The sequence below is a fragment of the Salipaludibacillus agaradhaerens genome (genome assembly GCF_002019735.1).
GTDB classification, from domain to species: Bacteria; Bacillota; Bacilli; order Bacillales; family Salisediminibacteriaceae; genus Salipaludibacillus; species Salipaludibacillus agaradhaerens.
Genome location: NZ_KV917378.1, coordinates 3,640,054 through 3,697,724 on the forward strand (window position 1 = coordinate 3,640,054; position 57,671 = coordinate 3,697,724).

Below are 57,671 nucleotides of genomic sequence, written 5' to 3' on the forward strand. Positions count from 1 at the left end.
TGTTGAGAAGACTTTTGGCATAGCCTGCTTTTTTTATTTACAAAACCTTTTTTAATTAACATAACATGTTCTATTTTTAGTGAGTTTATTAAGATAACACTATCAAGATATTTGAAAGCGTTTTCTAAACTAGGGGGTTTTAACATGGCAATAGGAAATTTGACAGATGAAGCAATGCTTCTTCACCGTAAGCTAAAGGGGAAAATTAGTATGGAAAGTAAAATGGAAATTGATACAACCGATGATTTAAGTCTGGTTTACACACCAGGGGTGGGTGATGTTTGCCAGGCGATTGTAGAGAATCCTAATGATGTGAATGAGCTGACAGCCAGAGGTAATATGATTGGGGTTATTACCGATGGGTCGGCTGTATTAGGTTTAGGGAATATTGGGCCGAAAGCAGCTATGCCTGTCATGGAAGGGAAATGCATGCTCTTTAAAAAGTTTGCTAATCTAGATGCATTTCCTATCTGTTTAGATAATCAAAATACAGAAGACATTATTACTATCATCAAATCACTAGAACCATCTTTTGCAGGCATTAACCTTGAGGATATATCGGCTCCACGTTGTTTTGAGATTGAAAAGAGATTAAAAGATGAGTTAAATATTCCAGTCTTTCATGATGATCAGCATGGTACTGCTATTGTGGTTTTGGCTGCGTTAATTAATGCGTTAAAATTAACCGAAAATTCTAAAGAAGAATGCAAAATCGTTATAAATGGCGCTGGAGCAGCAGGATTATCTATTGCCAAGCTTTTATTGGAAGCCGGATTTATCAATATCATTTTAGTTAGTTTGGAAGGTGTTGTTTGTGAGGGAGAGCCATGGTTGAACAATAGTCAACAAGAAATGGCTAAGCAAACGAATTTACAGAAGGTAACCGGAACTTTGGATGATGTTATCGATAATGCTGATGTCTTTATTGGTGTCTCAGGGCCTGGTGCTCTAAATGGTGAACAGGTGAAAAGAATGGGAAGTAACCCTATTATTTTTGCATTAGCTAATCCTACTCCTGAAATAGAACCGGAAGAAGCTTTAAGTGCTGGTGCTGCTGTAGTAGCAACTGGACGTTCAGATTACCCAAATCAAGTCAATAATTTATTAGTGTTTCCAGGGATTTTTCGCGGAGCACTGAATGCCGGTGCTTCCGACATTACCGTCGAGATGAAAATATCAGCAGCTTGGGCCATTGCGGAAATGGTGACAGAACAAGAGTTGAATCCTAATTACATTATTCCTGATGCTTTAAATAAGCTGATCCCGTTTACTGTTGCGAATGCAGTAGAAAGAGCAGCAACATACTCAAAAGCTATTTCAAATGAAAGCTATTAAAAGACAGGAAGTCAGAAGATTACTATAGTGTATTAAGGAGGAATCATTCATGGTTGAAGCTGCTAAGAAGATTTTCATGAACGAAGCGAAAAGAAACGACGTTTTAAAGCTAGACTTAGATTCGCGAGAGAAAATAAAAATATTTAATATCCCGGTGGGATGGTTTAGTGTGTTCTTTATCTTAACCCTTGTAAGTGTTTATACGGGATATCTTCCTGAAGGGATGATAGGAAGTCTTCTCGTAATGATCATTCTTGGTGAATTTTTTGGCTGGGTAGGAGACAGAACCCCGATTATCAAGAGTTATTTAGGAGGGGGAGCCATTGTCGCTATTTTTGGTTCCGCTTACATGGTGTACAGTGGGATATTACCAATTGCTGTGGTTGAGTCAGTAGAAGGATTTATGACAACTGGAGGATTTCTGGATTTTTATATTGCTGCGTTAATAACTGGAAGTATTCTCGGTATGAATTCAAAGGTATTAGTAAAAGTAGGAGTTCGTTATTTTGCTCCTATCATGGGGGCTGTGCTTGGGGCGTCTCTGCTAGCTGCTCTAATTGGTTCTCTTATTGGATTTACTCTCCAAGACGCTGTTCTCGTCATTACTCTTCCGATTATGGGAGGCGGCATGGGGGCTGGAGCAGTTCCGATGGCACAAGTATACTCTGAATTTATGGGCCAACCAGCTAGTTATTTTATTTCAGTATTAGTTCCAGCGCTTGCTTTAGGAAATGTTTTTGCGATTATACTTGCGAGCTTGTTAAGTAAACTAGGAGAGAAGTTCCCATCACTTTCTGGAAATGGTCAGCTTATTAAAGGGTTTAAAGTTGAAAATAAGAAGACACAGTTAGATGTTCAGAAAATGGGAGCTGGACTTGTGGCAGCATTATTATTCTTTGTTGCAGGCCATATTCTTGGTGGTTTCTTGCCGTTACATCCTTACGCTCTTATGATTATCCTTGTAGCTGCTGCGAAAATTATTAACGTTATCCCTGATATTGTAGTAGAAGGGGCTAATCAATGGTATCAGTTTGTAGCAAAAGCGTTCACTCTTGCACTACTGTTTGGTATAGGGGTAGCTTATACAGACCTTAACGCTGTCCTTAGTGCACTGAGCCTACAATATATTCTCATTGTGTTTTCGGTTGTAATGGGGGCCATAATAGGGGCAGGATTAATTGGTAAGCTAGTAGGTTTTTATCCAATCGAATCGGCCATTACAGCAGGTCTGTGTATGGCGAATATGGGAGGAACTGGGGACGTGGCAGTTTTGTCAGCAGCAAAGCGAATGCAACTTATGCCATTTGCTCAAATTGCTTCACGACTAGGCGGCGCCATCATACTATTAATAGCTGGTTTACTTATCCCGATTCTTTTCTAAATAACGATAACAAGTGCCTGAGACTCCGGAGTCTCAGGCACTTAATCGTTAGATCATTTGTATCAATGAGCTACTTCGTTGTAAAAATTGATGAGTACGTCAAGCCCTTTATCATAGTGGTCGAGAGGAAAGCTCTCATTTGGGGAATGAAGGTTATCCTCAGGTGTGCCAAAGCCAAGTAAGACAACTGGAATTTTAAATAATTGGTCAAGTTGTTCAACAACAGGAATAGAGCCACCGAGGCGAACGAAAACAGTCTCTTTATTAAACGCTTTAGCTAAACTATCAGCCGCTTTTTGAATGAGTGGGTGATCTGGATCAACTTTATAAGCTTTTGCGGATAGTGGTTCGGGTTTAACATCAAGCGTAACCCCTTTAGGTGCTCGGGTTTTAAGGTGCTGGATAATGAGATCTTGAATGACAGTGGGATCTTGTCCTGGGACTAACCGGCACGTTATTTTTGCAGTAGCTGAGGACGGAATAATGGTTTTTGTTCCTTCCCCTTGGTAGCCACCATACAGACCATTTATTTCCAAGGTAGGACGTGCCATAATATGTTCATTTACCGTATATCCCTCTTCTGGGACTGTCGTTGGAACACCGGTCGTTTTGACGTAATCTTCTATCGGTGCTTCATTCATTAGTTGGCGTTCTTCCTCTGTCAAAGCCTCTACACCATCATAAAAGCCAGCCACTGCTACCTGTTCATTTTCATGCTTTAAAGAAGCAATAAGATGACTCAATGCCATCACGGGATTTTTAACTGCCCCTCCGTATAAGCCTGAATGGAGGTCCCGATTAGGTCCTTGTACAGTTACTTCTAATCCTGTAAAACCTTTTAAACCATAAAGCATTGTAGGCTGCCCTTTTTCTACCATGCCAGAATCAGAAATGAGAGCAAAGTCTGCTGCAAGCATGGCTTGGTTAGTTTCTAAAAAAGAATAAAGATTCTCGCTGCCGATTTCCTCTTCTCCTTCAATGATTACTTTTACGTTAATCGGTAATTTTCCTTCCGTTTTCATAAATGCTTCGAACGCAGCAAGATGCATAAAAACTTGCCCTTTATCATCACTGGCTCCACGAGCAAAAAGCTTGTTATCTCGAACCTCCGGCGAGAAAGGGTCGCTATCCCATAATTCATAAGGATCAGTAGGTTGAACATCGTAATGTCCGTAAAATAAGACAGTTGGTGCTCCTTCTGCTTCCAGCCACTCACCATAAACGAGCGGGTGCCCACCGGTCTCTTTAATCTCCACTTGTTTAAAGCCGATATCTTTTAAATAATCAGCCACGAAATGACCTGCCTGTAAAACATCTTTTTTGTATGTACGATCAGTGCTAATACTCGGAATAGAAAGGAATTCCTCTAATTTTTTAAGTAAGTTGTCTCGGTTCTCCTGTAAATAAGTATAGACATCCTGTGTCATTTTCTTTTCCTCCTTTGCAGTGACGCGTGTTTAGTTGCGATTTTTGTCTCGTGCCTACTATTGTGTCATATTTTTCTATGAAACTCCACGCCTAGAGAAGTTTTTTGGAAATATCAGTGTGAGACAAGCATACGTTATACAAGACGTGTGTAATAGCTATGGAGGAATGGTCATGACGGAAAATATCTTGTTTGCATTTAATATGACATTAATAGCTGGCGTGGCAACAGGCATTGGGAGTTTGCTCGCTTTCTTTACTTCTCGAACGAATACAAAGTTTTTATCATTTGCTCTTGGATTCTCAGCAGGGGTCATGATCTATTTAGCAATGGTTGATATTTTTGTGAAAGCAAAAGTTCTGCTCGTGAATGAACTAGGAACTATATCAGGTAATTGGGCTACTATAGCAGCATTTTTTAGTGGGATGTTGATGATTGCTATCATTGACCAGCTTATTCCGGAGCCTGGTAATCCCCACAATGTAAAAAGAGTGGAGGATATGTATCGCTTTAAGCGAGGAGAAAAAGATAATGAATTATTAAAAATGGGATCTTTCACCGCTATAGCAATTGCGATTCACAATTTTCCAGAAGGGATGGCGACGTTTATGGCTGCATTGCAGGAACCCTCATTGGGAGTCGCGTTGGCTGTTGCGGTGGCTATTCATAACATTCCAGAAGGGGTCGCCATTTCTGTGCCTATTTACTATGCCACAGGAGATAGAAAAAAAGCTCTAAAATTATCTTTTTTATCTGGGTTAGCTGAACCATTAGGAGCGTTAGTCGTTTACTTTATACTGATGCCGTATTTAAGTGATCTCTTGTTTGGCCTCATTTTTGCCGCAGTAGCAGGTATTATGATATTTATTTCGTTGGATGAATTACTTCCAGCGGCCAAAAAATATGATGAGACACACATTTCGATTTATGGCTTAATGACTGGCATGGGGGTCATGGCTGTTAGTTTAATTTTGTTTATTCCTTAAAACGGCATTAATAAAGGTTATAAATAAATGAATTTTAACGGGGTGGGAAAGCTAATGTTAAACTACTGCTTAATTATCAAATAGAGAATAGAGGTTCCAATAGTCACAAAGCTGACAGATTTTCAGTCAGAAAACAAAATGTTTTCAGAAAATTCATTGCGTTTATGCGTTAAAATGGCGTATGATAAAGGGTATAGTTGACTGATTAGTATGTCAGAAAACATCACGATAACCTGAAAGCAGGCAGAAAGGATGAACATTGAATGGAAGAGAAAAAAGATTTGCGTATTCGCAGTAAAGTCATAAGTGAAGGCGTAAACAGAGTGCCTAATCGCGCCATGCTGCGTGCGATCGGGTTTACAGATGAAGATTTCAAAAAGCCAATGATCGGTGTTGCAAGTACATGGAGTGAGGTGACACCTTGTAACATACATATTGATGCCTTAGCTAGAGAGGCGAAGAGTGGCGCTGAAAGTGGTGGAGGCGCCCCGATGATTTTCAATACCATTACCGTTGCAGATGGGATTGCTATGGGGCATGAAGGCATGAATTATTCGCTGCCAAGTCGGGAAGTCATTGCAGACTCCATTGAAACAGTGGTAGGTGCAGAGCGATTAGATGGTATTGTTGCCATTGGTGGCTGTGATAAAACGACGCCAGGATGTCTTATTTCTATCGGGCGTATTAATGTACCATCCGTATATGTTTATGGTGGTACGATTAAGCCTGGCCGCCTAAATAATGAAGATATTGATATTGTGTCGTCCTTTGAGGCAGTTGGCCAACATCAGCAAGGCACGATTGATGATAGCGAGCTCCACAAAGTAGAATGTAGTGCATGCCCTGGTCCCGGAGCTTGCGGGGGGATGTATACGGCTAATACAATGGCTGCCGCTGTAGAAGCACTTGGTATGAGTATTCCAGGCTCCTCATCGACACCTGCCGTTGATGATTACAAAGGACAAGAGTGCCGCCAAGCAGGTGAACTCGTTGTAAAATTGCTAGAAAACGATATTTATCCCCGTGATATTATGACGAAAAAAGCCTTTGAGAATGCTATTACTGTTGTCATGGCTCTTGGTGGTTCAACGAATGCGTTTTTACATTTACTGGCAATCTCTCACTCGGCAGGAGTCGATTTAACACTCGATGACTTCGAAAAAATCCGTAAGAAAGTCCCGCATCTTGCTGACTTAAAACCGAGTGGAAAGTATGTTATGCAAGATTTATATGAGGTTGGTGGTGTGCCAGCTGTCATGAAAATGTTGCTCGACGAAGGACTCTTACACGGCGATTGTTTGACTGTAACGAGTAAGACATTAGCAGAGAATTTGGCGGAGGCACCATCTTTAAAAGATGGCCAAAAAGTCATCATGCCGTTCAGTGAACCAATTAAAAAGACAGGCCCTCTCGTCGTTTTACGAGGTAACCTCGCACCTGAAGGAGGCGTCGCTAAAATGTCAGGGCAAAAAATTAGCCGCTTTGAAGGTGTTGCCAAGGTATATGATAGCGAAGCAGAAGCGACTGTAGCGATTGAAGCGGGTGAAATTGTTGAGGGTGATGTTCTCGTCGTAAGGTATGTAGGACCAAAAGGTGGACCAGGCATGCCGGAGATGCTTTCCATAACTGCCATGATTGTAGGTCGAGGATTAAATGGGAAAGTGGCGCTGATGACAGATGGCCGTTTTTCTGGTGGCTCTCATGGTTTTGTAATCGGTCATATTGCTCCTGAAGCAGCAGCTGGAGGACCGATCGGCCTATTGAAAAACGGTGATAAAGTGACGATTGACAGTGACACTCAGGAAATCAATATGCATGTCACTGAAGAAGAACTAGCTAAACGTAAGAGTGAATGGAAAAAGCCAGAACTGAAATATAAGAATGGTGTATTAGCAAAATATGCTAAACTCGTCTCATCATCGGCGAAAGGTGCCGTAACAGACGCAGATTTAGAATAGCTTATGAAAGCCTGTACCATCAGCTGCTAACTGGCTGAGGGTACAGGCTTTTTGTATTTTGGACCTGTTTCATGAGCGATTGTGCATGAATTATAAGTTTAAGGCATTGTTGTTGCTTACATCAAACGACTCCTTTGTAAATTTGGTTCTTAATACCTAATTGAATTTCTTGATAATTAAAGCTGCCATAGAAGAGAATATAAAAGCTAATATACTTAAAAGTACAGTCATCAGTGTGATAATTTCAAAATTTAAAAATAAGAATGATCGTAGTGACACTATTACTGTGCTAATGGCAAATATTAATCCCTAGAGAAAAACCGACGAAATTGAATCTCTTTTCAAGATGTCAACATCCTTTCTCTGTTATTTTTTACTATGTGTATACGATACATATGACAATTTATTGCAATAATATTTAAGGGTATTTAGCTAAAAATCACATAAAAACAAGTATGAAACCAACTATACCTTGTCATTTTTCACTCTTCCTCACTTTAAAAAATTTGCAGATGAAAAAATGATCGAAACGTAAGACGGCGACTCCCTGAGGATGAAGCGCAGTCTGAAGATCCACTTTTGCTCGGTAAATCCGAGCAAAAGTTAGCTGAAGACAAGCCCTCGGGAAAGCGTCCGTCTGAAGTGAAGGTCACAGTCATTATTTGAAGATTGACCTCTTATTTTGAATGATGACATTAATTCAATTAATAAAACAATTGGAAATAGTATTTGGTTTTATAAGGTTAAATTATTAAAGTGCTTTTCCATGTTTCGTAATTAATCATGTTTCATAAATCTTATAAAAAATCAGCGGGCTGTTGATGTCCGCTGATTTTTTAATGCAGACTTTTTTCCATAACTTAAAATATAGGCTATTTCCTGTATGTAACGTGGCATGACAAAGTAAGTTCATCTTTCATAAGGGTGTACTTCTAGCTACAAACTGGCTACTTATGATAGACGGCTTATGTTTGTGACTTTCTTCACTTGTGGTGATGTAGATCACTAACCATTTTTTTTCTACATGGTACGATCTAATTGAAAGTAATTCTCAACTAATTGATAACTGAGTCAGGTAGTGACTTTATTAAATGATAAAAGGGCATTTACTTATAAATCAAAGGGGAGAGAGTAATGAAAGAAATATCGCTAAATAAAACAGTCTATGAACTTTGTAATCATGACCCTGAATTTATAGAAGTGATGAAAGAAATTGGCTTTGTGAATATTACGAAACCAGGCATGCTACAGTCTGCTGGTAGAGTCATGACGATCCCGAAAGGATGCAGAGCGAGAGGCGTAGATTTAAATGATGTTGTGCAAAAGATAGAAAGCTATGGTTATAGAGTGACTGGGCATTCACAGAAGGGAGGGAAAGAAAATGAGTGAAATGATCAATAATCGGGAAAAAACAAGTGGCGAGCAAACAGAGAGACAACAGTTATTAAAGGAAATTATAAAAGAACTTCACGAAGGAAAACCTGTTGAAGCAGTGAGACAAAAGTTTGAGCAGGCCATCGATAGCATTAGCGTGAGTGAAATTTCACAAATGGAACAGGCGTTAATGGAGGAAGAGGGGATTTCAGTAGGGGAAGTGCAACGACTTTGCTCGGTGCATACTGCTGTGTTCAAAGGCTCAATAGAAGAGATCCATCAGGAAGAAAAGCTAGGTCATAAACCTGGTCATCCTGTTCACACATTTATTCAAGAGAATAAGGAAATTGATCGGCTCGTTAATTTCACGTTAACATTACATCGTGATAAGTTTGCAAAGGACCCTTCTGAGAAGACGTCAAACCTTCTATTAGACGATTTAAATCGCTTATTGGGAATTGATAACCATTATAGTAGAAAAGAGAATTTACTGTTCCCTTATTTAGAGAAGTACGGTATCTTTGGACCGACAAAAGTCATGTGGGGAGTAGACGACAGGATAAGAGATGCGATTAAAGCAGCCAAGCTAAAGTTAGAAACGGATTCTTGGGAAGCGGACGAACTGTTAGAGGCGATTGATTATATTATTAGTGAAGTATCAGAGATGATTTTTAAAGAAGAGAATATTCTGTTACCAATGGCACTGGAAAAATTAACAGAGGATGAATGGTTAAAGATTGAGCGTGAAGGTGACGTGATTGGCTATACGTTTATTACCCCTCCAGCCCCGTGGCAACCAGCTAGAGAAGATCTGCAATCAGAAGGGTTTATGAAGGATGGGGTCGTTCAGCTTGAAACGGGGATCATGTCAGTTCAACAGCTTGAATTTATGATGAATCATTTACCAGTAGATATCACGTTTATTGATGAGCATGATGTGGTCCGGTATTTTTCACATGGGAAAGAACGCATCTTTCACCGGACAAAATCAATTATCGGAAGGTCGGTACAAAATTGCCATCCTCCTCAAAGTGCTCATATTGTTAATGCATTACTTGATGATTTTAAGTCTGGTAAAAAAGATGTTGAAGACTTTTGGATACCGTTCAAAGATAAATTTGTGTTAATACGGTACTTTGCAGTGAGAGACAAAGAAGGAAACTATAAAGGGACAGTAGAATTTACGCAAAACATTAAACCCATTCAAGAAATCAGTGGGGAAAAAAGGTTAATGTCATAACTAATAGATGGGCCGTTCTCAGATAACGATTTTTTGCGACAGTATTGGTGAAACGGACTTCTTGATTGACTATTGTGTATAACCGATTTATGTTATTTTTACCCCACACTTAAGGGGCAGTAAAACCCCCTCAAAACTTAAGAAGGTCGAAAAGTTTAGGTGGGGGATAAACTACCCCTAAAGGTCCGATAAGTTAAACTGACAATCAGTGGGGATGAAGGCAAACTCCCACCGATTGAAGTTTAGCTTTATATAATTAATAGACGGTAGAGTAGAAAATAAAATTGACAGATTACAAACGCTTGTGATAGACTTTCTTCAATATTATAAATAGCGTCCGACTCATGTTGGACGACTCATCGTTTTGCTTATCAAGAGAGGTGGAGGGACTGGCCCGACGAAACCCAGCAACCAGTGAGAAGAAGTAAGATCTTTTTTTCACAAGGTGCTAATTCCTGCAAAGAATTCATTACTGAATGCTTTGGGAGATAAGGACGACATGTGAATGCAGCTTACTCTGCTAACATTAACGTCAACCTCCCTTACATTTTGTAAGGGAGGTTTTTTGATAACAGCACGGGAATATAACAATGGATAATATAGATTGAGGGTGAATGCTAGAAAATAATTTTGTAAAAAGATTTGACGAATAGATTTAATCGTGTTAATATTCAAATTAATCAAAATTAACTAAATTTATTGGTTTACTTAGTTTTAAAATTTCATAACCGATTTAAGCTCTTATCAAGAGAGGTGGAGGGACTGGCCCGATGAAACCCGGCAACCAACGTGGAACGGAAACGTGATACGCAAGGTGCCAATTCCAACAAAGTGTAGAAGCACTTTGAAAGATAAGAGAGCGAAAGTTGTCATTCATTCGTCTCTCTGTCTTTTAAAGCAGAGGGACTTTTTATTTTGCAAAACATGTCATAAAGTCAACAATCAAATAAGATCGTTAATCAAAGGAGGGGCTCTCATGAGTGAAAATTCTCAATTTCAAACGTATCATCCAGAAACAGTGTTATTACACGGTGGTCAATCACCAGATCCCACAACAGGATCGAGAGCGGTACCAATTTATCAGACAACATCCTACTTGTTTCACGATACAGAACATGCGGAAAGTTTGTTCGCCCTTGATGAACCGGGGAATATCTATAGCCGTATTGGTAATCCAACTGTAGACGTACTTGAGAAACGACTGGCGCTATTAGAAGAAGGTGTTGCGTCTGTTGCTACCTCCTCAGGAATGGCAGCTATCTCTCTATCCATTTTGAATGTAGCAAATGCAGGAGATGACATTGTAGCAGCTACAAATCTTTACGGTGGAACGTACAACTTATTTGCTGTCACGTTGCCGAGATATGGTATTAATGTGACTTTTGTAGACCCTGAAGATCCTGAAAATTTCAGAAAAGCTATTACAGATAAAACAAAAGCTGTATTTGCAGAAACAATTGGTAATCCAAGTTTACATGTGCTTGATATTGAAGCTGTGGCAGATATTGCTCATGAAGCAGGTATACCACTTATTATTGATAATACATTTGCCACACCTTATGTATGTAAACCGATTGAACATGGCGCAGACATTGTCGTCCACTCTGCTACAAAATGGATAGGAGGACATGGAACATCAATTGGTGGTGTTGTGGTTGACGGCGGGCGTTTTAACTGGCAATCAGAGAAATATCCAGGTTTTAACGAACCAGACCCAAGTTATAACGGTATTGTGTATGCGAAAGATTTCGGAACACTCGCTTTCAGCACGAAGCTTCGTGTTCAATTGTTACGTGACTTTGGATCTTGCCTAAGTCCATTCAATGCCTTCCAACTTATACAAGGGCTTGAAACATTGCATTTGCGGATCGTGAGACATAATGAGAATACATTGAAGTTAGCCCAATACCTTGAGGAACATCCGGCAGTTGAGTGGGTCTCATACCCTGGGCTTCAAAGCCATCCTTCCCATGAACGGGCAACTCAATTATTGAAAAATGGGTATGGCGCCGTGTTGAATTTCGGAATTAAAGGTGGACGGGATGCTGGACGGACATTGATCGATAATGTGTCGCTTTGGTCTCATCTAGCCAATGTAGGGGATGCCAAAAGTTTAATTATTCACCCGGCATCAACGACGCATCAGCAGCTATCTGATGATGAACTCATTAAGACAGGTGTTAAACCAGATTTAGTGAGACTTTCAGTGGGCTTAGAGCATACCGATGACCTTGCAAAAGATTTGGATCAGGCCTTGAAGCTTGCTACAGGTGAAGGGACTAAAGAGGACTCAACTGTTATTAATGATGAAGGTGTCATCCGCTGGGCACTATCAAGTCCGAATAATACAGATGCAGATACACCGAGGCTAAAAACAATCGCTGTGGTAGGACTGAGTGGTAACGAATCCCGTCCGAGTCACAGATTAGCACGAAAAATGCAGCGACTAGGCTATAAGATTATTCCAGTTAATCCACGAGAAACAGAAATATTAGGTGAAAAAGCTTATCCAGACTTAAAGTCAGTGGATGGACCCATTGATATTGTTCAAGTATTTAGAAGTCCAGAAGCAGCTATAGAAATAGCAAAAGAAGCTGCTGAAGTCCAACCGAAAATATTTTGGCTGCAAGAAGGAGTTATTTCTGAAAAGGCTGCTGTCATAGCGAAAGAAGCTGGTCTTGAAGTCGTTCATAACCGTTGCACATATAAAGAAGCTCAACGACTTAGAGGAACAATTTCAACATTTGCTTGTGAACTTTAATGTAGGATTTCTTAACAAAGACAATAACAGAATGAAACGGAGCGATGACGAATGGCGATTAAACGTATACTCTCAAGTTTATTAATCCTTTCCGCAGGAGCATTATTGGCGGCTTGTAACAACGACACCGAGGCGGAAAATTCGTCTTCACTTGATAAAATTACTATTGATTATGCGCATTACTCACCGACGAGCCTTGTTTTAAAAGAAAATGGCTATTTAGAAGAAGCTTTTGAAGATGAAGGAATAGAGATTGAATACGTATTTAGCCAAGGGAGTAACCGAGCACTGGAATTTTTAGCTGGGGGAAGTGTGGATTTTGGTTCAACAGCTGGAGCAGCAGCACTTATGGCTAAGAGCAATGGGACACCGATCAAAAATGTTTATATCTATTCTCAGCCAGAGTGGACGGCGCTTGTGACGAATGAAGACAGCGATATTAATAGTGTGGAAGATCTCGAAGGGCAGCGAGTGGCAGCAACATTAGGGACGGACCCATACATTTTCCTCGTTCGAGCACTAAATGAGGTAGGTCTTTCAGAAAGTGATATAGAAGTGGTTCCTTTGCAGCACAGTGATGGCGCTAATGCCCTAGCCAATGGAGATGTTGATGCATGGGCGGGATTAGATCCTCATATGGCACGCCAAGAATTAGAAACGAATGCAGAGCTTTTCTACAGAAATGAGGCATTTAACACGTATGGATTTTTAAATGTAAGAGAAGATTTTGCAGAAGAGCACCCAGAAGTTGTGGAAAAAGTGATAGAAGCGTATGAGAAAGCAAGGCAGTGGGTTGAGGATAACCCAGAAGAGACAATTGATATTATCGTTCAAGAAGCGGAAATTGATCCTGAGGTAGCAGCGTTACAGTTGGAGAGGAATAACTTTGACAATCCAATCCCAGGGGATGCTCAGCGAGAAAGCATCACAGAGGCAGGTATCGTTCTTCAAGAGTCAGGTAATTTAGACGATGGGGTGGATATTGACGCACTGGTGAATGAATTAATTGACTCATCCTTTGCAGAAGCAGTGATTGAACAGTAATAAAAAGGCACATATCCGGCGATTTAACTAACATCTCGGATGTGTGTCATTTATATAATCAGAATCTTACGAAAATTGAGAATGTACGCAACATGTACCTTCTTAAAGGGGGAGATGGCTCATGGCTATTTCAGAAGGACAAATAAGAAAAAGATCGGTAGAAGCCGTCACGTTAAAGGGTAAGAAAAACATCAAACAAGTAAAGCCGGCCTTTCTTGGAAACTTGGGGCTCTCACTTGTTTTACCTGTAACACTTATTCTCTTTTGGGAAATCGTCACAAGATTTAATTATGTAGAAAGTCATTTATTACCGGCGCCAAGTGATATTGTCCAGGTTATCACATCAATGGCTTCAGAAGGAACATTGTGGCAACACAGTTGGATCACATTATATCGTATATTTTGGGGCTTTGTTTGGGGTTCTTTAGCTGCAGTAGCGCTTGGTTCACTAGTTGGGATGTCACGAAAACTAGAAATGTTATTTGATCCGTTAATTCAAGCCTTTCGTGCTATCCCATCTTTAGCGTGGGTTCCGCTGTTTATACTATGGCTCGGAATTGGTGAACCATCCAAAGTAACATTAATCGCTGTAGGGGTCTTCTTCCCAGTTTATCTAAATATTGTGGGTGGGATACAATCAGTCGATCGAAAGTTAATAGAAGTAGGTAAGACGTACGGTTTTTCTTCGTTTCAACTCGTGCGACGAATTATTTTGCCAGCATCAATGCCTTCTTTTTTAACTGGATTACGAAGTGGGTTAGGGTTAGGCTGGATGTTTGTGGTGGCGGCTGAGTTAATGGGAGCAAGTCAAGGATTGGGTTATTTACTCGTCTTGGGCCAAAATACATTGCAGCCTGAATTAATTTTAGCCAGTATTATTTTATTTGCTGTTTTAGGAAAGATGACAGATTACCTTCTTAAGAGAGTCCAGACACGGGCTTTACATTGGCAAGACCGCATTGATGTTTCTAAATAGCGAAAGGAGACGAATAGAATGAGTATTAAAGTTCAACAAGTCAGCAGATTGTTCAACGGAGAACCCGCAGTCCAACACGTCTCTTTTAAAGCTGAAAAAGGAGAAATTGTCGGCCTGCTAGGAACGAGTGGATGTGGGAAAAGCACGCTTTTAAGAGCCATTTCTGGGCTTGATACTGGATACGATGGGACGATTGAAATTAATGGTCATATAAATCGTGGGACATCAAAAGATCTCGGCCTCATCTTTCAAGAACCAAGACTTATGCCATGGTTAACTGTTTTAGAAAATGTTTGTTTTGGCTTAGAAGGAAAAGCGAAAGCCAATAAAAAGAAAGCTAAGGAATTATTACAGGTCGTTGGACTGGAAGGATTTGAACACTATTATCCGAAGCAATTATCCGGTGGCATGGCTCAGCGTACCGCCATCGCAAGAGCACTTGTCACTGAACCAGACACGCTTTTATTAGATGAACCATTTAGCGCATTGGATGCTTTTACAAAACTACAATTACAAGATATGCTGCTGGATTTATGGCAAAGTTACCAACCTACCATGGTGATTGTGACACATGATATTGATGAAGCTTTAACATTGTGTGACCGCGTGATTATTTTAAAGGGCCAGCCTGGAGAATTATATAAAAACATCGAGGTCAAGCAGCCAAAGCCTCGCTCAAAGGGAGATGCTGGGCTAGCAAAACTTAAAGAAGACATTATAGACAGTTTGGAAGTAACCAAGAAAGTAACGCCTACATCTCAGAAACACATAAGGGAGGCTTAATGATGGGAGTTAACACAGCATCACATATTAAACGACAAACCATTCTCTATCCAAGACAGCAAGAAAAAGAGATTGCCAGTTTGACAGATTATAAAGACGTGCTCAACACTTTTTCATGGAAAGACGCGGTTAATGGGCTGTCAGAAGCCCCTAATGGCCGGTGGAATGCTGCCTATGAATGTATTGATCGGCATGTTGAGGATGGCTATGGCGATAAGGAGGCGTTGTTATTCACCGATGGTCAGTCAGAAGAAACATATACATTTTCTGACGTTAAGGCGATTACGGATCAATATGCCAAAGTGTTAAAACAGGCAGGAGTCGAAAAGGGAGACAGAGTGTTTATTTTCTTACCTAAGTCTCCGGATTGTTACTTTTCCATTCTTGCAGCTATTAAAGTTGGTGCAATAGCTGGTCCGTTATTTGAAGCATTTATGGAAGAGGCCGTTAAGGAGCGGATGTATGATTGTGAAGCACAATATTTAATTACGGATGAGACATTAGCGCAGCGAGTACCATTCAACGAGCTTCCTTCTCTAAAAACAACGTGGCATATTGATGAATTAAGAGAAAAAGGACGCAATCTTGCGGAGGGAGATACAGCTTCTCCTATCGTATGGCTTGAAGAAGAGGATGGCATGCTCATCCATTACACGTCCGGATCAACGGGAAAACCGAAAGGCGTGTTACATGCTCAGAGAGCTCTTTCTCATCATTATATTTCTGGGAAATGGGTGCTAGATGTGCATGATGATGATGTTTTTTGGTGCACCTCACATCCTGGCTGGGTGACTGGCAGTGTATATGGGGTATTCGCCCCATGGCTTAACAGAGCAACAGTTGTTATTCACGGAGGACGTTTTGAAGCTAAAGCATGGTATGAATTGATTGAGCGGTTCAAAGTGTCAATTTGGTATAGTGCCCCAACGGCGTTTCGTTTACTTATGAGTGCTGGAAACGCCCATGAAGCATATGATTTATCGAGTCTTCGGCACGTCCTTAGTGTAGGTGAGCCCTTAAATCCTGAAGCGATATACTGGGCAAAGGAAACCTTTAATGTCCGTATTCATGACACATGGTGGATGACAGAAACGGGTGGTCACCTAATCGTTAATTTACCTTCACAGCCGATTAAGCCAGGGTCGATGGGGCGGGCATTTCCGGGAATTGAAGTAGGTATTCTTGATGACAAGAATAACCCGCTACCGGCAGGGGAAGTAGGTAAATTAGCTGTCAAAGCACCTTGGCCAGGTATTATGAAAACAATATGGAAAAACAGAGAAAAGTATAACTCTTATTTTACAGACAATGGTTGGTACTTGTCAGGTGATAATGCTTATCAAGATGAGGAAGGCTATGTGTTCTTTCAGGGACGTGATGATGATTTGATAAAAACATCAGGTGAACAAGTGGGACCATTTGAAGTGGAAAGTAAATTAATTGAGCACCCAGCAGTGTCCGAAGCAGGTGTAATTGGAAAACCAGATCAAATTAGAGGGAATATTATTAAAGCCTTTATTACGATAAACAGCGGCTATGTAGCTAGCGATGCCTTAAAAGAAGATATTCGTCAATTCGTCAAGCTTAAACTGGCTGCCCATGCTGCTCCAAAAGAAATTGAGATCGTTGATGAACTGCCAAAAACGAAGATTAGCGGCAAAATATTACGACGCGTACTTAAGGAGCAAGAACTAAAGAAAATGCAGTGAGGGGGGGACTGATGGGATGAGCAATGTGAAAAAAATAGGCATCATTGGTTTTGGGACAGTGGGAAGTGGTGTCTATGAAACACTGCTGACAAAAAGAGAAAAAGTTACTCATTTAATAGGGAGTGACCTTGAAATACCCATTATTCTTGTGAAAGATGCTGCTCGCAAACGTCATGTAGCAAACGATACAAAGGTAACGGATCGTTTCGAAGAAGTCATAGCATTGGCCGATTTAGATGTGGTCATTGAAGTGTCACCAGATGCTGAAACAGGCTATCCTTATGTGCACGCGTTATTAAGCAAAGGAATAACTGTCATAACAGCGAATAAAGAACTGGTTGCAAAACATGGAGAAACACTTTTGCCATTAGCGGAAGCAAATAACTGCCGATTATATTACGAAGCTGCGGTAGCTGGTGGTATTCCTGTTTTGTCTAGCATTCGTCACACGTTAAAAACGAATGATATTTTACGATTGGAAGGCATTGTGAATGGGACGTCTAATTTTATTTTAACGAAAATGAGAGAGGAAGGAGCGGCGTTTGATGTTGCTTTAGCTGAAGCTCAGGAAAAGGGGTATGCTGAGGCTGTCCCTGATAAAGACGTGGATGGCTGGGATGCGTATTTTAAAACGACGATTTTAAGTCAATGGCTATTTGGCCGAGCGCCTGTGTGGCAAAGTGCTATCCCAATAGGTATAAGAGAAATTCGACTGGAGGATTTAGCCCTTGCAGAAAAAATAGGTGGACGAATTAAGCATGTAGCTGCTTTAGAAAATGTGAAGGGGCAGCCTGTGGCATCTGTACGTCCCCATCTTATTATAGCCGAACATCCTCTTTACGCGGTAGAAGGTGTCAATAATGCGATTCATTTAGAGGGCAGTATTGTCGGGTCTATCGCTTTTCAAGGCCCAGGGGCAGGTAAATTTCCAACAGCCAGTGCTATAGTAGAAGACCTTGTTAACCATTTATCACACACAAGTGAGAAGCAGCCTGACGTTTTGAATATTTCTATGACTGGGAATGAGGATAAATCATTTACTCCGAAACAGACAAAAGTATGGTTTGTAACCGGAAAGCAATTAACTTTGCAGTTAGAAGGAAGCCAGTCAATTGAAACGTTGTCTGATATATTTTATCACGGCGGCAAAGAGGCTGTATTACTCACTGGCAGCGAGCGAGAAGTGATCAGGACAATGACGAAACTCAATGATTCTATTACTATTTATCCTGTGACAGGTGCACAGTTAGAGAAGCTGGAAAACCTCAATAAAAAAGCTGTATTTAGTCGATAAAGTTTAATTCTTTAATGGTTTAAGTGGGATAGTCTTCATCTAAGATGTGTAATGTAGGTGGGAATAGTCGAAACATGTTCGCTGTTGAACGTATGTGTAAGCTATGCGAGTGAATGACTTGTTGCATAGCTTTTTTATATTGCCATAAAAAAATCGAATTTGAGGTTTTAGGACTCACGGTAAATCCTCTTTAATAGATATTTATTCCATTTTAGGTTGTAGTTATAATTTACCCCAATGAGTTGTCCTTTTACTCCTGGCCGGAGGACGTTTACTTTTTTAGTTTGGAGCGTTTTTTATTAAAGAAAGAGAATGAAAACGCTCACGATTTGGCGGAATAATGTCACTTTTGTCGAAAATGCAAAAAATTACTAGCTTTCGTTGAAATTTATGGTATTCTATAAAATAGTAAAAATATACATACGTCTTAATATTTGAGGTGGCGGCAATGTTTCAATCTATTGGAAATATGTTCAAAGTAAAAGATTTGCGTGAAAAGATCTTCTTTACCTTGTCTCTATTAGTTGTGTTTCGTATTGGAGCCCATATTCCTGCTCCGGGAGTAAACGCAGACGTATTAAATTTTGAAGGATTGGGAGCTCTTGGGTTTTTAAACGCGTTTGGTGGAGGGGCTTTAGAGAACTTCTCAATTTTTGCTACTGGTATTATGCCTTACATTACAGCGTCGATCATTGTACAGCTGTTACGTATGGATGTTGTTCCAAAGTTTTCTGAATGGTCGAAACAGGGCGAAGCAGGCAGGAAGAAGCTTGCACAAGTGACTCGCTACGGTACGATTGTCATTGCATTTGTACAAGCAATCGGTTTATCAATCGGATTTAATAATATTATGCCAGGACTTGTACCTAACCCATCGGTAACCACATATTTAACGATTGCTCTCGTATTAACAGCAGGTACCGCTTTTTTACTCTGGCTCGGCGAACAAATCACCGCTAAAGGGGTAGGAAACGGGATCTCCATTATGATTTTTGCTGGAATTGCATCTGGCATCCCTAATGGCGTGATGCAGCTATATACTATTTATCTTGCTGATGCTGGAGATAGACTATTTATAAATGTCATCACAGTTCTTCTTATTTTACTTGCGATTCTTTGTCTTGTTGTCGGCGTTATTTTCGTCCAGCAAGCCATTAGAAAAATACCTATACAATATGCGAAAAAGTTGATTGCTGGTGGGAGGCCCACTGGCGGTGAATCCTCGCATTTACCGATAAAAGTGAATGCTGCTGGGGTGATCCCTGTTATATTTGCAATGGCCTTGTTCATTTTTCCTTCTACTATTGCAGGAATTGTGGGTGAGCAAAATCCCATTGCTCACTGGGTGATTGAAGTGTTTGATTACACGCATCCAGCAGGTATGGCGATCTATGTTCTGCTTATCATTGCCTTTTCTTATTTCTATACGATGGTTCAGATGAATCCAGAGCAGATGGCTGATAATTTGAGAAAGCAAAATGGATTTATTCCTGGTGTGAGACCAGGAAAAGCGACGGAAAAATTTATTGTGAAAGTACTATACCGACTTACCTTCGTGGGATCTATCTTCCTTGCCACGATTGCTATATTACCGATCTTGTTTGCTCAAGTAGCTGGTTTACCTCCGGCAGTTCAAATAGGAGGAACAGGGTTGTTAATCGTGGTAGGGGTAGCGCTTGATACGATGAAACAAATTGAAAGCCAGCTTATTGATCGAAAGTATACGGGCTTTTTAAAGAAAAGTTCATAAAATTTATCCCAGATAACCGCATGTAAACCATCCGCCTCAAAATAGAGGGGCGAGCCAACTCTATATAGGCGGAAGATAACGAACGCTAAGGTCCTGATCAGTGGGAGCAGAGCGAAAACGCGCACTGATTGAAGGTTCGTTTTATCTCTCCTACGTTGACGCCATGTTTGAACATAAGTTCAGCCACACGCGCTCTTTAAGCAAGGTAGAAGATCCGATGTGTTTCATTTAGTAGAAAAATGGAAGTAATCTGAATCGATGTTTACACCAACAGGCGTAAATATCTCCATATTTTTGTGCTAAGAATTGTTCTTCTTCACGCATAATAGGATGGAGAGCACTTCCGATTAACAAAAACATTAATGGTGCTGCTAACCAATGATTACTAATTAATAAACCGCTCCCTAGTGTCATGAGAAATAGACTAGTATGAAGTGGATGACGATGGTGACGGTATGGGCCGCGTGTGTATAGTGGACGTTCATAAAGAGGTAAGTGAAAATGCCTGCTATGGATGTACATTAATCTATACGTCCAACAACGGATAATGCCGCCATATAAGAACACACTGATCCCAATCCATTTTATAAATGACCCTTCTTGAGCAGAGGATGTGTCTTTGAGTAAATAACATAAGAAAAGAGATAGACTAAATACAACAGTAGTGAGTGTGTGATGGGGAAATATGCGTCTCATTCCCTCCTTTCGTTTATTATCTCTTTTCATGTGAAAAAACCACTCAGCAAAACATCCCACAGTTAGACCGCTTAATAAAATAACTTCATTAACCATATAACTAGTTTTGACGTTTAAATAAAAAAATAGTCTTAATAATCAAAGGTAAAAGCTGGAGTTATCACTCCAGCTTTATCATTTAATATGGGAACTGAGTGGAGTAGCCTTGGTATTGTTGATAGGATTGATCTAATTTTTGTGTGTCACTGGCTTCAAAGCTATACCAGCCTTTTTCAAACATCAGATTAAATAGTTCACGTTGACATCGCTGAGATTCTGTGCAAATAGTCTCAATATCTGTGTAGAGGGCTTCATGACTAGCTTCATTCATCGCTGTAGAATACGAGCTAGTCATATACTTTTCGGTTGCTAGAATGTCATTAATATAATCTCTATCGTTCATTTGAGGTGTTTCAGGAACTTGTGTTTTCGGGTTCTGAATTTTAGATTGCTGTTGACTACCTGCTTGTGGTTGTTGTTGATTCATAAAAATCCCTCCTTTTTATTGAAGCGTCTGGGAGCCGCTTTGTCCCTGAGTTTGTAAATGGGTTAATAACGTTTGGTAATGTTTTTGATGCATTTGTCCAGCTTGGTCTAATGCTTGTGAGACCTCTTGATCAGAGCACTGTTGTGAAAAGGCATGGGCTTTTTTCATAGCAAGTAAATTCCAAGCCAACATGTCATTAATATAAAGATGATCTTTTGTGGTGATGACAGATGGGGGTTGCGGCATGTTTTGACCTTGATTCATCGATGGTTGCTGTTGCATAATATCCTCCTTTTTTTGTTAAACTAACTCTCATAAGATAGCTTTCTCAAAAAAGCACGAACTATGCACGACTTTACAATTATAATTGGATCAACCATCTGTTACTAAAGTGGGAAACGAGTCTCTTTCTAAAGTTTTTTATTGTAAATACCAACCAAATGATAAATGATTGGATGAGTGTCACTATTCATTTTTCAATACGATCAAATAGACAGTGATAAATCGTCGCTATCACATGGTGAAAAACGGCGACTTCCTGAGGATGAAGCCCAGTCTGAAGAACCACTTTTCTTAGGAGTTAGAGAGCAAAAGTTAGCTGAAGAAAAGCTCTTGGGAAAGGGGCCGTCTGAAATGAAGCTCACAGTCATTATTCGAAATTGGACCTCTTATTTTGAATGATGAGCTTCATTCCAACGAAAAGAAAAATAAACTTTTCTGTTAATATGGTTGCGCGAAAGCTAAAAATTTAATATAGTAATACATGAAGAGCCACTAAAAAATTTCAATTTGAAAACGTTACTTTTTTTTAGAACGAAAAATGAATGAGTATTCATTCAAAGTATAATTAAAGGAGGTTCTTTATGTCACGAACTATTAAAAAAGTCGCTGTATTGGGATCAGGAATCATGGGATCAGCTATTGCTGCTCATTTAGCCAATATTGGCATACCATCATTATTACTTGATATTTTGCCAAAAGAGCTATCTGAGCATGAACAGAAACAGGGCTTGACACTTAATGACAAACCGGTTAGAAATCGGTTAGCCGCTATGTCCATTCAACAGTTGAAAAAACAAAAGCCTGCACCATTAGCTAAACGCAGTAACGTAGATTTAATTGAAGCTGGAAACATGGCTGATGACATGCCACGCCTTTCAGAAGTTGACTGGGTTATTGAAGTCGTCACTGAAAACCTTGAAGTAAAAAAAGAGGTGTTCGCAACAGTTGATAAATACAGGAGAAAAGGGACAGTGGTCAGTTCAAATACGTCAGGAATTTCGATCGAAGCCATGGCAGAAGAACGATCAGACGATTTTAAACATCACTTTTTAGGCACACATTTCTTTAATCCTCCAAGGTATTTGAAGCTACTTGAATTAATTCGTACAAAAGATACGTCAGATGAAATCTTTGAATATATGAAACAATTCGCAGAAAACACCTTAGGGAAAGGGGTTGTGGAAGCGAAGGATACGCCTAACTTTATTGCTAATAGGATTGGTACTTATGGGCTGTTAGTGACAGTACGAGAGATGGAAGCCCGTGGTTACAGTGTTGGAGAAGTTGACTCTGTCACAGGGCCTGCTCTTGGCCGACCTAAGAGTGCTACGTTTAGAACCTTGGATGTGGTAGGGCTAGATACATTCCTGCATGTGGCGAAAAATGTCTATGATCAGGTAGAAGGCAAGGAAAAGGACATATTTGATCCACCTGCATTCATGAAAGATATGGCACATAAAAAAATGCTTGGGAGTAAAACAGGACAAGGATTTTATTATAAGGAAAAAAGTGAAACAGGCAGTGCTATTCTAGAACTAAATTATAAAAAAATGACATATGAGCCAAGACAAAAATTATCTGCACCCTCTGTGGAAAAGAGTAAACAGGCTAAAGGCACATCCGCTAAAATGAAAGCGCTTGTATATGCTGATGATCGGGCTGGAGAACTCGTTTGGAGCGTACTAAAACCAACACTCCTTTATGCAGCTGAAAAATATGGTGAAGTGGCTGAGTCACTATATGATATTGATCAAGCGATGAAATGGGGTTTTGGCTGGGATTTAGGACCGTTTGAGACATGGGATGCTATAGGGGTTGAAGAATCTGTTAATCGAATGAAAGAAGAAGGAGAAACAGTGCCTTCATGGATTGAGGCGATGCTTGAAAAAGGATTCACTCACTTTTATCAAGATAAACATGCTTACTACCATCAAGGAGAGTACAAAGAAATAAAGTTTAATTCAAAAGTCATTCACCTCGCTACTCTTAAGGACAATGACCGTGTCATTATGAAAAATACCGGTGCTGCTTTGATTGATATAGGTGATGATGTAGCGTGTCTTGAATTTACTTCAAAAAATAATTCAATTGGCCTTGATGTTTTACAAATGATTAATAAATCAATTGATGAAGTAGAGAAGAATTATCAAGGGCTCGTCATTAATAATCAAGGTAAAAACTTTTGTGTCGGTGCCAACCTTATGATGATTTTAATGGAAGCGCAAGACATGAACTTTTCAGAAATAGACCTCGTTGTGCGTCATTTCCAAAAAGCGATGACAGCCATTCGCTACTCGGCTAAACCCGTTGTGAGTGCTCCTTTTGCTATGACACTGGGCGGGGGAACGGAGATTTGTCTACCATCGGCACGTATTCAGGCTTCAATGGAAACGTATATGGGGTTAGTAGAGACAGGTGTGGGGCTGATTCCAGGAGGTGGTGGTAATAAAGAACTTTACCTCAGACAAATTGATCGATTGCCGCAAGGAGCAAACATTGACTATCAAGCGATTGCAAATAACGTCTTTGAGACGATCGCAATGGCAAAGGTGAGTACCAGTGCGCAGGAAGCTGCTGAATATGGGTTTATTAGGCCACAGGATGGTATCAGTATTAATAGCGATCATCTTTTACATGATGCTAAAGAAAGTGTCCGCCATTTGGCCGCTCAAGGGTATCGCCCACCAACACGTAAGAAAATAAGAGTCGTTGGAGAACCAGGCTATGCCACAATGCTTCTTGGAGCAAAATCGATGAAATTCAGTGGGCTTTTATCAGACCACGATATGAAAATTGCAGAAAAGTTAGCTTTCGTTATTGCTGGCGGTCGTGTACCGAAAGGCACTGAAGTGGATGAAGACTATCTATTAGATATAGAACGAGAAGCATTTTTAAGTTTAACTGGAGAGCCAAAGACACAACAACGAATGCAACATATGCTGACGAAAGGGAAGCCGTTACGCAATTAAATTGATTTGTGAAGGAGGGGAAGCATTTGAAAGATGCAGTGATTGTAACAGGTGCAAGAACACCTGTAGGGAAAGCGAAAAAAGGAAGTTTCGCCGCAGTTAGGCCAGATGACCTCGCGGCTATTACCATAAGGGAAACGTTAAAGCGGGCCAATGATTTTTCACCAGAAAGAATCGATGATGTGATAGTTGGGTGTGCGATGCCAGAGGCAGAACAAGGAATGAATATGGCCCGTTTTGCATCCGTACTTGCCGGTCTCCCTGAACAAGTGCCAGCCATCACGATTAATCGTTATTGTTCATCCGGTTTACAAAGTATTGCATACGCAGCAGAAAGAATTATGCTTGGCCACGCGGAAGCCATTATTGCTGGGGGAGCAGAATCTATGAGTCTTATTCCCATGGGAGGGCATGTGATTGCGCCTAATCTAAGACTCGTTGAAAACGCTCCTGAATATTACATGGGAATGGGGCATACAGCAGAAGAGGTGGCTAAACGCTTTAACATTAGTCGCGATGACCAAGATGCATTTGCAGTAGAAAGTCATAAGCGTGCGGCTAAAGCTCGTGAAGAAGGGAAATTTTCTGATGAAATCGTCCCAGTTCCTGTTACGTTAAGAGCTGTGGATGATAAGAACACATTAAGTGAAAAAGAAGTGATTATTCAAGAAGATGAAGGGATTCGTGAACAAACAACGGTGGAAGCATTAGCAGCATTAAAACCAGCCTTTCTACCAAAGGGAGGAACTGTGACAGCAGGAAATGCTTCACAAATGAGTGATGGTGCGGCGTCGGTTCTCGTCATGGATCATGAGACAGCGATGGCGGAAGGCTTGGCGCCTATAGCGAAGTTTCGCTCATTTGCTGTAGCAGGTGTAGCGCCAGATATTATGGGGATAGGACCAGTAGAAGCTATTCCAAAAGCCGTCAAATTAGCAGGACTTAAGCTCTCGGACATAGGATTATTTGAGCTTAATGAGGCATTTGCTTCCCAGTCTCTACAAGTGATAAGAGAATTAAAACTTGATTATGACAGAGTGAATGTCAATGGCGGGGCAATTGCTCTTGGGCACCCACTCGGTTGTACGGGCACAAAATTGACATTAACCCTTTTGCACGAAATGAAACGAAGACAAGAACAATTTGGTGTTGTAACGATGTGTATTGGAGGCGGAATGGGAGCTGCTGGCGTGTTTGAGCTACTATAGTTCCGGGACCAACCTTTGTATTATAACCATTCAACTTAAATGATTCGAGGAGGAATGACGATGGAAACGGCAGATAAAACGTTAAAAGGCGGTAGTTTTCTGTTAGATGATACGTCCGCAGATCACATTTTTACACCAGAGGACTTTACTGATGAACATCTCATGATTGCAAAAACAACAGAAGATTTTGTTAAAGAGAAAGTCGTGCCGGAAGTCGAATTTATCGAAAATCATGAATTTGACCGATCTGTCAGGCTGTTAAAGGAAGCAGGAGAACTGGGGCTCCTTGGAGCGGATGTTCCTGAGCAATATGGCGGTATTGGGCTTGATAAAATAAGTTCAACGCTCATTACCGAAAAATTCGCTATTGCAGGGGCTTTTTCATTAACGCATGGGGCACATGTGGGAATTGGAACTCTTCCCATTGTGTTTTTCGGCACAGAAACACAAAAGAAAACGTATCTACCAGGGTTAGCTACAGGAGAGGCGATCGCTGCTTATGCGTTAACTGAACCGAGCTCCGGCTCTGATGCTTTAAGTGCAAAAACAACAGCCGTTTTAAATGAGGCAGGAACGCATTACGTGTTAAACGGAGAAAAACAATGGATTACAAATGCCGGATTTGCTGAGATTTTTATCGTTTATGCCAAAGTAGACGGAGAACATTTTACCGCATTTATTGTTGAAAAAGACTATGAAGGCGTATCGACAGGAACAGAAGAAAAGAAGATGGGGATTAAAGGGTCTTCCACGAGAACATTAATTCTTAACGAGGCACTTGTGCCGAAGGAGAATGTATTAGGTGAAATAGGAAAAGGCCATGTCATTGCCTTTAATATTCTTAATATTGGGCGTTATAAATTAGGTGTTGGTTGTGTAGGAAGTGCGAAAAGAGCAATTGAAGTATCGGCAGCTTATGCTAATGAACGTAAGCAATTCAAAGTACCGATCGCTAAGTTTACACTCATTCAAAAGAAGCTGGCAGAAATGGCAGCGAAGACGTATGCAGCTGAGAGTACGATTTATCGAACGGGTGGACTCATAGATGCTGCCTTTGCCCAGTTGTCTGAAGAAGACCAACAAGACGGAGCAAAAGTGGGTAAAGCGATAAGTGATTATGCAATAGAATGTTCCTTAAATAAATTCTTCTGTTCTGAAGTTCTTGATTTTGTAGTGGATGAAGCTGTTCAAATACATGGAGGCTACGGATTTATGGCTGAATATGAAGTAGAGTCTATGTATCGAAATTCACGAATTAATCGAATATTTGAAGGAACAAACGAAATTAATCGTATGTTAGTGCCGGCAACCCTTATGCGTAAAGCGATGAAAGGGGAACTTGCTTTACTTGAAAAAGCAAGAGGTTTACAGGAAGAGCTCATGATGATGATGCCAGAAGAGGTGGGAGATGAACCACTAGAGCAAGAGAAATATTTACTAGCAAATGCTAAGAAAATCGCTTTAATGATAGCGGGGACTGCTGCTCAAACATATGGTGATAAGTTACAAAAGGAACAAGAACTTCTAAGTAATGTGGCAGATCTTGTTAATGAAGTTTTTAATATAGAATCATGTATTCTTAGAACTGAAAAAGGGATTGAAAGCAAAGGATTAGAGAAATCTAATCAAAAGCTACTTATGACACAAATTTATACACAGGAAGCTTTCAACCATATTGAAGCCATTGCTAAAGAATCTCTTGTCGCTTTAGAAGAGGGCGATAACTTACGGACCATGTTATCTATCTTGAAAAAATTAACAAGGCATACGCCGATTAATATAATTGAGAAAAAGCGGACTTTAGCTGCAAAAATCTTAGAGCAAGAAAAATATGTCGTTTAAATCTTGTTATCTTTTTTTGGGACACTCCCCTGTCCCAAATTAAAATATCCTTCTTTCAGATTAGAAGGCATACTTCTCTCTTATGGCGAGGCCTTGTTACGTAAGGCCTCGCTTACATATTTTAAATGAGAACATAATTGGCTTTTACTGAAACACTAGAGAATTATCATATGCAGGCATCTTGCGTGATATTACTCACAAAATAAGATAGAATAAATTTAAATACGGTGTTTACAGACAAAAATAACCAGTTTTCTGCTTTGAATGCATGGACATGCAAACTGTAAACATAAGTTATGCAAAAAAAGGAGGTCACTTATGAGCATCACATTTTATCATTACCCTAAGTGTGGGACATGCCGTAAAGCGAAGGCGTGGTTAGATAACGAGGATATTACCTACAATGCCATCCATATTGTAGAAAGTCCTCCTTCTAAAGATGAATTACAGGAAATGTATGAAAAAAGTGGGCTAGAACTGAAAAAGTTTTTTAACACAAGTGGTAAAAAATACCGTGAGCTTGGTTTGAAAGACAAAGTAAAAACAGCTTCTGACGATGAATTGTTAGATATTCTCGCTTCAGATGGTATGCTGATTAAGCGTCCACTCACAACAGATGGAGAGCGAGTGACAGTTGGCTTTAACGAAGAGACTTTTACACAAACGTGGAAAAAATAATGACGTTTTTATCAACATTGTTGCTCCCCTTTCTGTAAATATATTATAGTAGGGTGGAGACAGATGAAAGCTGTGTGATACATACTAAGATGTCAACATCTTAGCAGTTACTTTAAATGATACTCGGAGGGATAAACATGGATTTGCCAAAAGAATTAAAGTATTCAGAAGAACATGAATGGGTGAAAGAAGAAGGCGGGAAAGTAAGAATTGGGATTACGGACTTTGCACAATCAGAGCTAGGTGATATTGTATTTGTTGAATTACCAGAAGTTGGCGACGAATTAGAAGCAGACGAGCCCTTTGGTAGTGTTGAATCAGTCAAAACAGTATCAGAGCTTTATGCTCCAATCAGTGGTAAAGTAGTGGAAGTAAACGAAGAGCTTGATGATTCTCCTGAATTTGTAAACGAATCTCCATATGAAAAAGCTTGGATGGTTGTTGTGGAGCCATCTGATAAATCGGAAATAGATAATCTGATGGATGCAGAAGCTTACGAAGAAATGACGAAAGAAGATTAAAAGTATGAACGCCCAGTGCTTATTAAAGGCATAAGGGCGTTTTTTATTTTTCTGTGTTGAAGAATGAAGATGGTTTCCATCCGACATAGTGTTTCCTGTAACTCCCGCGCCCTCTCGTGAATAACAATCTCAAAAATTAACATGATAAGGTGTGGAAGGAGGCGTTTTAATATGACGAATCATAATGAAGATAATATCGGTGAAGGACAATTATCGCAGGATACAATCATGGGTCAAGATGAATTGGTCGATATTTCATCTGATATAGAAAAGAAACCAGAAGAAGATGGGGAAACAGCACTATTTTATCAAACTGAAAAAATTGGCAAAGTAAAACAAAGTGGCCATAGTTATAACTATGAAATGGCAGATGGCTTTGAATTCAAGAATGAGAAATTTTATAAACATACTCAAAATAAGAAAAAGGAGTATCCTCAGTCATATGTTGAGGGGTGTGATATGGGGTGGTGTTAATAGTCGTTTAGCTCAAAAGTTTCATTCTGCCTGATAAGCGATTTTAGCAGGAATTTATCAATTCACGTCGAATATTAGTGATATATAGAATGTATAGGGACTATTATCTAAGGACGTGAAAAGATGGAAACTTTGCTGTATTCAGCTATAAATGATATGAGTCAACAGGAGCAAGCGTCACAACTACTAAAAAAATATGATATTAAAGTGAAACTAACATGTGAAGGGCGTGTGTGGTACTTAGATTTTCAACAAAGTGCTGTCAACGTTATACAAGCGGTGGAAGAGCATGAAGTAGCCGTTTTTATTAGTGGTGATGAGGAAGTTATTACACATCTTTTAAAAGGAGAAGACTTTTTATTGGCAATGTCGAAAAGGGGAGACCTAATAGCAGATGGTGCATTAAAATATTTACTTTGGCTTGAGGCCCTTTTTTACCTCTACTACCCAAAAAATCACATTAATTGATTGCCTCCCCTTTATATCTTATACCTTGGCATGCTCTCTTCCTTCTTTTATATACCCCCTCCTTGGCAGTCTCATCCAACTAAAAAAACATATTGACAACATTATGAGCACATGATAATATTCAGATCAGACTTTAAAATTAATATGAAATTATCTTCTTATCAAGAGTGGCGGAGGGACTGGCCCTGTGAAGCCCGGCAACCACCAGAATTAATTCTGGAAGGTGCCAATTCCACAAAGTGTAATTGCTTTGAAAGATGAGAGGAAGGCTTTTCAGTTATGATAAAACCTTTCTGCTTATCTTTTTGCAAGCAGGGAGGTTTTTTATATGGTGAAAAGTCATACTTAATATAAGCCTAGACTGACTTGCTGTCATTTCAAATAGTGAGAATTGACATGTCTGTGTAAAGGAAGAAAGAGAGGATAGACATGATTTCGTTACAAAAAATAGCTAAAACGTTTCAAACGAAAGACGGTGACGTAACCGCTGTTGACCACGTTGATTTAACTGTCGATGAAGGCGAAATTTTCGGAATTATCGGTTATAGCGGAGCTGGTAAAAGTACATTAATTCGTTTACTAAATATGCTTGAAACGCCTTCCTCAGGTGATATAACGGTAGCAGGTAAAAACATGACGACCCTTACTAAAAAAGAACTCCGAAAAGCTCGTCAAGAAATCGGTATGATTTTCCAACACTTTAATCTTCTTTGGTCACGTACTGTGGAAGAAAACATTGCGTTTCCATTGGAAATAAAAGGTGTTTCGAAAGGCGAGAAGAAAAAGCGCGTGCAAGAGCTCATTACGCTCGTTGGGCTTGAAGGGCGAGGGGGGTCCTATCCTGCTCAACTGAGTGGCGGACAAAAACAAAGAGTTGGAATAGCAAGAGCGTTAGCTACTAACCCAAAGGTCTTGCTATGTGATGAAGCGACCTCGGCTTTAGACCCAAAAACGACGGACTCTATTTTAGATCTGTTAGTAGACATTAATAAAAAATTAAGCTTAACGATCATACTTATTACGCATGAAATGCACGTTATCCGAAAAATTTGTCATCGCGTGGCCGTCATGGAAAACGGTCAAATTGTTGAAGAAGGACCGGTTCTTGATGTATTTAGGAGCCCGAAGGAAGACATGACAAAAGAATTTGTTAAGCAAGTGACGGAGCCTGAAGAAACAGAGGAAGCAATAGCACATCTGTTTAAAGATGACGGCATCGGACACGTCTTACAGCTTACATTTGTAGGAAGTGATGCTAAACGCTCGCTTATTACGGATGTCGTGAGGCGTTTTGATATCTCTATCAGCATTTTACAAGGGAAGATCTCACAGACGAGAGACGGATCGTACGGGTCATTGTTTGTGAATGTGACTGGCGAAAAGACTGTGATTGAAGAAGCGATCACCTACATTAAAGAGCAAAAAGTAGACGTGGAGGTGATCCACTATGTTTGAGAATTTCTATAATGAAGAAGAAGGATTATTTCCAAACGTTAATTGGGATAATATGTGGGTAGCAACTGAAGAAACACTTTATATGACTGCTATAGCACTTATTTTTACATTTATATTTGGTGTGTTGTTAGGGTTATTATTGTTCTTGACTGAGAGAGGTCAAATTTGGCAAAACAAAGTGATTAACTTTATTACAGCATTATTTGTGAATGTCTTTCGATCAATTCCTTTTATCATCTTAATTGTACTCCTTATTCCATTTACAAGATCTTTAGTGGGGACAATGCTCGGCCCCTCTGCAGCTTTACCAGCACTCATTATTGGTGCGGCACCATTTTATGCAAGAATGGTGCAAATTGGCCTTCGAGAGATTGATAAAGGTGTTGTAGAAGCGTCGAAAGCGATGGGAGCAAGTAACAGCCAAATTGTCTTAAAAGTCTTGTTACCTGAATCAATGCCAGCGATTGTATCAGGAATTACAGTGACAGCGATTGCTCTCGTCAGTTATACAGCAATGGCTGGCGTGATCGGTGCTGGTGGATTAGGTGATTTAGCTTTTCGGGATGGTTTCCAACGAAACAACCCAGATATTACGTTTGTAGCCACAGTGATTGTTTTAATAATCGTCTTTTTACTTCAAATGTTAGGTGATTATTTAACAAATAAATTAGATAAGCGATAAGCTCAAAAAACTTAGGGGGTAAGAACATTATGAAAAAATTGCTTAAAACATTAACAGCGGTAACGTTAACAGTTGGTGTCCTAGCTGCTTGCGGACAAGAAGAGGAAAATAACACAACGGAGATTGGCAACAACACAGGTAATAATAATGAAGCAACCAACTCTGAAGCTACTGAGGAAGAGGAACCATTAGTCATTGGAGCTTCTAACATTCCTCATGCTGAAATTCTAGAATTTGCTGAAGATCTTCTTGAAGAGGAAGGCGTTGAGCTGGAAATTGTCACATTTAATGACTATATTTTACCTAACCAAGCTTTAGACGAAGGTGAACTAGATGCAAACTACTTCCAGCACGTTCCATACCTTGAGAGTCAAATTGAAGAGCACGGCTATGATTTCGTTAATGTAGGCGGTATCCATATTGAACCGATTGGTTTGTATTCTCAAGATTATGATAGTGTAGAAGCATTACCTGAAGGCGCAGAAATTATTATGAGTGACAGTGTAGCCGATCACGGGCGTATTTTATCCATGCTTGAGAATGAGGGCCTTATTACTCTAGCAGAAGGCGTTGGTATTAATGCGACGATCGATGACATTGAAGAGAATCCAAATAACTTTGAATTCCTTGCAAATGTAGAAGCAGCACTGCTGCCAACCGCTTACGAAAATGGCGAAGGTGACGCTATTCTTATTAACTCAAACTATGCACTAGATGCGGGACTTAACCCTCTTGAAGATGCTATTCTCACTGAAACAGCAGACGGAGATAACCCATATGCTAACGTGATTGCTGTTAACAGTGGTGATGAAAACGATGAGCGTATTTTAACATTAGTAGAAGTGCTTCGTTCTGAGGAAGTAAGTGATTTTATCCTTGAAACATATGACAATGCAGTCGTTCCAGTAGCTGAATAATGGTTCGATCATTTAGAAAGCAATATCCGTATTTTACGGGTATTGCTTTTTTATTTGCGCACATGGACAAACTCTATCAAATTTTGTGAGTGAGTGGCGTTGATTGTCTCTTTTAGCGCCACTCAAAGCCCATTTTCTGAGTGAGTGTCGCTGATTCATTCTTTTCGCGCCACTCAAAGTTTTATTTGTGAGTGAGTGTCGTTGATTCATTGTTTTCACGCCACTCAAAGTCTTATTTCTGAGTGAGTGTCGTTGTTTCAATCTTTTCGCGCCACTCAAAGCCCATTTTCTGAGTGAGTGTCGCTGATTCATTGTTTTCACGCCACTCAAAGTCTTATTTGTGAGTGAGTGTCGTTGATTCATCCTTTTTACGCCACTCACACTCCGTTGATATTCTTGCACAAATAAGATCAATGTTTAAAAATGATCGCCGACGCTCCCCTTATTCCCATAAATAAAGTAATTCTGAGCTTGCCACCGGCGATCAAAAATACAAAAACAAAAATTACATACTGGTATGGCTCTAAGGAATCCTTTTTCTTAAAAAAATCCGCTGAAGCTATTTCGAAAATCCTTCCTTCTACACAGGTAAAGGTTTTTCAAGGCTTCGATCATGGTGAACTCTGCATTGGCAATCCGGAGCTTTACATCCAGAAATCACTTGCTTTTTTTAAAGAAGAGGCAAAGATAAACAACCCCTAATGCCCTTGTCTAAAGGGTATGCAGATTTTTACTCAATGGCCATCAAATGGTGCATTAGTCGTGGTGTTTTTATTTCCCCTTAACAAAATTTTCACTGAGCAATATCACCGTTCACGTTGACAACATAGATGAAGGAACTGAATTTAACTAACACATAGGAGACGTTTTTTCGGAGAAGCTAACGATATAACTTACGAAGGAGTGAACGATTTATGGAAAATGAGTACAATTCTTCAATTGAAGCAGCTTTACATCATTATAAAGAAGGAATGGGCTATTTTTCAGAGCAAATGCCAGATATTGCACATAAATATCATACATTTACTGAAGCTTGTTTTGCTGAAGGGGTATTATCTCAAAAAGAGAAACAGCTGATAGCATTGGGAATTAGTATCAATGCTCAAGATGAGTATTGTATTATTTATCATGTGAAAGGTTGCCTAGACCAAGGGGCCAGTCGAGAGGAAATATTAGAAACGGTAGCTGTAACAGGTGCATTTGGTGGAGGGGCAGCTTTGAGCCAAGGAGTCACTTTAGTTGAAGAAGCCATTCAAGAGTTGTCAGGTGACATGTTCTCATAGTCTGTAACAGATGATTGAAATGTAGAGTAAATTCACGGATGAAGTAGAGATTATAACGCAAATGACGGTGAGATTTCTTGACACTGTCACAAGAACAATTGTCAGAAAATTTAACATTATTTACGAGTTGGGGTGTGAAAGCGGGAATGCTAAAATAAATCATATGGTGAGGAGCTAATGGTTAGTATGCCATAACGGTTTCCTCTATATTTGAAAGGAATGTGATTTATTATTTTACTATCTCAAATGAAGCATACCGCTGAAATGGAGAAAGCTTTGTATCAAAGTTATGGAATGAGTTACGAAGAGTACAACCAAGATCTAGATAATCTCTTGAAGATTGAAAGAAAACGGGAAAAAGATTATCAAAAAAGCATGAAAATAGTTAAAGAATTAGCACACCTTTAAAAGTCACACTTCTTGTTAATTAAGTGATCATCTTGCTTCTATGTCCCGTTGTCTAAGCTTTCAGGTCAAATCGCATACGACTCATAATAGCCTGGGAGGATATCATCCTCCCAGGCTATTTAATCTAATTAAAAATCATTCTCAATTAGAGGTGGAAGAAAGGCATCTAATTGAGAATGAAGTTTTTAATTTAAAAGTCATTCATGTTAAAATTAAAAGGAAAAAGTTAAGATACTATTTTATAACGAACCAAAAAGCGAGCGTTATAAACATAAAAGTTAAGATTTAGAAAGCGTATAGTAACAGTTTTTGTATAAGAAGTTCTCTATTGGATATTTTATGAAAGAAACATGAAAAGAATTGTGCATTTCCCTTGAACTGCTTTTTCATTTGATATAAGATTGTAATGAGAATAAAGTGAGAATGTGTTGAAATCTTTCATTTCTCATCTTAACATGTTTTAAAACAAACTTTCAAAAAATAAATGGAGGTACGTATCATGACGAAACCAAATTTAACAGTAGAAGATCTTCATGTATCAATTGAAGATAAAGAAATTTTAAAAGGCTTTGGTATTGAGGTAAATGGTGGAGAAATTCACGCTATTATGGGGCCGAACGGGACAGGAAAATCAACACTCGCTTCTGCACTTATGGGCCACCCTAAATACGAAGTCACTGAAGGAAAAGCAACACTAATGGGTGAAGACCTTTTTGAGATGGAAGTAGATGAGCGTGCACGAGCAGGCTTGTTTCTTGCGATGCAATATCCTAGTGAAGTGTCTGGTGTGACGAATGCTGATTTTATTCGTTCTGCTATGAACGCTGGACGTGAAGAAGGCGATGAGGTCTCTTTAATGAAGTTTATTCGCCAGATGGATGAGAAGATGGGAACATTAGAAATTGACGAATCATTTCAGCATCGATATCTAAATGAAGGGTTCTCTGGTGGGGAGAAAAAACGTAATGAAATCCTGCAATTACTTATGCTCCAACCGAAAATTGCGATCCTTGACGAAATTGATTCAGGGTTGGATATTGATGCCCTTAAAGTCGTTGCTAAAGGAATTAACGAACTGCGCAGTGAAGAGTTCGGCTGTTTAATCATTACCCACTATCAACGCCTATTAAACTATATTAAACCTGATTTCGTACACGTTATGATGCAAGGACGCATCGTGAAATCCGGCGGTCCTGAGCTTGCACACAAGCTTGAAGAACAAGGCTATGACTGGATAAAAGAAGAGCTTGGAATTGAAGATGAAACAGTAGGTCAAGAATAAGGCCGGTCAAAGGAGGAGGAATGAAGATGACGACGGAAATAACGTTTCCAGTAAATCAACAAGATATCACAAGCTTCTCTAAAGACCGCAATGAACCTCAATGGTTCTCTGACCTTCGTCTAACGTCTTTAGATAAAGCTTTAAACCTTGAATTGCCAAAACCAGATAAAACAAAAATTTCGAAATGGAATTTCACATCATTTGATTTTGACGCGAAGGTTGAAGAAAGTAATAGCTTCTCCCTACTATCAGAAGGTGTCCGCTCTTTAATTGGGGATGAAAAAAATATTCAGAACCTACTGGCACAAAAAAATGGTGTGACAACCTATGAAGCTCTTCACGATGATTTAAATAGTAAAGGTGTTATTTTTACAGATCTAAAAACGGGCTTGCAAGAACATGAAGAGCTCGTGAAGAAATATTTTATGAAGGACGCTATTTCTTTAGATGAAAATCGCTTAACAGCCCTTCATGCGGCTTTAGTCAACGGAGGTATTTTTATTTACGTCCCTAAAAATGTGGAAGTTGAGTTACCTCTCCAAGCAGTGTACTCACACGAAGGGAATTTCGGATTATTTAATCACGTCCTCATTGTGGCAGATGAAAACAGTAGTGTGACATATGTAGAAAACTATTTATCCGAAGGTTCTTCCACTGAAGCAGTCGCGAACATCGTGTCTGAAGTATACGTTGAGAACGGTGCGGTCGTTCGTTATGGGGCAGTAGATAATTTAACGGAAACAGTGACAACTTATGTCAATCGTCGTGGCCAAGTTACTGGTAGAGATGCACAGTTATACTGGGCGCTCGGACAAATGAATGATGGTAACACTGTATCTGAGAACACTACGTACCTCGTTGGTGAGGGGTCTTATGGTGATACGAAGACGGTGTCCATTGGACGTGGGAAGCAATCTCAAAACTTCACGACGAATATTATCCATTTCGGAAAAAATTCTGATGGACAAATCTTAAAGCACGGCGTTATGAAAGATGCCGCTACGTCAATTTTTAATGGCGTTTCGAAAATTGAACACGGTGCGACAAAAGCGAATGGTGAACAGACAGAGCGTGTTCTCATGCTTAGCGAAAAGGCAAGAGGTGACGCTAACCCAATTCTTCTCATTGATGAAGATGATGTAACAGCAGGGCATGCGGCTTCCGTAGGAAAAATAGATCCTGTGCAAATGTTCTATCTCATGAGCCGTGGACTCTCTCGAAAAGAAGCTGAACGTCTTATTATTCATGGTTTCTTAGAGCCTGTTGTCGGTGACTTACCGATTGAATCAGTTAAAGAGCAGCTATATGATGTGATCGAAAGGAAAGTTTATTAATGGATATTCAAGCCATTCGTGAACAATTCCCGATTCTTCAGCAAGAAGTTAATGGTCATCCGCTTGTTTATTTGGACAGCGCCGCCACGTCTCAAAAACCGAAACAGGTTATTGATGCAGTAAATCATTATTATAATGCGTATAATTCTAACGTGCACCGAGGGGTTCATACTCTCGGTTCACGAGCTACTGACGGATATGAAGGGGCTCGTGATACGGTTCGTAAGTTTATTAATGCGAAAAGCGTTGAGCAAGTGATTTTTCTAAGAGGTACAACAACAGCTATTAATACAGTGGCTGCAAGTTACGGAAGAGCCAATGTTGGTCCTGATGATGAGATTGTCATTACACCGATGGAGCATCATAGTAATATCATTCCTTGGCAGCAACTAGCTAAAGCAACAGGTGCTACGTTAAAATATATCCCATTAGAAGAAGATGGAACGCTTTCACTTGATAAAGTGGAAGAAACCATCACAGATAAAACAAAGATTGTATCTGTGGTTCATGTCTCCAACGTACTAGGAACCATTAATCCGATTAAAGAGATAGCTGACATTGCTCATAAATCAGGGGCTGTTATTATGGTTGATGGCGCACAAGCTGTCCCACATATGAAAGTGGATGTCCAAGATTTAGATGTGGACTTTTACGCTTTTTCAGGACATAAGATGTGCGGACCGACTGGTATCGGTGTTCTCTACGGTAAAAAACAGCTTCTGAAAAACATGGAACCTGTGGAATTCGGTGGAGAGATGATTGATTTTGTTGATCTATATGACTCTACTTGGAAAGAGCTTCCTTGGAAGTTTGAAGGTGGGACACCAATTATTGCAGGCGCCATCGGTCTTGCTGAGGCAATCAGATTTTTAGAAGCGATCGGTTTGGATAATATTAAAAAGCATGAACAAGAGTTGGCATCGTATGCTATAAGTGAGCTGGATAAAATAGATGGTGTCACTGTGTATGGTCCTAAAAAACGGGCAGGTGTTGTCACATTTAACTGTGAGGATGTTCACCCGCATGACGTTGCCACAGTCCTAGATGCTGAAGGGGTTGCTGTAAGAGCCGGTCACCATTGCGCTCAGCCGCTTATGAGATGGTTAGATGTTACAGCAACTGCAAGAGCTAGCTTTTATCTTTATAATACTAAACAAGATGTGGATGCTTTCGTGAAAGCATTAATAAAAACAAAGGAGTATTTTGGAGATGTCTTTAGGTAATCAACTAGACACACTGTATCGTCAAGTGATTATGGATCATTACAAAAACCCTCGAAATCGTGGAGAGCTTGAGGGTGACTCCTTGAAAGTGAATATGAATAACCCTACATGTGGTGATCGTATTCAACTACAGATGCAAGTGAACAATGGAAAGATAGAAGATGCGAAGTTTGTTGGTGAAGGCTGCTCAATCAGCCTCTCCTCAGCGTCTATGATGACGCAAGCTGTGAAAGGGCGTCCAGTTGAAGAGGCACTGCAAATGTCTGAGATTTTTTCAAAAATGATGCTTGGAGAAGAGTACGATGAAGGTCATTTTGATTTAGGAGATATTGAAGCCTTACAAGGAGTGGCGAAATTTCCTGCACGAATTAAGTGTGCCACGTTAGCGTGGAAAGCGATGGAAAAAGGTTTAGAGGAAGAGGAACAAGACGAGACGGAATAAATCAGCCAGTACCCTTGGTTTTTACTATGTGTGTGTTGTAAAATAGAGACTATAACCTTTTAAGTCCCTGCCGTCGTGAAACGAGTGACATGTTTAGTTAAGTAAGAATTCAATTGAAGAACAGTTTACCTGTTCCCAATCTATAAGGAGGGTTTCACATGGCAAAAGAAATGCCAGAAATCAGTGAATATCAGTACGGTTTTTCTGATAAAGACGTCTCGATATTCCGTTCGAAAAAAGGATTAACCCGTGAAATCGTTGAGGAAATTTCTCGTATGAAGGATGAACCTCAATGGATGTTAGACTTCCGTTTAAAATCACTAGAGCAGTTTTATAAAATGCCAATGCCACAATGGGGTGGGAATTTGGCAGAATTAAATTTTGATGATATTACGTACTATGTTAAGCCATCTGAGAAATCCGAACGTTCTTGGGATGAAGTGCCAGAAGAAATTAAAAACACGTTCGATAAATTAGGTATTCCAGAAGCTGAGCAAAAATACCTTGCAGGCGTTTCAGCTCAGTATGAATCCGAAGTTGTGTATCACAATATGCAGGAAGATCTTGAAGAACTTGGTGTTATCTTTAAAGATACTGACACTGCTTTAAAGGAAGACGAAGAGATTTTTCGCAAGCACTTTGGCACAGTGATTCCGCCAACTGATAATAAATTTGCAGCTCTTAATTCAGCCGTGTGGTCTGGAGGTTCATTCATTTATGTACCGAAGGGTGTTAAAACAGATACACCTTTACAAGCATACTTCCGTATCAATTCTGAAAACATGGGACAGTTTGAGCGTACACTTATCATTGCAGATGAGGACAGCTCTGTGCACTACGTTGAAGGCTGTACAGCACCTGTTTACACAACAAACTCATTGCACAGTGCGGTCGTTGAAATCATCGTTAAAAAGGATGCATACTGTCGTTATACAACCATCCAAAACTGGGCGCCTAACGTATTCAATCTCGTAACGAAGCGTGCAGTAGCAGAAGAAAATGCGGTTATGGAATGGGTAGATGGTAATATTGGCTCTAAGCTGACGATGAAATATCCAGCTGTTGTCATGAAAGGCCGCGGTGCTCGTGGAAATGTACTGTCTATTGCCATCGCTGGAAAAGGCCAACACCAAGACGCTGGTGCTAAAATGCATCACCTAGCACCAGACTGTTCATCAACGATTGTGTCTAAATCCATCTCAAAGCAAGGTGGTAAAGTATCGTACAGAGGAATCTGTCACTTTGGACGCAAATCAGAACGCTCAAAAGCAAATATTGAGTGTGACACGTTAATTATGGATAATCAATCCACATCGGATACAATTCCATATAACGAGATTCTCAATAATGACATCACGCTTGAGCATGAGGCCACAGTCTCCAAAGTATCAGAAGAGCAGCTGTTCTACTTGATGAGTCGTGGTATTTCTGAACAAGAAGCTACCGAAATGATCGTCATGGGCTTCATCGAGCCATTTACAAAAGAACTACCGATGGAATACGCAGTGGAAATGAACCGTCTGATCAAGTTCGAGATGGAAGGTTCAATCGGTTAATAACTAAAAACCTTATTTTAAAGAGGTTTGGAATTAATATGAGGATTTGAAGCGTGACGTTTTTGTGCCGATTCAGATTACCTTTTAGTGTGGAAGGCGAACTTTGGAAGTTCGTCTTCTTTTTTCAGTGATATTAAGATCAGTATCTGCTGTTGTTTTGAGGGTCTTATGTTTGAATGATCTAGTACATATTTCAGACTCGTACTCGTTTCAAGTGAAGGAACAGCGTGTGTGCCTGAAACCGTTGGTGTCTTTAAAAAAAGTCGTTATCGTCATATGAAGTCAGCGAGGGCTTTCATACCAATAGTCTGTCTGTAGCCGATCAGTTACTAATATTTTTAAAATAATTACTTACTATATGTATGACTAGCCGCGACCAGTGAGCATTATAAGAAAATCACACAAAATGGATAGAAATTTGATGAGCCAGAGAAAGCTAAGCTCATACATTAATGAAACTGGATATAGCATATGTAGTACGCGAATGGAAGGTTGATGATTTTACGTTTACGTAATATGGACTTGATAGTAAAGGGGATTATTGGTAGGATAAAAAGCTACAAGCGAACATAACGATTCTGTTTATTCCCCAACCAAGTAAATAGAAGAGGGGTTAAAAAAGGAATCCAGTCAGTATTTACACTGAATTCCTTGAATTTCAATTAAGATCCAAAATTCCCATTTTCTTAACATCGTTTAGAGCAGTGAGGAAGTCGTTAACAATGTGATCTTTAAATTGGGATCTTGTAACTATCGGTAATCCAGAAAAATAAGTTACTAAATTATACAATCTACTAACATTTCCACCAATATAACACTTAGACACTGACTTAAAATCATCTGTTTCCAATATTACTAAGGATCCTATACTCAGTATAGTATCTACGTCAGTAATAGTCTTGCTTTGTTTTTGTAGTGTTCGAAACTTCATTTCGTTTATGCAGCTTACTTTGCCTTCTAAAAGTTCAAGAATGGCTAGATTATAGATCCCATAAGTTCCACATATTTTATCTCTACTAGGTATTTCGCTTTCAATAAGGAATGGTTTAATATCTGGATCTAATAAAGATAATTCTTTTGCTTTTAACGAGCTTTTAAAAAAAATATCTACATCTTTAATCTTCCACGGGGGATAATTATCTCTCAATTCTAAATATTGTTTGTATTTTCTCATTAATTTGCTTTTCCAAGTCCATAAAATGAATGAGACGATTTACCTTTTGGATGATAATGATGAAATGTTCGAACGCCTTTAGAAGCCTTATGAGGACGATGATAAAGTGTATCTTTATAAGACGAAGCTGTTTTTGCAATTTTTTTCGCTTGAGTTGAATTTATGCTCCAGACATCTGCGTTTGCTTTTAGTCTATTAACAGCTTTTGTTTGTGACTGACCAGGACCAACTAATATACCCAATTTATTATTTACTCTTCTTGCTTGGTAGTGAACCCATTTTCTATTCTTCTGTTGTTCTTGTGCAACCTTACCGGCTACCCATAATGCTCCTTTGTATAGTGAAATTAAGCCTTTAGCTGCTAAATAAATCAAGACAGCAGCACCAACAACAATCGCAAAACCAGCAATTAATGCGGATCCTAAAGTAATTCCTAGAGCAGGAACAAAAACAGCAGAACTAGTATACTCTCCTAAGTCTGATTCCAGATTAATAGTTTCACCAGTAATTTTATCTGTTAATGTGCCTGAAATATTATCTTCATTAAGTTCCTCTAAATCCAGTGAGTAAGCAAACTCTTTTTGGTTATCTGAAGTAGTAACTAAGTTCACTTCATCTTCACCTAGATTCAGACCGATAGTGGTAGAGAACTCTTCGCCAGTGTCATCTAAACCAATAATTTGAATTACTAAATCATTTTCTTCAATTACGTTTTCTACTTCATCGGTTAGAATATCAAATTCTTCTTTCATCTCTTCTGTTAATTGCTCATCTTCTAAAGTCAACTCTTCATAAGTGAGCTCTTCTTCCTCAATTAGAAACTCTTCTTCCAATTGTGGATCTTCCTCAATAGCTAAGTCAACAAGCTCTTCTTGGTTACTCATTGGCAATTGTGCAGTAACATCTATTTGCTCAAGTCCCATACTTTCTAAATTATTTTCAATATTTTTCTCAAGATAATCTAATTGATTACTGCTTACATCCCCTTCAGCTAAGGTTTGTTGTTGAAAATTAAAAGATGTAATTAATAGGCTAATAATTATTACAAATGTAACTAAACTTCGACTTTTTTTCATAATATGTCTCCTAATTTTGTATTAATCCTTTTCCAAATAGTTCTGGATTACCTAAGTTAATAGCATTATTTTCTAACTTTTTCCTCACCTCCTTAACAGTATATTCTTCTTTTGATTCAAATTGGCTAATATAATTTGCAACCGCGCCACTTACAAATGCTGTTGCAGCAGAAGTATGTGATATATAACCATATTTGTTGTTTGGAAATGTTGTTAAAATATTCTCCCCAGGTCCAACAAAATCTATTTTCCCATACGATGTGAAAGGAACTTTACTAAAATCACTATTTATTGCTCCAACAGATATGACATTCTGATTACTTGCTGGAAAATCGACTTTTCCATTTAAATTATTTCCCGCCGCTGCAACAATAATAATGTTTTTACTATAGGCCTTATCTAAAAGCTTCTCGACTCTTTGGTCACTACTTTGAGAGCCTAAGCTCATATTAATAAGATCAACATTCTCTTCAATCGCCCAAGTTAGGGCTTCTAGAATATAATCATCTTTACTTTTGTCATTTTCAAATGCCTTTATTGAATAAATTTTGAGCGGAATGCTAGAAGAAACGCCCGAGATTCCGAACGAATTATCATTAGCTGCTATAATGCCAGCAATACCAGTTCCATGGCCAGTATCATCAGAGATATCTCTGTCAGGATAGATGACATTTTTTTCTGCTATGACAACATCTTGTAGATCGGGATGATTTTTATCTATTCCTGAATCAATAATAGCTAACTTGACTTCTCTTTGTATTGCTACTTTTTTGGGAGCAAGGACTGTAACTCCCCATCCTGTGTATTGTTTCTCATATATCTTGTGAGGAATACTTTTATTAATTTCGTAATTAGAGATAATAGGTTTCAGGAGATATTCTGATCCTGAAAGAATATGAAACATGATAAATATATGTATAAATAGCAAAATACTCTTAATAGTCAACATCCCCAATAAGAAAAATTAAACAATAAAAAGAAAATAATGTATATAAAAATATACTTCTTACAGGAAAAAAAGTCAATACATTATACCGGGTCAAAAGTCTGTGTTGTTCATAATAAGTGTATTTGTCCCTTAGATAGAATCTTAGGTTAGTTTGTTTTTTGCAGCGTGTAGAGAATGATCTGACGATAGTATGGTAGATCTTTCAAATATAACTAGTAAAGATACAGAAGAAATATTTTCTTTTTTAGTTACCCAAGCTTTGAAAATGCTGAGGAACTTTCAAATACTTCAAGTTTAGTTGTTAAAGGAAAAGTAATTTAATTTTGTGAAGAAATATTGATACTTATATGGAGCCTGAGGAAGATTCTGAGGAAGAAAATCCAGGTGAAGAGCCTAGAGGTTACAGAAGTTTATCATGGAGATGCAAAAGTGGGTGATGTATTCCCCATAAAACAGTTTGGCGGGAAAAATGGATGGCGTTACTTACAGTATTGAAGATGTAGTATATTTGGAAGATGATAATGAGTATGTTGTCTTTTTAAGTGTTTTTGATGACTCTCCAGCTGTACTAACAAACTATACACAATCTTTGTATGAAGAAGAAGGGAACGAATTTGTTCTATTATTGGAAGCAGAAGATAACATTGAATTAGAAAGTACAGAACTTGAAGACTTAGAAGCTTTGATTGAGGAATATACTGAATAAATACATTTAAGAAAGTGATCTTATATTTTTTGGGATCGCTTCTTTTTTTTGAAACGTTTTGCCGCCCTAAACTGTCTAATATATGAACGACAAAGGAGAGTGGGAATGTGAAAAGGGAGGCTATTGAGTTTGTATCAAAAGCAAAAAGAGGTGACATTAAGGCTTTTGAGTATTTAATCAACTTAGAGAAAGATAAACTTTACAGATTGGCGTTCACTTATGTGAAAAATGAAGAGGACGCATTAGAAATTTTTCAAGAAACTGTAACCAAAGCGCTTGAAAAAATATCAGGCTTAAAAAATGAACAGTATTTTAGTACATGGATAACAAAAATTTTAATTAACACTTCAATGGACCATCTTAATGTCAAAAAAAATTAAGACACTTGGATGAGAATGAAAGAAAGAAATATTGATGACATTAAAGGTGATATTGAAGGGGCAATGGATTTAATTGATACCTTTAAGCAAATCAATCCAAAAAGTAAATCAGTTCTATACTTAAGATATTATAAAGATTTAAAAGTGAATGAGATTGCAAAGATATTAGGGTGGCCTTCTGGAACAGTAAAAACAACTATTCATCGAGGTCTTGAAGAATTAAAATATATGTTAGAAGGGAAGAAAACATAATGAATGCTGATAAATTTAAAGAAGAGCTTGATAAAATTGAAGTACCTAGTCAAAAATTAAATAAAATAATAAGTGAAGAAATGCAATTGGCTAAAAAAAGACAGAAAAAAGCGTATGTTAAAAATAAGAATCTCTATTTCGCCATCACAGCTGCAGTTCTCTTTTTTTATTGCCCTAATAGTGACAGATTTTAACGGCTTTTTAGATGGTGATTCGAGTGAGAATGTGTCTCCTCTCGTTGATAGTCCTTATTATAATAACCTTAATGAGTTTTATAATCATGCGCAAATCATTGTAAGTGGTACGATGCTTAACCAAGAAAAAGAAATGGATAGTGGAACAGAGATATCCTATATAATAACAGAGTTATCTGTCTCTAATGTCTATAAAGGAGATTCATTAGTTGAAAGTGTCTTTATTAGACAACTAGATCCAGATAAGGTCGCAACTAATACTGGCGTTATAGAAGAAAATAAAGAGTATTTATTTTTCTTAGAAGGTGATCCACAGGGACAACTTTTTCCCATATCTGAACAAGTTTTCGTGATTAATGATGATTCAGTATCTAGTAACCAAGGAGATGTTAGTTTTACTTTAGGTGAATTGGGCGATTTATCTAAATGATAATCTAAGTAGTCATCATTCAATTACAAAGGTTAGTTACAATGATTAATATCCAGTTAAAGATTAAGGAGGCGGATATGCTGTCAGATTTTAAGAGGAATCTATCGTCTTTAAATGAAATTATCTATTTTGACGATAATGAATTTCTCCGTGAGAAGACCAGTGATCCAGTTTTGTTACAACAGTATATAAAAGAAGCGAATGAGTTTTTAAAAAGTCCTTTAAATGAGCAAGAGGAGTATTTTATTAGAGGAACACTTGGTAACTTGTACAGGGTGAATGGAGAAGCGCCAAAAGCCATTTCCCATCTAACTTTTTGCCGTAATTACGCGAAAAAAGCTCAAGAAACTTCAAAAGAGATAGTCTCGCTAATACGGTTAGGGGAAGCCCTGAAATATAATAACAATCATAATGATGCACTTAACATGTTCAATCTGGCACTGGAAAAATGTCAGTCTAGTAACACAAAGAACTATATAGACTTCGTGCATCAGCATAAAGGAAAATGTCTTATGGAATTGTTAAGGTTAGATGAAGCAGAAAGGTGCTTTTTAGAAGCCCTTAGAATAAGGCAACAAAGAGGGGATGAGAAGTTAATTAGTTCAACACAAAAGGCAATAGAGTTATTAAAAAAATTTCTGTCTGAGAGAATGTAAATTAGGCTTTCCTATGACGTTAACGAAGTGTGCTAATTGAAAAAAACTCACAGTTCTATAAATCTGTGAAACGTGTTAAAATCTTTCCCAAATAACTGATTTTGCTGTTAATTATCGTGCCAAATTCAGGCCAAGTTGAGATTGTGACTTATTTTATACTATTTAAAAAAACAGCATTATACCAAGGGTTTTGGTAAACTTTAATATTAAATATAGAAGATGATTTATATTAAATGGAGGGATTAAATGGGCGAAATGCAGGTGATGAATTTAGATAAAGTATCATTTCAATTAAAAGAAAGGCACAACTTCGAATGGCTGACAAATATGGGAGAAGTATTCAGTGTTTTTGATCAACAAGACTCAGGAAATATATGTTTTGGCATAGAAAAAGACGGGATAAAAAAATTTATAAAGTATGCTGGTGCAAAGACGAAAGAATATGCTGGACAACCAGAAGATGCGATAGCGATATTGAAGCATTCAATTCCCATTTATGAAAATTTACAACATAAACACTTGATCAATTTACTGGAGCATTTTGAAACTGAGAAAGGTTATGTATTGGTTTTTGAATGGTTTGTAGGTGAATGTCTTCACTCCCATTGGTCATTTCCGCCACCTCATAAATATACTCACCCTGAGTCTCCTTTTTACCGATTTAAGCAATTACCCATTGAACAACGTTTAAAGTCATTTAAGAGTATATTAGAATTCCATCTAAATGTCGAAAGAAATAACTATGTAGCAGTTGATTTTTACGATGGAAGTATTTTATATGACTTTAAAGATAATGTTACAAAGATTTGTGACATTGATTTATATAAGAGAAAACCATTTATTAATACAATGGGGCGACTGTGGGGATCATCAAGATTTATGTCCCCAGAAGAATTTGAATTAGATGCTAAAATTGATGAAAGAACGAATGTATTTAACATGGGAGCTATCGCATTTGCTCTGTTAGGAGGAGAGCTTGATCGCTCAGATGCAAAGTGGGATGCAGGACAGGAACTTTATCAAGTAGCAATTAAGGCAGTTGCATTAGATAGATTAGAAAGATATTCAACAATAGAAGAATTCCTATCTGCTTGGGAAACAGCCTTAAAATACGGATCGTGAAAGATGTGCCCAACGAACTCTGGACGTTAATCTAATTAGAGATACAAAAATCAAAATAACCTTAGTTAAATAAAAAGGGCTCACAGTTCTATATATCTTTGCACTCACGTATTAACACCCTTCCCACATGCTGATTTTTCTGTTAGGTATTTTCCAAAAAGTTTGTGACAAGTTGAGAAATGATTTAAATCAAATAGTGCCTTATTCCCTTACTTTTGTAGTTGCTGTTAAATCTAATTTATTACAGATTGGGAACTAAACCTCCCGACTCAAAATAGAAAGCAGAGCTAAAGCTATTTAGGCGTGAGCTAACCGGATGCTAACGTCCTGATTGAAGGTTCGTTTTATAAAAGTGATTCATTCTAATTAGAAATTTATAAAAACTGAGGTAATAAAATGAGAATATACGCAATTGAGGAGTCAGGGAAGAATAAGATAATAGAATTTTTTAAGTTACATTGGGGAAGCTCCGAAATGGTTATTTCCAGTGGGGTCTATGATTGTAGTGCGCTAGATGGTTTTACTAGTATAAATGATGACGGTGAAATTATTGGTGTAATTACTTACATAATCAAAAAGGACGAGTGTGAGATAATTTCATTAAATAGTATTAAAGAAGGACAAGGAATAGGTACAAGCTTAGTTCAAGCAGTAGAAAGCTTTGCTATCAATAGAAAGTGTAAACTCGTTAGACTCATAACAACGAACGATAATTTATTAGCATTAAAGTTTTATCAAAAACGAGGTTTTATCCTGTCTCGAATTATAAATAATGCCGTAGAGAAAGCAAGAAAGATAAAGCCGGATATTCCCCCGGTTGGTAATGATGGTATTCCTATCAGAGATGAAATTGAATTAATAAAGGTATTGAACTCATGAGAGTAACAATTTAATAAGAGTGAAAATATGAACTAACAAAGCAAATTATTCAAGGAAGAAGGTTAAAAATAACATACTAAACAGGAGGTCACGATGAGGATTATTACGGATACAGGTAGGAGTTTCGATTTAGAAAAATTTCTTTCTATGCCATTAGTAGCTCATTTATCAACTATGACAGAAGAGTCGCCGAGGGATTCACCTGTTTGGTTTTGTTGGAAAGATAAAAGGATTTGGATAATAGGTACTGCTTCAGATACATTTCCAGATAGAATAAGGAAAAATCCCAAATGTGCTATTGGTATTGTAGATTTCAATCAGCATACCGGTCTTTTTTTACATGCAGGATTTAGAGGGAGGGCAACAGTTAAGCCTTTTGAAAAGGAAATGGCTAATCAGTTACTTTCTCGCTATTTAGGAACTGAAATCGAAGAATGGGACCCACGTTTTAAAGATTTAGATGAAAGTAATGTTTTAATATGTTTTAAACCTGAAACAGTAGTCGTGCGTGACCAATCATATGTTCTTCCTGAAAGGAATAAAAAGGATGGTAATGCAAAAGAAAGCTGACGGGTAGTTTTTCTTGAAAAGGACTGTTTGCACTAACGGAGCAATTAGTTCAATACAAAGGATTAAATGGATATATATGAGCACTAGTACTGCATAAATAGTGTCATCATTTTTATACGATAGCATTGGCTTAACTTATGATACAACTCGTCAAGCAGATCCCGAAATTACAAGGCGGTTACGAAATCATTTGCAAGTACCTAATGGAAGCAAAGTTCTCGATATTGCTTGTGGAACAGGAAATTATACTAGTGTTTTAGAAAAAACGGGTTTAAAAATAACTGGAAGCGATGTTTCAGAAGAGATGATTAAGAAAGCTAAAGGAAAATCAAGCACAATAGCTTGGGAAGTAGCGGATGTAAACAAACTACCTTATGAGGATAACTTTTTTAAAGGTGTAACTTGTACATTAGCCATTCACCATTTTAATGAACTTTTAACTCCTTTTAGAGAGGTTTTTAGGGTTCTTGATAAAGGTAGGTTTGTCATTTTTACGTCATCTCCTGAACAGATGAATAATTATTGGTTAAAAGAATATTTTCCAGACGCTATTGAAAAATCAGCCAATCAAATGCCGAGCGTAGTAGAAGTCGATGATATATTAAAAACGGTTGGATTTAATATTGTGGGTCATGAAACATTTTTAATACAACCAAATTTAAAAGATTTCTTTCTGTATAGTGGCAAATATGAACCAACGATGTATTTAGATGAAAAAGTACGCTCGGGAATATCTACCTTTGCAAACTTGGCATCTATAGAGGAAGTGGAAGAAGGTTGTAATAGGCTGAAAACGAACATCGAAACTAATAAAATAGAAGATGTACTTAATGACTTTAGTAGCGACTTAGGTGATTATGTTTATATAGTTGCTGAAAAGAAATAAAGAGTATTAGCAGAACAGAGCTATGGCTTCTTCAACTATAGAAAAGTATTATTTGAGGAGGACATCGCTTCAATATGTTGAAGATAAGTCAAGGAATATAACAATTTTCTTTCTATTTTGAGGCAGGATGTTGGAAATGAATAAACAGCGTATTAACAATAAAAATACGTGGGATATCGGTGATATGAGTTTTAGTATAAAAAGGACGGCTCTTCGAATCAGAGATAAAATTGCATTAATAAAGGTATTGAACGGAAGCAACAATTTAATAAGAGATACAAAAACTGACTAAGAGATGAGATATGGAGGGATCAATATGAATAAGTATCAAGGGACTTACATTGGATATGTTAGCTCTTCAAGGAAAGAAATGAGCGATGATCATTGGGGGAAAGTCATTAGTAAAATAGTGTTAAATTCTAACCTCCCTGAGGAGTCTCTTAAAGGCTTGGAGGCTTTTTCGCATTTGGAAATAATTTTTCATATGGATCAAGTAGAACCTGAAAAGATTGTGACCGGCGCTCGACATCCTAGAGGTAATGAGGAGTGGCCAGCTGTTGGCGTATTTGCACAGAGAGCGAAGGCAAGACCAAACGCGTTAGGAGTATCGAGATGTAGACTTTTAGACATAAAAGGAAGAGAGCTAACCGTTCAAGCACTAGATGCCATCGATGGGACACCTGTGTTAGATATTAAGCCTTATATGAATGAGTTTGCACCTATTGGCGAAGTTAAGCAACCGGCATGGTCTAGTGAGTTAATGAGAGATTACTATAACGATGTAGAAGAATGAATGTAGTTGGATCAGGTCGAAGAGAACCATTAGAAATACAAATGGCGCTGCTAGTGAGGTTATTCCTAATTTGAAGGATGTGATTTTTAGTGTGGAACGAGCAGTTAATCATAATGCTTCGGTTCTATAAGAGTTTGAACACTATAATGACTTCCACAGGTAACGATGATTTGACTGTGTGCAGCGAACAACTATCAGTAAATCCCCATTGCTTCTGTTAGTGATAAAATTTAAATAAAAGAATAATAGTAATTATTCAAGCAGTTGAACAAGCAAAAGCAAATTTTATCTTTTGGGAAAGGAGGAGGACAGTGAAAGATAAAATTAATATCATAGGGGCTTCAGGGGCTGGTACGACAACACTAGGCTCTTCATTATCAAAGGTTTTACCTCATACACATTTTGATTCCGATAATTACTTTTGGGAAACTAAATTTACTAAACAAAGAGATGTTGCTGAAAGTATAAGGAGGCTCGAAAAAGATGTATCACTTAGTGAAAGCTGGATTCTTTCAGGAGGAGTTTTGGGATGGGCGGATAACTTTAAAAGTTATTTTGACCTCGTAATATTCTTGTGGATTCCTCAGGACATAAGGCTTGAAAGGTTAAAACAAAGAGAGTTTCAACGATATGGACATGAGATATTAGCTGGTGGCAGTAAATTCGAACAATCGAAAGCTTTTTTAGAATGGGCTTCTTTATATGATAGTGCTGGAATGGAAGTGAAAAGTAAAATGTTGCATGAGCATTGGATGGCAGACTTATCGTGTCCAGTATTAAAAATAGAGGGAGATTATTCAGTCAATGAAAGAGTTGATATGGTCTTAGATTACCTAAAATCTAATTGAACTCCAGGGGCGTCAAATGAGACATGCAAAAGGGATTAGAAAATTTATGAGATATATTGTGAAAGCTTTATTAGTTGAATAATTGTTACTGAACTAATGAATAGTTTATTGAAAAAGAAGGACTTAAAAACAATAGAAAAAAAGGAGAAAAGCATTTGTTAGGTTATTATAATAAACTTTCATCAGAAGTATATGATATGGACAAATATATTGGGCGTTCATTTGGGGATGTGGAGTTTTATAGCGATAGATTAGCTTCTTGTAAGGGTGACATTCTTGAACCAGGAGTTGGAACTGGTCGAATTCTCATTCCGTTTTTAGAAAGAGGCTTGAAAGTTGATGGCTTTGATGTATCACAAGAGATGTTAAAAATATGCCGCAATAACTGTGAAAAAAGAGGGCTTAATCCCAAATTATTTGAAGGACATATGGCGTCATTTTCAATAGACACAAAATATGAAGCTATTGTCGTGCCAACTGGTACATTCTTATTGTTACATAAGAGAGAAGATTCTATTAAAGCACTAAAAAATTTTTATAACCATCTTACAAATGACGGTAGGCTAATTTTGGATATTTCTTTACAAACTGATTTATCCGTTGATAAAGTATCAACAAGAACTTGGGAATCAAGGAATGGTGATATTATTACATTGGAAACTAAAGTAGTTGAGGTTGACTATATTAACCAATATACAATATCTCATAATCGCTATGAAAAATGGGCTAATAGCGAACTAATACAAACAGAATTAGAACGGTTTCCACTAAGGTGGTTTGGAATTGAAGAGTTTAAAATGCTTCTTGAAAATATGGGTTTTGATGATATCGTAATTTCGGCAGATTACAAGTACGGCCAATATCCAACTGATTCAAGTGAAATGATTACATTTGAAGCTACTGTAAATAAAGAGTAACATTTTTCTTCATAAACAAACGAGATATGTTAATTGTAATGAGGGGGCTAGTCCCCCCACTTACTCAATTTTACACGTTTGCTTCTAGAATATACTTGGCTTGATGGGTTTCAACGATCGCTTGATTTTCGTCGACGGAGAGAGACATCTTATCTTCCAGCGGAATGTCGAAATGATGAGCTGGCAATGGGCCTGACGCATGTTCCGAGCCTTGAATGGCCCCTTCGCCACGAAGCACCAGTTCATGATTGGCTACATACCCGTCTGGATCTCTACTCTCACGATCACTAAACGTGACTGCCTCTAACGTCATGGAGACTTGATCTGAATCGGTTATCGACGTCATTCCTGCTCCATATTCCAGTTTTGAAATCATAAGCTTCTGTCCTTTATGAGCTTCCAGCCACTCGGTTAATTGTTGCATCGCATTCATATGTGATCCCCCTTGTCAATTCTTTTTCTAGTGTATCCGAGAAGGGGAGGCGCTATGCGATTGATAAGCTTTAGAGCGCTTCATCTAGTTCGAGCAAAATAACGTTTTCTTGTTCTGGAACGCTGCCGAGGCCACCCCCTCTGATTTTAAAGCTAGCCATACCCCTTTGTGAATAATTGACAACGGTCACATGTGTTTGCCAATGAGTATTTCAACTGTCGGCATAATCCACTATCTAATTTTCCTCATTTGTCCCTCCATTTTCTATTGAAGGAATTCCATATGAATGAAATATGTGGTAGTGTTATCCAATAAGAGTGACTTAAAAGCTAATCACTACGTTTGATTGGCTGATAGGAAGAAAAGGAGAGAAGAACGGTGTACAAGGAAATAAAAGGCGTTAAAGTGTGGGGGAATCCACTAGAGAGCGCTGTTGACCAAGCAGTGACATGCTCTCAGCATGGGAATGTAGAACAAGTGCTTTTGATGGCTGATCATCATAAAGGCTATAGTCAACCGGTTGGCGGTGTGGTGGTCTACCGAAATCAAATCTCACCATCAGGGGTTGGATATGATATTGCGTGTGGGAATAAGGCCGTAAAAACAAATGTGAAATATGAAGATATAAGAGAGCAGCTATCTGGGATTATGGATGAAATAGCGCAGTCCATCTCTTTCGGTGTAGGTAGAAGTAATCGTGAGAAAGTAGATCACGCGCTTTTTGATGACCCTGACTGGGACGTATTTAAAGAAATAGGTAAGCAGGAGCATGACAAATTAAAAGCGCTGGCGAAAAAACAGCTAGGCACGGTAGGCAGTGGTAACCATTTTGTTGACCTTTTTGTTGAGGAAGCAACAGATGACGTTTGGGTGGCAAATCATTTCGGGAGTAGAGGATTCGGTCATAAAACGGCGAGTGGATTTATGAATTTGGCCAAGGGAGCCCAGTTTTCCGATAAAGTTAAAGGGGAGCGGATGGAAGACGCGCCTACTCTATTAGATTTAGATTCAGACATTGGTGATATGTACTACCGCGCGATGCAGTTAACAGGTAAATATGCCTATGCTGGTCGAGATTACGCCATTCAAAAAGTGTTAGACATTTTGCAGGCAGAAGCTCTGTTTTCTGTACACAATCATCATAACTACGCGTGGAAAGAAACGCATGATGACAAAGAATATGTCATCGTTCGTAAAGGAGCAACGCCATCAGCACCAAACCAATGGGGGTTTGTAGGCGGAAGCATGGGTGACAATTCCGTCATCATTCGCGGGGTAGATAGTGAAGAAAATCGAGATGCTTTTTACAGTACGGTTCACGGAGCTGGACGAATCATGAGCCGAACAGAGGCAGCTGGGAAAATGAACTGGAAAACGCGAACGAGAAGTGGCGGAAAAGTAACACCGGAACAGATGAAGCAAGCGATTAAAGAGTTTGGTGTTGAATTGCGCGGAGGCGGTACGGATGAGAGCCCGTTTGTTTATAAAAAATTAGGAGATGTTCTAGAGGCGCACAAACAGACAGTCAGCATCGAACATGTGTTAAAGCCAATTGGCGTGTGTATGGCTGGAGAAGGGGAATTTGATCCATATAAAGATTAAAGAGGCTGTTTTACCGCAGCCTCCTCTAATTTTCCAAATTCTAATTCAACAGCAGTATAAACGGTGTTAAAAAGCAGGGTATTTGCTGTTTTATATAGAGGGGGAGTAAATTATCTTTATTATTATTGGTTTAGGACTGCAAATCATTTTTATATTGTTAATCACACTATTCAACTTTCTAAGAGTATTTGATATAGACAATTATTCTGTTTATCCAGTAGCATTATTTGAACTCTTTATTGGTGTCGTAAGTTTATTTTGCGGTTTATACAGTCTAATTAAATTTAAAAGACCCTTACTTTCGGTTTTTGTTATTCTTTTTGGCCTGTTTATCCCACACTTAAGGGGCAGTAAAACCCCCACCTTAAAACGTAAGAAGGTCGAAAAGTTTAGGTGGGGGATAAACTGCCCCTAAAGGTCCGATAAGTTAAACTAACAATCAGTGGGGATGAAGGAAAACCCCCACTGATTGAAGCTTAGCTTTATATGTTTCTTTTTTATTTTCATATATTTATTACCAGAAGCGGGAACCCCGCCAGTAATACCTTGGTTATAGCTTGATTAGCTAACGTGTGAGAAATCGATTACTTATTTTTGACACATGAAGATTTAGTGTAGAAGGTGCTAAAATTAGAAGAATACGGTTGATTATTCAACTGCCTAATCAAATAGATAAATAGAGAGGAGAACATAAGATGGATGGATTTGCTCTTGGAATGTTCTTATTAGCTATTGGTTTTAGTCTTATGGGTTATTTTATAGGGAAGGGTTTACAAAATTTTAGCCGTCCAGATAAAGGACACAATTATAATCACTTAATAAAAGAAAGCGATCTAAAATTTTATCTTAATTTAAGTCAAGGAGAAATAGAAGAGTTACTACATAAATACCCTAATCCACCTAAGGTTGAGCTGAAAGGGACGACTTATTATTTGTATAACCAATTGATGGATTGGTTGTCGTCTCATGATCTTTGCACTAAATATGACTATGAGAAGGTTGATTAATAGTCAATGGATAAAAAGATAATAGGTGTTTTACCACAGTTTACCGATCCATCTGAGATGGCGGTTTTCTTTTTTAGTTTTTTCGAAATACTACAGATCGGGAAACAAGGATTTACCAAAAAACTAGTGATGGCACAACGTAGAGAAAAAAGTTGAGTAACGTGAAATCCCTGCTGTAGAGAAGCTTATTAAGAAAAGGTACTGATACTTGAAAACAATAATGCCATGCATTCTCAGGGTGTTGAATAGGTTTTCTTTAATGGATATGAATAGAACCTTCTGCTATCATTTTATATGAGGATCATCCGTTAGAGGGTGTCATTATTATGCATAAAGGAGTTACGAATATGAGTCAGATTAACATCGGCCTTAGTGGTTGGGGAGATCATCATACGCTTTATGAGGGGCTCACATCAGTTGCTAAAAAGCTTGAAGCATATGCAGGGCATTTCCCGATTGTGGAATTAGATTCATCGTTTTATGCTATTCCGCCTGAAAGAAATATTATGAAATGGTTAAATGAGACGCCACCAACGTTTCAATTTATTGTAAAAGCTTATCAAGGGATGACGGGGCATCAACGTGGAGATATTCCCTTTGATACAAAGGAAGAGATGTTTACTGCATTTAACACGGCCATAAAACCATTAAAAGAAGCAGGGAAATTAGCAGGGGTCCTTTGTCAATTTCCACCCTGGTTTGATTGTCAACGTAAACATGTGGATTATTTACGGGTTGTTCGCCAGCAATTAAGTGAATTCGATGCCATTCTAGAATTTAGACATCAATCATGGTATGACGGAGTGATGAAAGAAAAAACGCTTGACTATATGAAAGAAGATAATTGGATACATAGTATATGTGATGAACCTCAAGCAGGTGAACGATCGATTCCTTTCGTTCCGGTAACAACCCATAGCAAGAAGGCGTTTGTAAGATTCCATGGACGAAATGTCGCGGCATGGACGAAGCCGGTAAAAGGTCAAGAGTGGCGAGATGTCCGCTATCTATACGATTATTCTCATCATGAATTAGCTGAACTAGCTGAACAAATTAAAAAAATTGCTGCTTCAGTCCCTAACACATATGTGATTTTTAACAATAATTCAGGTGGACACGCAGCAGGGAATGGCCAATCTTTTATAAAGGAACTTGGCATTTCGTATGAAGGGCTTGCACCGAAACAATTAAACTTATTTGATGAATAAGGGAATGATAGACATTATAATAGATAATAAGTGAAGACAAATGTCATAGTCATATACCGCATTTCTTTAAGATGCCATTAAGGTTATCAAGTTATACAAGGGTGAATGGATCTTATAGAAAATGGTCTTGCCGTTCTTGTAACCTCACTCGTGCAAAGTCTCTTACAGCGGATAAAATCGTGACATGATCAAAATCTTACTATGTTCTAGAAAGCAGGCTTATATATGGAATGGGTTATATTGGCATTTATAGGGCTTATTGCTGCCATATTAGGGAGTATAATGGGCCTTGGTGGAGGAATTATCGTTGTTCCGGCTTTAATGCTTTTAGGAGAATATTCAGAAATTTTAAACGGGATAACGCCCCAAGTAGCTGTTGGAACATCGCTTTTAGTGATGATTTTTACTGGGCTATCATCAACACTCGCTTATTTAAAGCAGAAAAAAGTGGATGTGCAAAGTGGCCTTATTTTTTTTATCGGAAGTGGACCAGGTGCGTTATTTGGCGTGTGGCTTAATAAAGGGATGAACGTAGATGTGTTTCTAATTGCCTTCGGATCATTTATTGTCATTGTTTCCTTTATATTAATGGTGAGACGTTATGTCAAGCCGATAAAAATGGCAAAGAGAGGCATTAAACGAAGCTACCAAAACCTTGACGGAAAGATGGTTATGTATGGCTATCATCCATTTATTGCGATTACCATCGCTTTTTTTGTAGGCATGTTTTCTGGCTTGTTTGGAATAGGTGGTGGCTCGCTCATGGTTCCTGCTATGATTTTACTCTTTGCTTTTCCTCCACATTTAGCTGTTGCCACCTCCATGTTTCTCGTCTTTTTGTCGGCTATAGTCAGCTCAATTTCACATATAAGTTTAGGGAATGTTGATTGGTATTATGCCATCGCACTCATTCCAGGCGCATGGATAGGAGGGCAAGTTGGCGCTGCAATCAATCGACGTTTGACAAGTGATACTGTTGTTCTCATGCTTCGCATTTTCCTTATTATTATTGGTGTCCGTTTAATATATCAAGGTCTAGCAAGCTTGTAATGGCATATGTTTTAAATATTAATTTAGAAGGTGGGAGGCTCATTGTCCAACGAAATAGTAAGAATACTACATACAAATGACCTACACAGTCAATTGGAAAACTGGCCTGCTGTTACTAAATTGTTAAAAGAAAAAAAACAACACGCTTTAAGTCACAATGAGCACGTCCTGTTGTTTGATATTGGCGACCACTGTGATAAAGTTCATCCCATGACTGAAGCGTTAGCTGGAAAAGGGAACGTGGCGCTTTTAAATAATATGGGATATGATGGTGTC

Annotated in this window: 56 protein-coding genes and 3 riboswitches (1 of these 59 running past the window's edge); of the genes, 48 read left to right on the forward strand and 8 right to left on the reverse strand. The window is 38.6% G+C overall.

Going from position 1 to position 57,671, the window contains the following annotated elements; genetic code table 11:
• Positions 1 to 144: 144 nt before the first annotated feature.
• Both BK581_RS16660 and BK581_RS16665 read left to right on the forward strand, forming a co-directional pair.
• Positions 145 to 1,335, forward strand: a complete 1,191-nt coding sequence (locus BK581_RS16660) for an NAD(P)-dependent malic enzyme (RefSeq protein ID WP_078579227.1) — start codon at positions 145 to 147, stop codon at positions 1,333 to 1,335.
• A gap of 49 nt (positions 1,336 to 1,384) precedes the next feature.
• Complete coding sequence (locus tag BK581_RS16665) at positions 1,385 to 2,716, forward strand: 2-hydroxycarboxylate transporter family protein (protein WP_078579228.1); 1,332 nt, start codon at positions 1,385 to 1,387, stop codon at positions 2,714 to 2,716.
• Positions 2,717 to 2,778: 62 nt separating this feature from the next.
• Here BK581_RS16665 and BK581_RS16670 read toward each other — a convergent pair whose 3' ends face one another.
• On the reverse strand, positions 2,779 to 4,143 hold the full coding sequence (locus BK581_RS16670; protein WP_078579229.1) for a dipeptidase: 1,365 nt from the start codon (positions 4,141 to 4,143) through the stop codon (positions 2,779 to 2,781).
• 172 nt (positions 4,144 to 4,315) lie between these two features.
• Between BK581_RS16670 and zupT the strand changes: the two genes are divergently transcribed.
• From zupT to secY, 11 genes are all read left to right on the forward strand, one after another.
• On the forward strand, positions 4,316 to 5,128 hold the full coding sequence (zupT, locus tag BK581_RS16675) for a zinc transporter ZupT (protein ID WP_078579230.1): 813 nt from the start codon (positions 4,316 to 4,318) through the stop codon (positions 5,126 to 5,128).
• A gap of 263 nt (positions 5,129 to 5,391) precedes the next feature.
• Positions 5,392 to 7,086, forward strand: coding sequence for a dihydroxy-acid dehydratase (gene ilvD / locus BK581_RS16680; RefSeq protein WP_078579231.1), 1,695 nt, complete (start codon positions 5,392 to 5,394; stop codon positions 7,084 to 7,086).
• 1,134 nt (positions 7,087 to 8,220) lie between these two features.
• Complete coding sequence (locus BK581_RS16685; protein WP_078579232.1) at positions 8,221 to 8,475, forward strand: DUF1858 domain-containing protein; 255 nt, start codon at positions 8,221 to 8,223, stop codon at positions 8,473 to 8,475.
• Entirely contained in the window at positions 8,468 to 9,700 is a 1,233-nt protein-coding gene (locus tag BK581_RS16690; RefSeq protein WP_078579233.1) for a DUF438 domain-containing protein, read from the forward strand. The genes BK581_RS16685 and BK581_RS16690 overlap by 8 nt, the downstream gene beginning before the upstream one ends.
• Before the next feature lie 365 nt (positions 9,701 to 10,065).
• Positions 10,066 to 10,195, forward strand: a riboswitch (SAM riboswitch).
• Positions 10,196 to 10,438: 243 nt separating this feature from the next.
• A riboswitch (SAM riboswitch) is annotated at positions 10,439 to 10,558 on the forward strand.
• 118 nt (positions 10,559 to 10,676) lie between these two features.
• Positions 10,677 to 12,461 carry a PLP-dependent aspartate aminotransferase family protein gene (locus BK581_RS16695; protein WP_078579234.1) on the forward strand — a complete coding sequence of 595 codons (1,785 nt, stop codon included), beginning with the start codon at positions 10,677 to 10,679 and terminating at the stop codon, positions 12,459 to 12,461.
• A gap of 51 nt (positions 12,462 to 12,512) precedes the next feature.
• Positions 12,513 to 13,505, forward strand: coding sequence for an aliphatic sulfonate ABC transporter substrate-binding protein (locus BK581_RS16700; protein ID WP_095995565.1), 993 nt, complete (start codon positions 12,513 to 12,515; stop codon positions 13,503 to 13,505).
• A 121-nt stretch (positions 13,506 to 13,626) separates the two neighbouring features.
• Positions 13,627 to 14,481: an ABC transporter permease gene (locus BK581_RS16705; RefSeq protein ID WP_078579235.1), complete on the forward strand. Its 855-nt coding sequence runs from the start codon at positions 13,627 to 13,629 to the stop codon at positions 14,479 to 14,481.
• 18 nt (positions 14,482 to 14,499) lie between these two features.
• Positions 14,500 to 15,264 carry an ABC transporter ATP-binding protein gene (locus BK581_RS16710; protein ID WP_078579236.1) on the forward strand — a complete coding sequence of 255 codons (765 nt, stop codon included), beginning with the start codon at positions 14,500 to 14,502 and terminating at the stop codon, positions 15,262 to 15,264.
• Positions 15,265 to 15,266: 2 nt separating this feature from the next.
• On the forward strand, positions 15,267 to 16,973 hold the full coding sequence (acsA, locus tag BK581_RS16715) for an acetate--CoA ligase (RefSeq protein WP_078579237.1): 1,707 nt from the start codon (positions 15,267 to 15,269) through the stop codon (positions 16,971 to 16,973).
• 16 nt (positions 16,974 to 16,989) lie between these two features.
• Positions 16,990 to 18,267 (forward strand): homoserine dehydrogenase, encoded by a 1,278-nt coding sequence (locus tag BK581_RS16720; protein ID WP_078579238.1) that lies wholly within the window; start codon positions 16,990 to 16,992, stop codon positions 18,265 to 18,267.
• Positions 18,268 to 18,715: 448 nt separating this feature from the next.
• On the forward strand, positions 18,716 to 20,017 hold the full coding sequence (gene secY / locus BK581_RS16725) for a preprotein translocase subunit SecY (protein WP_078579239.1): 1,302 nt from the start codon (positions 18,716 to 18,718) through the stop codon (positions 20,015 to 20,017).
• Positions 20,018 to 20,245: 228 nt separating this feature from the next.
• Here secY and BK581_RS16730 read toward each other — a convergent pair whose 3' ends face one another.
• The 3 genes from BK581_RS16730 to BK581_RS16740 all read right to left on the reverse strand — a co-directional run bounded on the left by BK581_RS16730 (position 20,246) and on the right by BK581_RS16740 (position 21,521).
• The gene (locus BK581_RS16730) at positions 20,246 to 20,713 is read right to left on the reverse strand and encodes a methyltransferase family protein (RefSeq protein ID WP_169837765.1); all 468 of its coding nucleotides are present in this window, start codon (positions 20,711 to 20,713) and stop codon (positions 20,246 to 20,248) included.
• 178 nt (positions 20,714 to 20,891) lie between these two features.
• Complete coding sequence (locus BK581_RS16735) at positions 20,892 to 21,239, reverse strand: spore coat protein (RefSeq protein WP_078579241.1); 348 nt, start codon at positions 21,237 to 21,239, stop codon at positions 20,892 to 20,894.
• 15 nt (positions 21,240 to 21,254) lie between these two features.
• Positions 21,255 to 21,521, reverse strand: a complete 267-nt coding sequence (locus tag BK581_RS16740; protein WP_078579242.1) for a hypothetical protein — start codon at positions 21,519 to 21,521, stop codon at positions 21,255 to 21,257.
• Between the two features lie 177 nt (positions 21,522 to 21,698).
• Between BK581_RS16740 and BK581_RS16745 the strand changes: the two genes are divergently transcribed.
• The 17 genes from BK581_RS16745 (at position 21,699) to sufB (ending at position 40,263) form a co-directional block, all read left to right on the forward strand.
• The gene (locus BK581_RS16745) at positions 21,699 to 21,920 is read left to right on the forward strand and encodes a hypothetical protein (RefSeq protein WP_078579243.1); all 222 of its coding nucleotides are present in this window, start codon (positions 21,699 to 21,701) and stop codon (positions 21,918 to 21,920) included.
• Between the two features lie 182 nt (positions 21,921 to 22,102).
• Positions 22,103 to 24,490, forward strand: a complete 2,388-nt coding sequence (locus tag BK581_RS16750; protein WP_078579244.1) for a 3-hydroxyacyl-CoA dehydrogenase/enoyl-CoA hydratase family protein — start codon at positions 22,103 to 22,105, stop codon at positions 24,488 to 24,490.
• Between the two features lie 26 nt (positions 24,491 to 24,516).
• Positions 24,517 to 25,698 carry an acetyl-CoA C-acetyltransferase gene (locus tag BK581_RS16755; RefSeq protein ID WP_078579245.1) on the forward strand — a complete coding sequence of 394 codons (1,182 nt, stop codon included), beginning with the start codon at positions 24,517 to 24,519 and terminating at the stop codon, positions 25,696 to 25,698.
• Between the two features lie 60 nt (positions 25,699 to 25,758).
• Positions 25,759 to 27,540, forward strand: a complete 1,782-nt coding sequence (locus BK581_RS16760; RefSeq protein ID WP_078579246.1) for an acyl-CoA dehydrogenase family protein — start codon at positions 25,759 to 25,761, stop codon at positions 27,538 to 27,540.
• A gap of 318 nt (positions 27,541 to 27,858) precedes the next feature.
• A complete protein-coding gene (locus BK581_RS16765; RefSeq protein WP_078579247.1) occupies positions 27,859 to 28,218 on the forward strand; it encodes an arsenate reductase family protein in 360 nt (119 codons plus the stop codon).
• Positions 28,219 to 28,355: 137 nt separating this feature from the next.
• Entirely contained in the window at positions 28,356 to 28,739 is a 384-nt protein-coding gene (gcvH, locus tag BK581_RS16770; protein WP_078579248.1) for a glycine cleavage system protein GcvH, read from the forward strand.
• Positions 28,740 to 28,910: 171 nt separating this feature from the next.
• Positions 28,911 to 29,213, forward strand: coding sequence for a DUF2553 family protein (locus BK581_RS16775; RefSeq protein ID WP_169837767.1), 303 nt, complete (start codon positions 28,911 to 28,913; stop codon positions 29,211 to 29,213).
• A 123-nt stretch (positions 29,214 to 29,336) separates the two neighbouring features.
• Positions 29,337 to 29,681 carry an SCP2 sterol-binding domain-containing protein gene (locus tag BK581_RS16780; protein ID WP_078579250.1) on the forward strand — a complete coding sequence of 115 codons (345 nt, stop codon included), beginning with the start codon at positions 29,337 to 29,339 and terminating at the stop codon, positions 29,679 to 29,681.
• 155 nt (positions 29,682 to 29,836) lie between these two features.
• Positions 29,837 to 29,945: riboswitch (SAM riboswitch) on the forward strand.
• A gap of 165 nt (positions 29,946 to 30,110) precedes the next feature.
• On the forward strand, positions 30,111 to 31,136 hold the full coding sequence (locus tag BK581_RS16785) for a methionine ABC transporter ATP-binding protein (RefSeq protein WP_078579251.1): 1,026 nt from the start codon (positions 30,111 to 30,113) through the stop codon (positions 31,134 to 31,136).
• Positions 31,129 to 31,818 (forward strand): methionine ABC transporter permease, encoded by a 690-nt coding sequence (locus BK581_RS16790; protein ID WP_078579252.1) that lies wholly within the window; start codon positions 31,129 to 31,131, stop codon positions 31,816 to 31,818. The genes BK581_RS16785 and BK581_RS16790 overlap by 8 nt, the downstream gene beginning before the upstream one ends.
• A 29-nt stretch (positions 31,819 to 31,847) precedes the next feature.
• Positions 31,848 to 32,735, forward strand: coding sequence for a MetQ/NlpA family ABC transporter substrate-binding protein (locus BK581_RS16795; RefSeq protein WP_078579253.1), 888 nt, complete (start codon positions 31,848 to 31,850; stop codon positions 32,733 to 32,735).
• Positions 32,736 to 33,649: 914 nt separating this feature from the next.
• The gene (locus BK581_RS16805) at positions 33,650 to 34,018 is read left to right on the forward strand and encodes a carboxymuconolactone decarboxylase family protein (RefSeq protein WP_078579255.1); all 369 of its coding nucleotides are present in this window, start codon (positions 33,650 to 33,652) and stop codon (positions 34,016 to 34,018) included.
• Between the two features lie 907 nt (positions 34,019 to 34,925).
• Positions 34,926 to 35,708 (forward strand): Fe-S cluster assembly ATPase SufC, encoded by a 783-nt coding sequence (sufC, locus tag BK581_RS16810; protein WP_078579256.1) that lies wholly within the window; start codon positions 34,926 to 34,928, stop codon positions 35,706 to 35,708.
• Positions 35,709 to 35,734: 26 nt separating this feature from the next.
• On the forward strand, positions 35,735 to 37,042 hold the full coding sequence (sufD, locus tag BK581_RS16815; protein WP_078579257.1) for a Fe-S cluster assembly protein SufD: 1,308 nt from the start codon (positions 35,735 to 35,737) through the stop codon (positions 37,040 to 37,042).
• Complete coding sequence (locus tag BK581_RS16820; protein ID WP_078579258.1) at positions 37,042 to 38,265, forward strand: cysteine desulfurase; 1,224 nt, start codon at positions 37,042 to 37,044, stop codon at positions 38,263 to 38,265. The genes sufD and BK581_RS16820 overlap by 1 nt, the downstream gene beginning before the upstream one ends.
• A complete protein-coding gene (gene sufU, locus BK581_RS16825) occupies positions 38,252 to 38,707 on the forward strand; it encodes a Fe-S cluster assembly sulfur transfer protein SufU (protein WP_078579259.1) in 456 nt (151 codons plus the stop codon). Before BK581_RS16820 ends, sufU begins: the two co-directional genes overlap by 14 nt.
• A gap of 158 nt (positions 38,708 to 38,865) precedes the next feature.
• Positions 38,866 to 40,263, forward strand: a complete 1,398-nt coding sequence (sufB, locus tag BK581_RS16830; protein ID WP_078579260.1) for a Fe-S cluster assembly protein SufB — start codon at positions 38,866 to 38,868, stop codon at positions 40,261 to 40,263.
• Between the two features lie 658 nt (positions 40,264 to 40,921).
• Here sufB and BK581_RS16835 read toward each other — a convergent pair.
• Genes BK581_RS16835 through BK581_RS16845 form a run of 3 tightly spaced genes read right to left on the reverse strand, consistent with a single transcriptional unit; the run spans position 40,922 to position 43,462 of the window.
• Positions 40,922 to 41,437 carry a hypothetical protein gene (locus BK581_RS16835; protein ID WP_078579261.1) on the reverse strand — a complete coding sequence of 172 codons (516 nt, stop codon included), beginning with the start codon at positions 41,435 to 41,437 and terminating at the stop codon, positions 40,922 to 40,924.
• A complete protein-coding gene (locus BK581_RS16840) occupies positions 41,437 to 42,513 on the reverse strand; it encodes a hypothetical protein (RefSeq protein ID WP_078579262.1) in 1,077 nt (358 codons plus the stop codon). Before BK581_RS16840 ends, BK581_RS16835 begins: the two co-directional genes overlap by 1 nt.
• 10 nt (positions 42,514 to 42,523) lie before the next feature.
• Positions 42,524 to 43,462 carry a S8 family peptidase gene (locus BK581_RS16845; protein ID WP_078579263.1) on the reverse strand — a complete coding sequence of 313 codons (939 nt, stop codon included), beginning with the start codon at positions 43,460 to 43,462 and terminating at the stop codon, positions 42,524 to 42,526.
• Positions 43,463 to 43,931: 469 nt separating this feature from the next.
• On the opposite strand from BK581_RS16845, the gene BK581_RS16850 reads away from it, so the two are divergent.
• The 13 genes from BK581_RS16850 to BK581_RS16910 all read left to right on the forward strand — a co-directional run bounded on the left by BK581_RS16850 (position 43,932) and on the right by BK581_RS16910 (position 52,095).
• Positions 43,932 to 44,168: a hypothetical protein gene (locus tag BK581_RS16850; RefSeq protein WP_078579264.1), complete on the forward strand. Its 237-nt coding sequence runs from the start codon at positions 43,932 to 43,934 to the stop codon at positions 44,166 to 44,168.
• Between the two features lie 107 nt (positions 44,169 to 44,275).
• Entirely contained in the window at positions 44,276 to 44,548 is a 273-nt protein-coding gene (locus BK581_RS16855) for a sigma factor (RefSeq protein ID WP_078579265.1), read from the forward strand.
• 15 nt (positions 44,549 to 44,563) lie between these two features.
• Positions 44,564 to 44,800 carry a sigma factor-like helix-turn-helix DNA-binding protein gene (locus BK581_RS16860; RefSeq protein WP_169837771.1) on the forward strand — a complete coding sequence of 79 codons (237 nt, stop codon included), beginning with the start codon at positions 44,564 to 44,566 and terminating at the stop codon, positions 44,798 to 44,800.
• Complete coding sequence (locus BK581_RS16865; RefSeq protein ID WP_078579267.1) at positions 44,800 to 44,994, forward strand: hypothetical protein; 195 nt, start codon at positions 44,800 to 44,802, stop codon at positions 44,992 to 44,994. Before BK581_RS16860 ends, BK581_RS16865 begins: the two co-directional genes overlap by 1 nt.
• On the forward strand, positions 44,981 to 45,424 hold the full coding sequence (locus BK581_RS16870; RefSeq protein ID WP_078579268.1) for a hypothetical protein: 444 nt from the start codon (positions 44,981 to 44,983) through the stop codon (positions 45,422 to 45,424). The genes BK581_RS16865 and BK581_RS16870 overlap by 14 nt, the downstream gene beginning before the upstream one ends.
• 77 nt (positions 45,425 to 45,501) lie before the next feature.
• Complete coding sequence (locus BK581_RS16875; RefSeq protein ID WP_078579269.1) at positions 45,502 to 46,080, forward strand: tetratricopeptide repeat protein; 579 nt, start codon at positions 45,502 to 45,504, stop codon at positions 46,078 to 46,080.
• A 246-nt stretch (positions 46,081 to 46,326) separates the two neighbouring features.
• On the forward strand, positions 46,327 to 47,202 hold the full coding sequence (locus BK581_RS16880; RefSeq protein WP_078579270.1) for a protein kinase domain-containing protein: 876 nt from the start codon (positions 46,327 to 46,329) through the stop codon (positions 47,200 to 47,202).
• Between the two features lie 396 nt (positions 47,203 to 47,598).
• Positions 47,599 to 48,081: a GNAT family N-acetyltransferase gene (locus BK581_RS16885; RefSeq protein WP_078579271.1), complete on the forward strand. Its 483-nt coding sequence runs from the start codon at positions 47,599 to 47,601 to the stop codon at positions 48,079 to 48,081.
• Positions 48,082 to 48,174: 93 nt separating this feature from the next.
• Positions 48,175 to 48,651, forward strand: coding sequence for a pyridoxamine 5'-phosphate oxidase family protein (locus BK581_RS16890; protein ID WP_169837772.1), 477 nt, complete (start codon positions 48,175 to 48,177; stop codon positions 48,649 to 48,651).
• A 190-nt stretch (positions 48,652 to 48,841) separates the two neighbouring features.
• Positions 48,842 to 49,537, forward strand: a complete 696-nt coding sequence (locus BK581_RS16895; protein WP_245829121.1) for a class I SAM-dependent methyltransferase — start codon at positions 48,842 to 48,844, stop codon at positions 49,535 to 49,537.
• 316 nt (positions 49,538 to 49,853) lie between these two features.
• Complete coding sequence (locus BK581_RS16900) at positions 49,854 to 50,330, forward strand: SAM-dependent methyltransferase (RefSeq protein ID WP_078579272.1); 477 nt, start codon at positions 49,854 to 49,856, stop codon at positions 50,328 to 50,330.
• 311 nt (positions 50,331 to 50,641) lie between these two features.
• Positions 50,642 to 51,178 carry an ATP-binding protein gene (locus tag BK581_RS16905; protein ID WP_078579273.1) on the forward strand — a complete coding sequence of 179 codons (537 nt, stop codon included), beginning with the start codon at positions 50,642 to 50,644 and terminating at the stop codon, positions 51,176 to 51,178.
• A 155-nt stretch (positions 51,179 to 51,333) separates the two neighbouring features.
• Positions 51,334 to 52,095 carry a class I SAM-dependent methyltransferase gene (locus BK581_RS16910; protein WP_078579274.1) on the forward strand — a complete coding sequence of 254 codons (762 nt, stop codon included), beginning with the start codon at positions 51,334 to 51,336 and terminating at the stop codon, positions 52,093 to 52,095.
• Between the two features lie 70 nt (positions 52,096 to 52,165).
• Here the strand turns inward: BK581_RS16910 and BK581_RS16915 are convergent, their stop codons facing one another.
• Positions 52,166 to 52,528, reverse strand: coding sequence for a hypothetical protein (locus BK581_RS16915; RefSeq protein ID WP_078579275.1), 363 nt, complete (start codon positions 52,526 to 52,528; stop codon positions 52,166 to 52,168).
• Between the two features lie 378 nt (positions 52,529 to 52,906).
• On the opposite strand from BK581_RS16915, the gene BK581_RS16920 reads away from it, so the two are divergent.
• The 5 genes from BK581_RS16920 to BK581_RS16940 form a co-directional block, all read left to right on the forward strand.
• On the forward strand, positions 52,907 to 54,130 hold the full coding sequence (locus tag BK581_RS16920) for an RtcB family protein (protein ID WP_078579276.1): 1,224 nt from the start codon (positions 52,907 to 52,909) through the stop codon (positions 54,128 to 54,130).
• 695 nt (positions 54,131 to 54,825) lie between these two features.
• Entirely contained in the window at positions 54,826 to 55,137 is a 312-nt protein-coding gene (locus BK581_RS16925; RefSeq protein WP_078579277.1) for a DNA-binding protein, read from the forward strand.
• Between the two features lie 347 nt (positions 55,138 to 55,484).
• Positions 55,485 to 56,345 (forward strand): DUF72 domain-containing protein, encoded by an 861-nt coding sequence (locus BK581_RS16930; RefSeq protein ID WP_078579278.1) that lies wholly within the window; start codon positions 55,485 to 55,487, stop codon positions 56,343 to 56,345.
• A gap of 225 nt (positions 56,346 to 56,570) precedes the next feature.
• Positions 56,571 to 57,395 (forward strand): sulfite exporter TauE/SafE family protein, encoded by an 825-nt coding sequence (locus tag BK581_RS16935; RefSeq protein WP_078579279.1) that lies wholly within the window; start codon positions 56,571 to 56,573, stop codon positions 57,393 to 57,395.
• A 42-nt stretch (positions 57,396 to 57,437) separates the two neighbouring features.
• Positions 57,438 to 57,671, forward strand: partial view of a bifunctional metallophosphatase/5'-nucleotidase gene (locus BK581_RS16940; RefSeq protein WP_078579280.1) — the 5' end (the start) only. The gene runs 1,173 nt beyond the window's last position; only the first 234 of its 1,407 coding nucleotides appear in the window; the start codon lies at positions 57,438 to 57,440; the stop codon falls past the right edge of the window.

Bases quoted from the DNA above. Each gene is read 5' to 3' on its own strand.
- BK581_RS16660 (WP_078579227.1), top strand. From the start codon at position 145: ATGGCAATAGGAAATTTGACAGATGAAGCAATGCTTCTTCACCGTAAG.
- BK581_RS16665 (WP_078579228.1), top strand. From the start codon at position 1,385: ATGGTTGAAGCTGCTAAGAAGATTTTCATGAACGAAGCGAAAAGAAAC.
- BK581_RS16670 (WP_078579229.1), bottom strand. From the start codon at position 4,143: ATGACACAGGATGTCTATACTTATTTACAGGAGAACCGAGACAACTTA.
- zupT (WP_078579230.1), top strand. From the start codon at position 4,316: ATGACGGAAAATATCTTGTTTGCATTTAATATGACATTAATAGCTGGC.
- ilvD (WP_078579231.1), top strand. From the start codon at position 5,392: ATGGAAGAGAAAAAAGATTTGCGTATTCGCAGTAAAGTCATAAGTGAA.
- BK581_RS16685 (WP_078579232.1), top strand. From the start codon at position 8,221: ATGAAAGAAATATCGCTAAATAAAACAGTCTATGAACTTTGTAATCAT.
- BK581_RS16690 (WP_078579233.1), top strand. From the start codon at position 8,468: ATGAGTGAAATGATCAATAATCGGGAAAAAACAAGTGGCGAGCAAACA.
- BK581_RS16695 (WP_078579234.1), top strand. From the start codon at position 10,677: ATGAGTGAAAATTCTCAATTTCAAACGTATCATCCAGAAACAGTGTTA.
- BK581_RS16700 (WP_095995565.1), top strand. From the start codon at position 12,513: ATGGCGATTAAACGTATACTCTCAAGTTTATTAATCCTTTCCGCAGGA.
- BK581_RS16705 (WP_078579235.1), top strand. From the start codon at position 13,627: ATGGCTATTTCAGAAGGACAAATAAGAAAAAGATCGGTAGAAGCCGTC.
- BK581_RS16710 (WP_078579236.1), top strand. From the start codon at position 14,500: ATGAGTATTAAAGTTCAACAAGTCAGCAGATTGTTCAACGGAGAACCC.
- acsA (WP_078579237.1), top strand. From the start codon at position 15,267: ATGGGAGTTAACACAGCATCACATATTAAACGACAAACCATTCTCTAT.
- BK581_RS16720 (WP_078579238.1), top strand. From the start codon at position 16,990: ATGAGCAATGTGAAAAAAATAGGCATCATTGGTTTTGGGACAGTGGGA.
- secY (WP_078579239.1), top strand. From the start codon at position 18,716: ATGTTTCAATCTATTGGAAATATGTTCAAAGTAAAAGATTTGCGTGAA.
- BK581_RS16730 (WP_169837765.1), bottom strand. From the start codon at position 20,713: ATGAGACGCATATTTCCCCATCACACACTCACTACTGTTGTATTTAGT.
- BK581_RS16735 (WP_078579241.1), bottom strand. From the start codon at position 21,239: ATGAATCAACAACAACCACAAGCAGGTAGTCAACAGCAATCTAAAATT.
- BK581_RS16740 (WP_078579242.1), bottom strand. From the start codon at position 21,521: ATGCAACAGCAACCATCGATGAATCAAGGTCAAAACATGCCGCAACCC.
- BK581_RS16750 (WP_078579244.1), top strand. From the start codon at position 22,103: ATGTCACGAACTATTAAAAAAGTCGCTGTATTGGGATCAGGAATCATG.
- BK581_RS16760 (WP_078579246.1), top strand. From the start codon at position 25,759: ATGGAAACGGCAGATAAAACGTTAAAAGGCGGTAGTTTTCTGTTAGAT.
- BK581_RS16765 (WP_078579247.1), top strand. From the start codon at position 27,859: ATGAGCATCACATTTTATCATTACCCTAAGTGTGGGACATGCCGTAAA.
- gcvH (WP_078579248.1), top strand. From the start codon at position 28,356: ATGGATTTGCCAAAAGAATTAAAGTATTCAGAAGAACATGAATGGGTG.
- BK581_RS16775 (WP_169837767.1), top strand. From the start codon at position 28,911: ATGACGAATCATAATGAAGATAATATCGGTGAAGGACAATTATCGCAG.
- BK581_RS16780 (WP_078579250.1), top strand. From the start codon at position 29,337: ATGGAAACTTTGCTGTATTCAGCTATAAATGATATGAGTCAACAGGAG.
- BK581_RS16785 (WP_078579251.1), top strand. From the start codon at position 30,111: ATGATTTCGTTACAAAAAATAGCTAAAACGTTTCAAACGAAAGACGGT.
- BK581_RS16790 (WP_078579252.1), top strand. From the start codon at position 31,129: ATGTTTGAGAATTTCTATAATGAAGAAGAAGGATTATTTCCAAACGTT.
- BK581_RS16795 (WP_078579253.1), top strand. From the start codon at position 31,848: ATGAAAAAATTGCTTAAAACATTAACAGCGGTAACGTTAACAGTTGGT.
- BK581_RS16805 (WP_078579255.1), top strand. From the start codon at position 33,650: ATGGAAAATGAGTACAATTCTTCAATTGAAGCAGCTTTACATCATTAT.
- sufC (WP_078579256.1), top strand. From the start codon at position 34,926: ATGACGAAACCAAATTTAACAGTAGAAGATCTTCATGTATCAATTGAA.
- sufD (WP_078579257.1), top strand. From the start codon at position 35,735: ATGACGACGGAAATAACGTTTCCAGTAAATCAACAAGATATCACAAGC.
- BK581_RS16820 (WP_078579258.1), top strand. From the start codon at position 37,042: ATGGATATTCAAGCCATTCGTGAACAATTCCCGATTCTTCAGCAAGAA.
- sufU (WP_078579259.1), top strand. From the start codon at position 38,252: ATGTCTTTAGGTAATCAACTAGACACACTGTATCGTCAAGTGATTATG.
- sufB (WP_078579260.1), top strand. From the start codon at position 38,866: ATGGCAAAAGAAATGCCAGAAATCAGTGAATATCAGTACGGTTTTTCT.
- BK581_RS16835 (WP_078579261.1), bottom strand. From the start codon at position 41,437: ATGAGAAAATACAAACAATATTTAGAATTGAGAGATAATTATCCCCCG.
- BK581_RS16840 (WP_078579262.1), bottom strand. From the start codon at position 42,513: ATGAAAAAAAGTCGAAGTTTAGTTACATTTGTAATAATTATTAGCCTA.
- BK581_RS16845 (WP_078579263.1), bottom strand. From the start codon at position 43,462: ATGTTGACTATTAAGAGTATTTTGCTATTTATACATATATTTATCATG.
- BK581_RS16850 (WP_078579264.1), top strand. From the start codon at position 43,932: ATGGATGGCGTTACTTACAGTATTGAAGATGTAGTATATTTGGAAGAT.
- BK581_RS16860 (WP_169837771.1), top strand. From the start codon at position 44,564: ATGAAAGAAAGAAATATTGATGACATTAAAGGTGATATTGAAGGGGCA.
- BK581_RS16865 (WP_078579267.1), top strand. From the start codon at position 44,800: ATGAATGCTGATAAATTTAAAGAAGAGCTTGATAAAATTGAAGTACCT.
- BK581_RS16875 (WP_078579269.1), top strand. From the start codon at position 45,502: ATGCTGTCAGATTTTAAGAGGAATCTATCGTCTTTAAATGAAATTATC.
- BK581_RS16880 (WP_078579270.1), top strand. From the start codon at position 46,327: ATGGGCGAAATGCAGGTGATGAATTTAGATAAAGTATCATTTCAATTA.
- BK581_RS16885 (WP_078579271.1), top strand. From the start codon at position 47,599: ATGAGAATATACGCAATTGAGGAGTCAGGGAAGAATAAGATAATAGAA.
- BK581_RS16890 (WP_169837772.1), top strand. From the start codon at position 48,175: ATGAGGATTATTACGGATACAGGTAGGAGTTTCGATTTAGAAAAATTT.
- BK581_RS16900 (WP_078579272.1), top strand. From the start codon at position 49,854: ATGAATAAGTATCAAGGGACTTACATTGGATATGTTAGCTCTTCAAGG.
- BK581_RS16915 (WP_078579275.1), bottom strand. From the start codon at position 52,528: ATGAATGCGATGCAACAATTAACCGAGTGGCTGGAAGCTCATAAAGGA.
- BK581_RS16925 (WP_078579277.1), top strand. From the start codon at position 54,826: ATGGATGGATTTGCTCTTGGAATGTTCTTATTAGCTATTGGTTTTAGT.
- BK581_RS16930 (WP_078579278.1), top strand. From the start codon at position 55,485: ATGAGTCAGATTAACATCGGCCTTAGTGGTTGGGGAGATCATCATACG.
- BK581_RS16935 (WP_078579279.1), top strand. From the start codon at position 56,571: ATGGAATGGGTTATATTGGCATTTATAGGGCTTATTGCTGCCATATTA.